This window comes from Salmonella sp. NW884 (assembly GCF_051700745.1).
Taxonomy (GTDB): Bacteria; Pseudomonadota; Gammaproteobacteria; order Enterobacterales; family Enterobacteriaceae; genus Salmonella; species Salmonella enterica.
Genome location: NZ_JAMMDE010000008.1, coordinates 57,672 through 115,342, shown reverse-complemented (window position 1 = coordinate 115,342; position 57,671 = coordinate 57,672). Strand labels below are relative to the sequence as shown.

Below are 57,671 nucleotides of genomic sequence, written 5' to 3'. Positions count from 1 at the left end.
AAATATTCCTCGGTGGTATAAAACGGCTCATGCGGATCAAACGTCTCAACCTGCAATAACCAGTTATCTTCGGCATGATTTTTATGGATAAAATCGCACCCGGCGGCAAAAACTTTCGTCTGGGGAAAATCGGCTTCCTGCTGGATGTATTCGCGGTTCGCCCAGTCATGACGCCATAGCCCGGAAACGCCGCCTCCGGTTTGTTTTTGTGGAACGCGCAGTACTTCCGGAATGGGCGGCTCGCCAACACTTGCCTTCCAGTGATCGCCCTCCTGACCGCGTACTACGTCCCAGGAGCTATAGCGGTTATGGTAGTTACCGCCGCCGTCTTCCCAGTAATGCAGATGATCGCTGATAAGATGGGTGTAGATCCCCGCTTTTTTCAATAATTCCGGCATGGAATCATCAAAGGGTTCCAGCGGCCCCCACTCACGATGCAGAAAGTTATAGCGCCCGGTGTGCAGTTCCCGACGGGCTGGCATACAGGGCATACTGCCGACATAACTATTGTCAAAGGTGGCGGCATGTGCCGCCAGGCGTTGAAAGTTAGGCGCTTTCGTTAGCAAATCACCATAGGGCGGCAAATAGTTTTTATTCAGACTGTCAAACAGCAGAATAATCGCTTTCATGACTCACCCTCATTTGTTGAGCAGGTGCGGAAAATTTTTCTCTACCACATCGTAAATCTGTTTACCTATTGATTCGCCATCCATGATATTTTCAATGGGAATGAGATATTGTCCGTGTTTAGGATCGAGGCTAACAACATCAAGCAATTTTTTCGAAATCGCATAAATATCTGCCCAGTCGGTAAATCCACCGACCTCTCCCGCTGCCGTATGCTCCATATCAAAAGAGAAGTCATATTTTGCTAACGCTTTTTTAACAACAGTCTGTAACATTACGCTACTGCCTACACCATAACCGCATACGAATAAAATATTTACAGAATCTTTCATAATAAAATCCTTTATATAAACCGAATCAATTAAATGGAATAAGGACCAAGATGGAACGTTGAAGCAATAAATTTCAGTAATTCACAAATTGCAGGCCACAGAGTCGCCCAGTCAAATATTCCCGTCCAGCCCACGCCTTCTTTTGCCAGCCCGGTTAAAGGAATGGCCCATACCGTACCGAAAGTCTGAATAATCCCTAACAGGAAAGTACAAATAATAACGGAACGATATCCCCCCATTCGGTTGGCTAATACGCCGATGGGACCGCCGGAAAAGAAGAGCGGAACAAAACCAGGCAATACCATAATAGGGCTATGGATGAGCAGCAGAATGCCCATGGAAAAAATCGTGCCGAAGGTACAAAAGACGAATCCCAGCGTGGCCGCGTTCGGCGAAAAAGGTAATAAAGCAGCAACATCCACAGCCGGTATGGCGTTAGGAATAAAGCGATCCTGCCATCCTTTAAACGAACCGTTAATTTCACCAACCATCATCCGCACGCCCTGCAGCAAGATGACCATATACATAGAGAATTGCAGGCCCAGATTGATGATATAAATATACCAGGGTTTTCCTTTCGCCATTAACTGTACGTTATCGATCCCTGTCGCCAATAGAAAACCGCCAACGAAGAGCGTCATCACAATGGCGATTGCCGTCACGTTGTGGTTAAAAATAGCTAACCAACCGGGAAGTTTCAGGTTTTCGGCGTCATGCTTTTCCGGATCGCCGAATTTATGCGCGAATTTCGAGAAAAACCACAGTCCCAGCATCTGGTTATGCGCAATGGTAAAACCGGCGTTATTGGTCACTTTGGCGATGGGTTTAACAATAAGCGTAGTTGAAAACGCCCAAAAGACCCCGGTCAATACCCCGGCAATTACAATGGATTGTACCCAACCGAACCCCAGCCAGAAGACGATTAACCACAGTACTGCCTGTGAATGAGAGACCCCGGTATTACCGGTAAGAAATATACCTTTTGCGCCGGTATAACGGCCAAATAAAACTAATAACAGGTTAGTAAAAAACGCCAGTACAAAAACGTATCCTACATAGCCGAAATTATCGCCCAGCGCTATTTGCGTCGCGGCTTTCATGGCGTATGAATCCATTAAGTATCCATGCACGCCATAAGCCTTGCTGACTGCCTCTGCAACCGGTTTAAAAGTGGCTGAAAATTGAAAGCCGCCAAATAACACCATCATCAAACCGACCATCGCGCTGATCATACCGGTGATAATTTTTATAGGCGTCTTTTTATCCAGCGCATAGCCAACACCGACTAATATCCCAATTAATATTGCCGGTTCAGTTAAAAACGTTTGAATAACATCTATAAATTTGGCAAACATCGTCTGAACGCCCTCCATAAGCGTGCCTATTCGTTGTCATGATTGACCCCTTTACTGACGTTACGTATTGCTTCGCTGATGCTATTGAAAGTTACCCGATAAACCACCTTGTCTGATTTTGCCTTACACGCACTGTAATAATCAAAAGTAGTCATTAAAAGATTTAAAGTGATTATTTGTGATTTGATTTGCAAAAATAGGGTAATATATAACCATGATCGATCGGAGTTTTTCATCGATCGATCATGGTTATTATTATTTATGGATAATTAAACAGTTAGTATAGATATATTGTATGCCTGGCTTTTGCCGCTACTGCCTGCACAGCAATGTTAACACTTCATAATGCGCGGTATGGGGGAACATATCGAAAAGCTGAACACGTTGAATACGGTAGTTCGGCAGATGGCGAATATCCTGCGCCATCGTCTGCGCGTTACAGCTCGAATAAATAATAAAACGCGGCGCCATTTGTGCAAGGTAATCGCACAACGGCTTGCCAATGCCGCGGCGGGGAGGATTCACCAACACCAGATCGGGCGTTTCGCCTTGTGCGGTGGCGAATTGAGTGGAATCCAGCGCCTGGAAATGAAGGCGGGTCAATCCCAGCTCGGCAGCGGATTGCTTCGCGCAGGCAATCGCCTCCGGCGCGATCTCAATACCGGTTAATTGCATCTGCGGCGTCGCGCAGTGCAGGCCGAATCCGCCCACTCCGCAAAAAAGATCCCACATATGGCGTACCGGCAGTTGCCCTACCCAATCGCGCGCCGTTGCATATAATCGGCTGGCGACCGTAGGGTTGGTCTGAAAGAAACTTTGCGGGCGAATCCACAGCGGCACATCGTTAAAACGTTCCACCAGCGCCTGCTGATCCGTCAGGTAGATTTCCGTCTTCCCTTCCATAATCGCCATATGTACCGGCTGGATATTTGCGGTGATCACTCTGAGCTGCGGCAGTTGCGCGCGCAGCCACGGTAACGCCGCGCGCAGTTGCGTAAGTTTGGTTTCTGAACGCAACACGAAGCGTAGCATCATACCGCCATCGAACTGGCTTTCCGTCAGCAACAGGTATTTCAGTTCGCCGCGTTTTCGCGCCACGTTATAAGGCGTGAGTCCGGCACGGGCAATAAAAGGTTTTAGCGCGCTGAATACGGGGGCAAAGGAGGCGGGATACAGCGGGCAGCCGCAAAGATCGACCGGCGTACCGTCGCGATGCAGCATCCCGAAGAGCGGTTTTTCTACACTACCGCTCACGACCATTTTCGCTTTGTTGCGGAAATGCTGTTCCGGGCCGCCAATCGGCGCGCACCACTGTTCAACAGGCAGCCCGGCGAGCAAACGATGTAAATCGGCTGTTTTTGCGGAAAGTTGTTCGTTAACCGACTGCGTAATCCATTGACAGGAACGGCAGCGACCCGCGTCATAGAGTGCGCACTGCATACCAAAAAACCTTCATATTATCCGGGGCGACGATTATACACATTATTGCAGCCGGAAGAACCGACGGCTGGGAGCGGGAATAAACAGCAGAAACAGAATTAAAAGATCGGGGAGTTTTTGCATGACCAGGGAATGCAGGATATCACGCTTCGATTCTCCCGCGATGCTAAACAACTCCGGATACCCGTAGCCTAACGACGCCGCCCACAGATACCCACTTACAATAATTTGTGTCGCCAGGTACACCCAACGCGCCCAGCTACGGCCTTTCACCAGCGAAAACGCACAATAAATTTCAACAAAGACCAGCACTAAGCTTGCCAGAAAGACCAGGGTTAAGCTCCACGTCTGCACGCTGCGATGAATAAACTCGCCCATCCCGCGTATGCCGAGGGTATTCATAATCATCAGCACATCGAGACCGCGAATCAAAATAATCGCCATAGCCGCAACCTGCACCAGCGTAGGCACATTTAAACGGGCATGTGATGAGGTTGATTGCTTTATAAATCCCAATGAATGTCTTCCCTGAAAATGATGCCGCGACCCGCGCGGCAACGCATTGCCATAGAGGAAGATTTTAGTGGCTTCAGCCGCGTCTTGCACGCTGGATATCGCGAATCCGCTGTTTTTCCGCTCGCGCCATCAGGTACCAGGCAATAAATCCGACGATTCCTACCACGCCGAGGATTAACGTCGCCAGCGCGTTGATTTCCGGGTTCACGCCCATGCGCACGCTGGAGAAAACCAGCATCGGTAGCGTGGTGGCGCCGGGACCGGAAACGAAGCTGGCAATCACCAGATCGTCAAGGGAAAGCGTAAAGGCCAACAGCCAGCCCGAGATCACCGCTGGCATGATCATCGGTAACGTAATGACAAAAAAGACCTTCAACGGCGCCGCGCCAAGATCCATCGCCGCCTCTTCAATCGAACGATCCAGTTCGCGTAATCGCGAAGCGATCACCACTGCCACGTAGGCGGTACAGAAAGTGACATGCGCCAACCAGATGGTCAGCATCCCGCGATCGGAGGGCCAGCCGATAGCATGACCGAGCGCGACAAACAGCAGCAGCAGCGACAGCCCGGTAATCACATCCGGCATCACCAGCGGCGCGGTGATCATAAACGCAAAGCCGTTTGCGCCGCGAAATCGTCCAAATCGCACCATCACCACCGCAGCAATAGTACCGAGCACCACCGCCATCGTCGCCGCACAGGCGGCAATTGTCAGGCTTAGTCCCACTGCGCTCATCATGGCGGTATCCCGAAAGAGCTCGCCATACCAGCGCGTCGACCATCCCGCCCACACCGTCACCAGCTTCGAACTGTTAAACGAGTAAATCACCAACATTAACATCGGCGCATAGAGAAAAGTAAACCCCAGCACCAGAATCAGAATGCGCCAGGGCGAGCGAACGACCGGTAAGTTATTCATCCGTGCTCCCCCACACTTTTTTGCTGATGTTTATGGAACCACATGATCGGTACTATCAGCAGCAGCAACATAATAATGGCGACCGCAGAAGCCACCGGCCAGTCGCGGTTATTGAAAAACTCCTGCCACAGGACGCGACCAATCATGATACTGTCCGGCCCGCCAAGCAGTTCCGGGATCACGAACTCGCCCACCGCCGGGATAAAAACCAGCATCGAGCCGGCGATGATTCCGCCTTTGGTGAGCGGGACAATGATGCTAAAAAATGTTTTCAGCGGTCGGGCGCCGAGATCCAGCGACGCTTCCACCAGCGAATAATCAATGCGCGTCAATGCGGTATAAATGGGCAGTACCATAAACGGCAGATAAGCATAAACAATGCCGATATAGACGGCCAGGTTAGTGTGCAGGATCGTCAGCGGCTGATCGATAACCCCTAGCCACAGCAACACATTGTTCAGCACACCGTTGTTTTTCAAAATGCCCATCCAGGCATAGACGCGTATTAAAAAAGACGTCCACGAGGGCAGAATCACCAACAGCAGCAGGATATTGCGCGTGGAGGGCTTGCTGTGCGCCACCGCCCACGCCAGCGGGTAGCCCAACAGCAGGCAGCAGATTGTGGAAATACCGGCAATTTGTAACGATTGCAGATAGGCTTCGAAATAGAGCGGATCGTCGGTCAGTTGCAAAAAATTGCCGAGGTTGAGCGTAATCGACAACTGACCGTCAGCCCATTCCAGCAGATCGGTATACGGCGGGATCGCCCGCGCCATTTCCGCCAGGCTTATCTTAAAGACGATAAGAAACGGCAGTAAAAACAGCAGAATGAGCCAAATATAGGGCAAAGCAATAACCAGCTTACGCCCATGTTTCATTTGCATTCGCGCCAACCATAGCGCCGCGCCGCCAGGTTTACTGATGCGTGCCGGAGGTTCAAGTGTGCTCATGTTTCCCCCTTATACCGTCAGGACCACGCAGCTATCCGCTTCCCAGCACAAACGCACTTCATCGCCCCAAGTCGGTAACCCTTTCCGGTAACGGTGCGCATTCTGCAGTTGAGCGCTGATCATCTGCCCGCTTTTTAGCCGCACATGATAAATAGACAGATCGCCGAGATACGCAATATGCGCCACTTCGCCGACGGCGAAATTATAGCCATCGGCAGGCGGCGACTCACACAGCATGATTTTTTCCGGACGTAGCGCCACATATACCGGCACATTATCAACGACAGAGGCATCTGCATCGACTTTTAACGGATGAACCAAACCGGGCGCGTCAATGACCAGACCGTCCTCTTCACGCGCTTTCAGTAAGCCCTCAAAAACATTTACCGATCCGATAAATTCGGCGCTATAGCGGGTCGTCGGATGCTCATAAATCTCCTCCGGTTCGCCAATTTGCACAAATTTTCCACGGTTCATGATGGCAATGCGCCCCGCCATCGTCATCGCTTCTTCCTGATCGTGCGTCACCATGACGCAGGTCACGCCGACGCGCTCAAGGATATCCACCACTTCAAGCTGCATCCGGTCGCGTAATTTTTTATCCAGCGCGCCCATCGGTTCATCCAACAAGAGCAGCTTAGGACGTTTCGCCAGGCTGCGCGCCAGGGCCACGCGCTGGCGCTGACCGCCGGAAAGCTGATGCGGCTTACGTTTCGCAAACTCCTGCATGTGCACCAGACCCAGCATCTCATTGACGCGGCTGGTAATCTCCGCCTTCGGCAGTTTGTCCTGCTTCAGACCAAAAGCGATGTTCTGCTCTACCGTCATATGCGGAAACAACGCATAGGACTGAAACATCATATTAATCGGACGCTGATACGGCGGAACATGCGCCAGATCGACGCCGTCGAGCATAATTTGCCCGCTGCTCGGCGGTTCAAAACCTGCCAGCATCCGTAGCAGAGTCGATTTTCCACAACCTGACGCGCCCAGCAGGGCAAAAATCTCGCCTTTATAGATAGTCAGACTGACATCATCGACAGCATGTTGCCCGTCGAATGACTTCGTCAGGTTGCGAATTTCCAGAAGCGGCGTCAGCGCTTTACGGGTTTTCACCTGCGGGCGGTGGGGGACATCATTCACAAGGCGCTCTCCGGCATAACACAATCAAACGATACAAACGGTGGAATGCCCGATAGCGCACGCTTATCAGGCCATACCGTTAATAAATTACTTACCGCTTTTCACCTTCGTCCATGCGCGGGTGCGGACGCGATCAATCTTCGGCTCCTGCACTTTCAGGGTAAACAACTTGGCCCGCACATCCGCCGGCGGATAAATTCCCGGGTTATCGCGCACCTGCTGGCTGACCAGCGCCGTCGCCTCTTTATTCGCATTGGCGTAGAAAACGTGATCGGAAATATGGGCAATCACATCAGGGCGCAGCAGATAATTAAGGAACTGGTAGGCCTCGTCTTTATTTTTGGCGTCAGCCGGCATGGCAAACACATCAAAAAACGCCATTGCCCCCTCTTTGGGGATCGAGAAAGAGATATTGACGCCATTTTTCGCCTCTTTCGCCCGGTTAGCGGCCTGCCAGACATCGCCCGCCCAGCCGATGGCCACACAGGTATCGCCATTAGCCAGATCGTTAATGTATTGCGAGGAGTGGAAATAGCGAATGTTTGGCCGTAGCTTCAACAACAGATCGGTTGCCGGGCCGGTGTAGTCATCCGCTTTGCTGCTATTCGGATCTTTACCCAGATAGTTCAGCACGGTGGCAAAAATTTCTTCAGGCGCATCAAGGAAAGAGACGCCGCAGCTTTTTAGCTTCTCCAGATTTTCCGGCTTGAGGACTAAATCCCAGCTATTCACTGGCGCATCATCCCCCAGCACCGCTTTCACTTTATCAACGTTATAGCCAATGCCCGTCGTGGCCCACATGTAGGGCATGGCGTATTTGTTGTCAGGATCGTGCTTCGCTACCAGTTTCAACAGTTCAGGATCGAGGTTTTTCCAGCCGGGAAGTTTGCTTTTATCCAGCGGCTGAAAAACGCCCGCGGTGAGCTGGCGCTCAAGAAAACTGGCCGATGGCACCACCAGATCGAACCCGGTGCTGCCTGCCATTAACTTGCCTTCCAGCACTTCGTTAGAGTCAAAGACATCATAGATAACGTTAATCCCGGTCTCTTTTTCAAAGTTCGCCACCGTGTCCGGCGCGATATAATCTGACCAGTTATAAATGTGCAGCGTTTTTTGTTCGGCAGCGAGCGTGCCGACAGAGACGACCATCAGAGCACCCGCAACCAGACCCGATAGCCATTTTTTCTTTAAGGCGGTCATCATCGCTTTCCTTCTGAAATCCGTTAACAAATGAACCCATTAGGCGTGGTTTAAAACATGCCTGAAATGTGCATACCTTTTCATTTGATACAAATGAAGAAGAGAGGTCGCCCTCCCTGCCATCAAGCTCGCTATAGAAGCTTCGCAAGAATAACTTTAGCTAAGGTTTGAGGCTATAGCCCAGATTAAAAAACGCCTTTTATCAATTTTTTATGCAGGTTTTGTCTATGTGATAAAGCGAAATGGTCAGAAAGGAGGTGAATAATTCTTTAAATAAAGGTTAACAGCAGCATAAAAAAACGTAAACAGCAGCCGCGCTGGCAGCGACTGCCTGATTATCGGGAGGGATTAGTGAAGAAAATGGTCAACCACGCTGGTTTTTTGCGCGTCTTCTTCCGCGTTAAACAGAAGCTGATGCGCCCCGGCCTCAAGGATCACCATAGAAATCTGCTCTTCACTTTGCCGAACAAACCATTCGAACTGTTCGTAGGTGACGCCTTGCATAACGGATAAAGACTGGCACACAACCAGTTTTGGCAGATTATCATCCTGCATATCGAGAAAGGCTTTTACCGTCAACGAACTGGCGTTGATAGCAGAGAGATCGGCCGCCAGCGGCAGCAACGCGGAAGGCCTGACCTCCGCCATCGCGGAAAAAAGAATGGTGTTGTCCACCAAATCGATTTTAGCATCGTAGACGCCGTCAAAATTCTGCATATGCGGCAAATGCAGCGCCTGGCAGGTATCACATTCGAAGAAATTCATGCCCAGGTCGTCGAGCCATTGACGCAACGTATCCAGAGTGGGAACGACCAGTGATATCATAATAATGTGCTACCTCTTACGATGACGATGAAAAAATTACCGGCACAGCTTACGCAAAAAGCGTGCTTCGTACTACGGCGGAATCCATGATTGCGATTAGCCGCCGATTTTAAGGCAAAATTCAGGCGTAGCGTGACGTTCTATCCACTGAATCATTCGCCCCGCGATATCCACGCCCGTAGTCTTTTCGATACCTTCCAGTCCCGGCGAGGCATTCACCTCCATCACCAGCGGCCCGCGCGCGGCGCGTAAAATATCGACACCCGCCACATCCAGCCCCAGCGTCTGTGCGGCTTTGATGGCGATATCCCGTTCACGGGACGTGATCGTCGCGATGCTGGCCACCCCGCCGCGATGAAGATTGGAGCGAAAATCACCGGCTTTCGCGCACCGCTCAATCGCCGCCACAACCTCATTGCCGACGACCAGACAACGGATATCGCATCCTTTAGCTTCGGCAATGTATTCCTGAACCAGGATATGGGCATTGAGCCCCCGAAACGCATCAATAACGCTTTCAGCAGCCTGACGCGTCTCCGCCAATACCACGCCGATCCCTTGCGTGCCTTCTACCAGCTTCACGACCAGCGGCGCCCCGCCAACCATCTTAATAAGATCGCTGGTATCATCCGGCGAATGGGCGATCCCGGTAATGGGAAGATCGATCCCCTGGCGCGCCAGAAGTTGTAGCGATCGCAACTTATCGCGCGCGCGGGTAATGGCGACGGATTCATTCAGCGGATAGCTACCCAGTAGCTCAAACTGACGTAGTGCAGCGGTACCATAAAAGGTAATGGCCGAACCAATACGGGGAATAACGGCGTCAAAATGGGGCAGACGACGCCCCTTGTAATGGATCGACGACGCAGCCGGATTAATATTCATATAGCAGGAAAGAGGATCGAGTATCTCGACCAGATGGCCGCGCCGCATCGCCGCTTCGCGCAGACGTTTGCAAGAATAGAGCGTTCCATCCCTGGACAATATGGCAATTTTCACCCTGCACCTCGCTGAAAACCCTGAAAAGCCCGCGTATCATACACTGGCCCGCAGGTTTTAGCGCGTCGCCCAGCCCTGTTTATGCAAATATTCAAGGATAAATGGGCGATTTTCTTTAATCAGGGTGCGACGGATATGATCGCTCCAGGTATCGCGTCGCGTATTACTGCCGCGGGTCAGATAATACTCAGCCAACTGCTCGTCATAGCGCGCCAGCAGCTTTTCATCAAGCGGTTGATACTGGTTCTCATGAACCACAAGCTCGGCAGGCAGGCGCGGTTTCAGATCCGGATTATCCGCAGGCCATCCCAAACACAGGCCAAAGAGCGGCAATACATGCTTCGGCAATTTTAACAGTTCGGTAACAGACTCGATATTGTTACGGATGCCGCCGATATACACGCCGCCTAACCCCAGTGATTCCGCCGCCGTCAGCGCGTTTTGCCCCATCATCGCCGTATCGACGACACCGAGCAGCAGTTGTTCGGCAAGCCCCAACTGCGCGTCAGGACAGATCTGCAAATGACGATTAAAATCGGCGCAAAATACCCAGAACTCAGCGGCCTGCGCCACATGCTTTTGCCCGCCCGTCAGGGGCACTAACGCCTCGCGCAGCGCCCGATCGGTAATACGGATAATAGAACTGCACTGTAAAAAACTGGAACTGGACGTGCTGCGCGCGGCGGCAATAATGGCCTCTCGCTGCGCGTCAGTCACGGGTTCATCGGTGAAATGGCGAATAGAACGATGGCCACAAAGAAGTTCAATGGTCGGACTCATTATGCTTTTCTCTATCTGAACGGGAAGAAATGTCGGGTGGACGTTTCATCAACTGCGGCGCCAGTAACTGCGCAATACGCCACATCATCGCCACCGCGGCGGGGAGGATCAACACGACGCCCAGGAAAACCATCAATACGCCAGCCAGCGGCGTATTGAACGGCGCGGGCAGCGTAAGGTAATGATTAAGCGATAGCAGAGCAAGCGCCAGCAAAATCATACCGAGGTATTCCAGTATCAGTACGCTTTTGGGTAACACGCCAATCGTGCGCATATCAAGCCTCCCGGTTAACTGACGCACAGTGTAGAACGTTCTGGTCCGGCGTGCTTAACAGATATAGCCCTGGGTTATCAAAGGAACAGGCGTAACCTGCTTTTCATCTGCCGTAAATCGCGGCATGATAACACCTGTTCGCCGTCTGGCTTTATGTTCGAGGAGAGATATGTTTACTGTTATTTTTGGCCGCCCAGGATGCCCTTATTGCGTGCGTGCAAAAGAGTTGGCGGAAAAACTGAGCAAAGAACGCGACGATTTTAACTACCGCTATATTGATATCCATGCTGAAGGCATTACTAAAGCGGATTTGGAAAAAACCGTAGGTAAACCTGTAGAAACCGTACCGCAGATTTTTGTCGATCAAAAACATATCGGCGGCTGTACGGATTTTGAAGCATGGGCAAAAGAAAATCTGAATCTTTTCGCCTGATTGCTCTGGCAACGCCCTCTGCCGGAGGGCGCTATTGGCGTTTTTTTCGCCGGTGGCTAAACAGGCTGCTAATAAACAAATAACAGAGCGCGCCTAACGCACACCAGAATACGGCGCTAAATAACCACGCCAGTTCTTGCCAAAACGATCGGGTAGGCATAAATACCACGCGCATTAACACCAGGCAAAACGGCGCCGCCAGCATCGCCCCGATCAGCGGTCGGATCACCTCGCGTCGGTGAGAACAAAAACTGGCCACCGCACCAGGCAACGTAAAAAATAACAGTCCAATCTCAGGATGCCCTGCCGCGCGAAAAGCGCCTTGTACATGCATAGTTAATGAAAGACACACCACAATAAAGAGTACAAAGCAGCAGACAACGCTTGCCCACCCGTGTTTATGTTTCAATCGTTCCTCCTGACACTCTCTATCGAACACGCTTTCCGCCGTGAGGCATCCAGTCAGATAAAGTCATGTGGCATTCCATGCCAAAAACACACCTGCACGATTCTTATAGCCGTTAGTACGCAATAAGATTAAACTAGCAGGATATATTGTTGTGTTGTTTTTATTTAGATGCTGTATGCAATACGATTGCACCCTTAATTCATGATAAAAACAGTAGCGTAAATTACCATTTCTTTCAATAGCTTACTCGTAAACAAGAAGTTAGTCTCCGTGAATATAAACGTCGCAGATTTGTTAAATGGGAATTACATCCTGTTATTATTTGTGGTCCTGGCTCTTGGCCTGTGTCTTGGCAAGTTACGTCTGGGTTCAGTCCAACTTGGTAATTCCATTGGCGTTTTAGTGGTCTCTCTATTATTAGGGCAGCAACACTTCAGTATTAACACCGACGCGCTAAATCTGGGATTTATGCTGTTTATTTTTTGTGTCGGCGTCGAGGCTGGCCCCAACTTTTTTTCGATTTTTTTTCGCGACGGTAAAAACTATCTGATGCTTGCCCTGGTCATGGTCGGTAGCGCTCTGCTAATCGCCTTAGGCCTTGGTAAGCTATTCGGCTGGGATATCGGCCTGACGGCCGGTATGCTGGCCGGCTCAATGACATCCACGCCCGTGCTGGTTGGCGCAGGCGATACCCTGCGACATTCCGGCATCGCCAGCACCCAACTCTCCTCCGCTCTTGATAATCTGAGCCTGGGCTATGCCCTGACCTATCTGATTGGCTTGGTCAGCCTGATCGTGGGCGCGCGCTACTTGCCTAAACTGCAGCATCAGGATTTGCAAACCAGCGCCCAGCAAATTGCCCGCGAGCGCGGTCTGGATACCGATGCTAATCGCAAAGTTTATTTGCCGGTTATCCGCGCCTATCGGGTTGGTCCGGAGCTGGTGGCCTGGACTGACGGTAAAAACCTGCGCGAGCTGGGTATTTACCGCCAGACAGGCTGCTATATCGAACGTATTCGCCGTAACGGTATTCTGGCGAACCCGGATGGCGATGCGGTGCTGCAAATGGGCGATGAGATTGCGCTGGTCGGCTATCCGGACGCGCACGCCAGGCTCGATCCCAGCTTCCGTAATGGTAAGGAAGTGTTTGATCGCGATCTGCTTGATATGCGCATCGTGACGGAAGAAATTGTGGTGAAAAACCACAATGCGGTCGGTCGCCGCCTCGCTCAGCTCAAGCTGACCGATCATGGCTGCTTCCTTAACCGCGTCATCCGCAGCCAGATCGAAATGCCTATCGACGATAACGTTGTGCTGAATAAAGGCGACGTGTTACAGGTGAGCGGCGACGCCAGACGCGTAAAAACCATTGCCGATCGCATTGGTTTTATTTCGATTCATAGTCAGGTGACGGACCTGCTCGCCTTCTGCGCTTTTTTTATCATCGGGTTAATGATCGGGATGATTACCTTCCAGTTCAGCAATTTTAGTTTCGGCATCGGCAACGCGGCCGGATTGCTGTTCGCCGGGATCATGCTCGGTTTCCTGCGCGCTAACCATCCTACCTTTGGTTATATTCCGCAGGGCGCGCTTAATATGGTGAAAGAATTCGGCTTGATGGTGTTTATGGCAGGCGTTGGTTTAAGCGCCGGCAGCGGTATCAGCAACGGTCTGGGCGCGGTCGGCGGACAAATGCTGATCGCCGGGCTTGTCGTCAGCCTGGTACCGGTGGTGATCTGCTTCTTGTTTGGCGCTTATGTGCTGCGCATGAACCGGGCGCTGCTGTTCGGCGCCATGATGGGCGCGCGTACCTGCGCCCCGGCGATGGAAATCATTAGCGATACGGCGCGCAGTAATATTCCAGCGCTGGGTTATGCGGGGACTTACGCCATCGCCAACGTTCTGCTAACGCTGGCGGGGACGCTTATTGTCATCATCTGGCCGGGGTTAGGATAAAACTGAAGTTTGCCTTTAAGTGAAAAAATTTTGCCAATAGGTCGAACTTTTCGTTAAAGCATCAGTCATACCTATTGCCACTGCTTTTCTTTGATGTCCCCATTTTGTGGAGCCCATCAACCCCGCCATTTCGGTTCAAGGTTGATGGGTTTTTTGTTGCCCGACGCAGAGTGACACGACATTGGCTCGCCGGCGATTCGCTTTACCATCTGTAAAATCGCTTCACGCGCCAGCGGCGTTCGATCCGTTACAAAATGCAGCGTCATCCCCTCGATAAACGCATCCAGCGCGCGGGCGGTCTGTGCGTCAAACCACTGCGCCAGCGTATTCTGGCTACGCTGCATCCAGTTTTGCATGACTATTTTTAACGCTGGCTTATCGCTGGCATAGGCATATAACTGATACATTAACGCCATATTATCCGGCGTCGTAACCTGCGAGCCGTAAATCATTTCCGTTATCGCCTGGCACGCCCCCTCCGCATCCGTCACCTGCGCAAAAAAGTCCTGGTATTGACGCGACATGTTCTCGGTGAAAAGTGTAAAGGCTTCACTCAATAACGCATCCATACCGGCAAAATAGTAGGTCATCGAGCCAAGCGGCACCTGAGCGATAGCGGCGATTTTCCGGTGCGTCACGGCATGAACGCCATAGGTCTTTACCGCTTCCAGTGTGGCCTGAATTATTTTTTCCCGTCGCTTAGGATCATTGGCGCGTCTTACGGCATTTTCTTTCATGATGAGTTCCACATCTCATTCAGGATGTAGGCGATAGTAGCCTGCCGCTTACGCTGAAAAAACAGACAGCAAAAACTGTCTGCACAACGAAGTATGACGACGATATGTACAAATGTACACAAGCTTGCTAATGTTTACCTCTCGCTTCTATTTTCTGGCCTGACGCTATGACCGTCCTCTCCTCACGTAACGCCTTAAAACGCCGTACCTGGGCGCTGTTTATGTTCTTCTTTTTACCCGGACTGCTGATGGCCTCCTGGGCAACCCGAACGCCTGCTATTCGGGATATTCTTTCCGTCTCTACCGCGGAAATGGGGGCGGTCTTATTCGGGCTTTCTATCGGTTCAATGAGCGGTATTCTTTGTTCCGCCTGGCTGGTGAAACGATTTGGCACCCGGAAGGTTATTCGCACGACGATGACCTGCGCAGTAGGCGGGATGGTTATTCTTAGCGTCGCGCTGTGGTGCGCCTCGCCGCTGATTTTTGCCCTTGGATTAGCCGTTTTCGGCGCCAGTTTTGGCGCCGCCGAAGTGGCGATTAATGTCGAAGGCGCGGCGGTCGAACGCGAGCTGAATAAAACCGTTCTGCCGATGATGCATGGTTTCTACAGTTTCGGCACGCTGGCGGGCGCTGGTGTCGGCATGGCGTTAACCGCATTAAGCGTCCCGGCTAACATCCATATCATCCTCGCGGCTGCCGTGGCGATCGCGCCCATTTTTATCGCCATTCGGGCGATCCCTGACGGTACGGGTAAAAACGCATCGGAAGATGCTCACCTTCAGGAAAAAGGATTACCTTTTTATCGGGACATCCAGCTTTTGCTTATTGGCGTGGTGGTGCTGGCAATGGCATTCGCCGAAGGCTCTGCGAATGACTGGCTGCCGCTACTGATGGTAGACGGACACGGTTTTAGCCCAACCTCCGGCTCTCTGATCTACGCCGGTTTCACGCTTGGTATGACCGTTGGCCGCTTTACCGGCGGCTGGTTTATTGACCGCTATAGCCGGGTGACGGTTGTTCGCGCCAGCGCGTTGATGGGAGCGTTGGGCATTGGCCTGATTATTTTTGTCGATAGCGACTGGGTTGCCGGCGTCTCGGTCATTCTTTGGGGCTTAGGCGCTTCGCTCGGCTTCCCGCTGACCATTTCCGCCGCCAGCGATACCGGTCCCGACGCGCCGACGCGCGTGAGCGTTGTCGCCACGACCGGCTATCTGGCGTTTTTGGTCGGGCCGCCGCTGTTGGGCTATCTGGGAGAGCATTATGGATTACGCAGCGCCATGATGGTTGTGCTGGCGCTGGTTATTCTGGCGGCGCTGGTGGCGAAGGCCGTCGCCAAACCTGTATCGACTCCGCAACCGGTGATGGAGCATAACGCATGAGTATTAAATTAATCGCCGTCGACATGGACGGCACGTTTCTGAGCGATCAAAAAACCTATAACCGTGACCGGTTTATGGCGCAGTACCAACAAATGAAGCGGCAAGGCATTCGCTTTGTCGTGGCCAGCGGCAACCAGTATTACCAGTTAATCTCCTTCTTTCCGGAAATTGCGCACGAAATCGCTTTTGTCGCGGAAAACGGTGGCTGGGTGGTCAGCGAAGGAGAGGATGTTTTTAACGGCGAGCTGACAAAAGCCGACTTCCAGGCGGTTGTCGAACACCTGCTCACACGCGCCGATGTGGAGATCATCGCCTGTGGAAAAAACAGCGCCTACACGCTGAAACGGTACGACGATGCGTTAAAAGCCGTTGCGGCAATGTATTATCATCGTCTGGAGTTTGTGGATAATTTCAACAATATCAGCGATGTTTTTTTCAAATTCGGCCTTAATATTACCGATGAACGGATACCGGAAGTACAGGCGGCGCTGCACGACGCCATTGGCGATATCATGGTCCCCGTTCATACTGGCTATGGCAGTATTGATTTAATAATTCCCGGCGTGCATAAAGCCAACGGCCTGCGTCTGTTACAGCAGCGCTGGGGCATTCATGATAGTGAAGTGGTGGTATTCGGCGACGGCGGCAACGATATTGAGATGCTGCGTCAGGCCAGGTTTAGTTTTGCCATGTCGCACGCCAGCGAAGCGGTCGCGGCGGCGGCGAAATACCGCGCCGGATCGAACAATCAGGAAGGCGTGCTGGATATCATCGACAGCGTATTAAACAACGAGCCGCCGTTCAACGTCTAGCGGATGCCTCTCTACGCCTGATAACAGAAAGCTTATCAGGCGTAGCCGCTCTCTCAGACTGTTTGCAAATTCCCCGTCCGCTTATCTTTTAAGAAGACCAGCATTAGCAGTAGCCAAAGAATACCGTTTGCCAGATTAAACAGGCTAAATAGCCCATTGCCGCCACTTAACCAGGCGTGTTTACTGACTTCAATGCCAACGGTAAAAATCAGCATTTGTAGCATTCCCATCGCCGCCGAGACCGTTCCTTTACTCATATCGCTGGAAAAGAGCGTCAGACGCACCAGTCCGGCATTCGCCAGCCCAATGCCAAAAGCGTATACGCTTAATCCCGCCGTCATCCATAAATAAGCATGGGATGAAACCACCGTCGCCGCCGCGGCGATGATCAGCCCCGCGACGATAGGCCAGCCGCCCATCACGATCAGCGAGCGAACCGTACGTCGGGAGGTTAAACGCGCCAACACCAGATTACCGGCAATGAGCGCGCCAAAAACGGGCACCTGCAGCAGACCATATTCATAGCTGCTGAGCTGTTCGCCGCTAATGATGATAATCGGCGACTGCGCAATCCAGGCCAACAGTGGCAGGCTGACAAATCCCAGCGCTAACGCCCCTGCGACGAACCGCCGGTTTTTTATCACCAGCCGATAATCCCGGCCCAACGCCTTAAATGACAGCGTTTCGCCCCGCCGCGTGGCGGTCTCCGGCATTGCGCGCTGTAGCCCGAAAAAGGCGATAGCGGCCAGTGCGGCAAATAAAATAAACATCCCCTCCCACGGCAGAACATGCACCCATGCCGCCCCAACCAGTGGTCCCAGTAGCGGCGCGATTAACGCCACGTTCGCCATCAGCGCGGTAATTTTTATACACACCGCTTCCTCAAAGGATTCCTGAATCGCGGCATACCCTACAGCGCCGATAAAACACAGGCTAATCCCTTGCAAAAAACGCAGGAAGGTAAATTGTTCGATGTTTTTCGCCAGTAACGTCGCCAGGCAGGTGACAATAAACCACACGACGCCCGCCAGCATCACGGGACGACGGCCAATCCGGTCAGACAACGGGCCAAGCAGCCATTGTAAGAACATACCGCCCGCCAGATAAGCGGTCATGGACGTCGGAACCCAGTCCAGGCCCGCCTGATACTGCTCAACCACCGCCAGCATACCCGGCTGGATCATGTCGTTGCCAATATAAGTAGAAAACTCGTACAGCACCAGACAGAGAGGAAAAAGCAGCGCCTGACGTCCCAGCCTGCCGCCTGATTGTAAACGATTCTGCATACCATCTCTTCGCCAATAAAAACCGCGCAGAGTGTAATGAAAGTCGGGGAACTGAGATAGCGAATTATGAGGCTGCAAGGGAAATAGCGCACATTTTTACAGAAAGCCGCTTAGCGCTTACGTACTTTAAGGTTAATTTAAGTTTGCGCCGTTATCATCAACGTTATTTTATGCCATTGTCTTAAATCTCTTCATGTTGCCGCCAAATAAGACAATACTGCTTTTCCTCCCTGTTACGCTGCATTTATGCTCAGTTTGCACGGGGATGAGCTGGCTATCCCTTTTGATTTCATTGCTCCGAGCCTGGATGTTATGCTGGAAAACCTTAACAACTCGCTGTTTTATTTTATTAACGCCACGCCTGATTCCGCGCAGTGGACAATTTCGCTCGCTATCTTTATCGCCAAAGATGTCATCAACATTGTCCCGCTCTTAGCCGTGGTACTCTGGCTGTGGGGTCCCCGCGATCGGGTCTGCGCTCAGCGCCAGCTGATCGTTAAAATCGGCATCGCGCTGATTATCAGTCTGGCGGTCTCCTGGACAATGGGACACCTTTTCCCGCACGACCGTCCGTTTGTCGATCATATCGGCTATAACTTCCTGCATCATGCCGCCGATGACTCGTTCCCCAGCGATCACGGTACGGTGATTTTTACCTTTGCGCTGGCGTTTTTGTTCTGGCACCGCCTCTGGTCAGGCATCGTGATGATGGCGATAGCCATTACCATCGCCTGGTCGCGCGTCTATCTCGGCGTACACTGGCCGTTAGATATGATTGGCGCGCTGCTGGTAGCGATGCTTGGCTGCCTGAGCGCACAGCTGATCTGGCAATGGTACGGCGCGCCGCTCTACCAGGCGCTGCAACGTTGTTACCGTTTCTGTTTCGCATTGCCCATTCGAAAAGGCTGGGTACGTGACTAAACAGCGAAAAAAAGAGTAATATTAAGCGCTCTGTATGGTGCGGAGCGCTTATTTAACTCTCCAGGGGAACTATGGAAACGCGACGCGACGAGCGTATTGGTCAATTGCTGCAGGCCTTAAAACGCAGCGATAAACTTCACCTTAAAGAAGCCGCGACCCTGTTGGGCGTCTCTGAAATGACCATTCGTCGCGACCTGAACCATAAAAGCGCGCCTGTCGTGTTGCTGGGCGGCTATATCGTACTGGAGCCCCGCAGCGCCAGTCATTATCTGTTAAGCGATCAAAAATCTCGTCTGGTGGAAGAAAAACGCCGAGCCGCTCAGTTGGCTGCGGGCCTGGTACAAGCGCATCAGACGGTATTTATTGACTGCGGCACCACCACGCCGTGGATCATTGAAGCCATTGATAATGACCTTCCCTTTACGGCGGTGTGCTATTCACTTAATACCTTTCTGGCGCTGCAGGACAAACCCCATTGCCGCGCTATCCTCAGCGGCGGGGAGTTTCACGCCAGCAACGCCATTTTCAAACCGCTTGATTTCCATGAAACGTTAAACAATATTTGTCCGGATATCGCGTTTTATTCCGCCGCCGGCGTTCATACCAGTAAAGGCGCTACCTGCTTTAATCTGGAAGAGCTGCCGGTAAAACATTGGGCAATGACAATGGCACAGAGCCATGTACTGGTGGTGGATCACAGTAAATTCGGCAAGGTACGTCCGGCGCGGATGGGGGAATTATCACGCTTTGATACGATTATCAGCGACCGCCGTCCCGACGAGGCCTTCGTGGCCTACGCTAAAGCGCAACAAATTACTCTGATGTATTAACCGCAGGTTTGCCGGATGCGACGCGCACCCGGCAATGGGGTTATTTTACGAGAACCAACTGCCAAACCACTGATGGAGTTTCATCAGCACAAAATCCCACATCCGGCTGAAAAATCCCCCCTCCTCGACGTTTTCCATCACCATTAACGGGCGTTGCTCAATGGATTTTCCGTTAAGCTGGAAATCGATGGTGCCGACAACCTGCCCTTTCTTCAACGGCGCCGTGAGCTGTGGTTCGTTCAACGTAAAGCTGGCCTTCAGGTTTTTAAGCTGCCCACGCGGAATCGTCACAGACCCCGCATCGCCCGCCCCCAAATTGACCTCACGCTTATCGCCAAACCAGACCCGTTGCGTCACGAATGTCGCGTCAGGTTTAATCGGCGTGACCGTTTCAAAGAAGCGGAAACCCCAGGTCAGCAGTTTTTCTGACTCATTAAAACGAATACGGTCCGTTTTCGCCCCCAGCACGACAGAGATCAGGCGCATATCGCCCTGGGTGGCGGAGGCGACAAGGTTATATCCAGCGCCTGCCGTTGTCCCCGTTTTCATGCCGTCGACATGCAGATTGGTACTCCACAACAGGCGGTTGCGGTTTGGCTGACGAATATTATTAAAAGTAAATTCTTTCTCTTTATGAATGGCGTATTCGTCAGGCACGTCGTGAATCAGGGCCTTGCCGAGCAGCGCCATATCGCGAGCGGTACTGAACTGCCCTGGCGCATCAAGACCGTGTACCGTCTGGAAGGTTGTATTGGTTAACCCCAGTCGTTTCGCATAGGCGTTCATCAGGCCGATAAAGGACTCCTGGCTTCCGGCGACGTAGTCGGCAAGCGCGATACAGGCATCATTACCTGACTGAATGATGATGCCTTTATTAAGATCCGCAACCGACACCTGATCGCCTGGCTTCAGAAACATCACCGACGACCCACGTAGCGCCGGGTTCCCCGTCGCCCAGGCATCTTTGCCCACCGTCACCATATCGGTCAGCTTGATTTTGCCTGCCTTCAGCGCCTGGCCCACCACGTAGCTGGTCATAATTTTTGTTAAACTGGCAGGGTCGAGTTTCTCATCGGCGTTGCCTTCCGCCAGTACTTTACCGCTGGCGTAATCCATTAAGATCCAGGCTCGCGCATCAACGCCCGGCGGCGCGATCGTTTGTTCCTCTGCCTTTACAGGCGAAGCGAAAAGGAATAAGAGAACCGAACCTGCCGCGAGGCTACGAAGGGAAGAAGCGTATTGCGTCATAGTACCACCCGAGTATCCATTCCAAAAACACACGTCACACCACCGTGTAATAAGTGCGGTGAGTAATAACGCACTCACGACGTTAAAGAAACCGTAACTTGGTAAAGTTTTTAAAGTTTATGCAATAACATCCCGTTACGCTTCCTTCATAACGATTTTTTTACAGACCATTGTGTAAATGTTAGGTTTATCTCACGGTAGGCCGATTACTGTCATCATCCTGATAAAACAGAAGAGGTTAATATGATTACGCTGTGGGGCCGGAACAACTCGACTAATGTTAAAAAAGTGTTGTGGACGCTTGAAGAGCTGGAACTGCCATACGATCAAATTCTGGCAGGTGGAAAATTCGGCGTTAACCAGGATGCCGACTATCTGGCGATGAATCCTAATGGGCTGGTGCCGCTGCTTAAAGATGATGAAACCGACCTGTTATTATGGGAATCCAATGCCATTGTCCGCTATCTGGCGGCGCAATACGGCCAGAACCGGCTATGGGTTGATAATCCGGCGCGGCGTGCGGAGGGCGAAAAATGGATGGACTGGGCGAATCAAACGTTAAGCCCGGCGCACCGCGTGATCCTGATGGGACTGGTCAGAACCCCGCCGGAAAAACGCGACCAGGCGGCAATTGAAGCCGGTATCGAAAAGTGTGACAGCCTGTTTGCGCTGCTTGATGATGCGCTGGCCCACCAGCCGTGGTTCTCCGGGGATAACTTTGGCACCGGCGATATCGCTATTGCGCCTTTCGTCTATAACCTGTTGAACGTGGGTCTGAAATGGACGCCGCGCCCGAATCTGGAGCGCTGGTATCAACAGCTTACCGAGCGCCCTGCTTTTCGCAAAGTGGTGATGATCCCGGTGACCTAACGCGTGGCTGCAGGACTTACCTTGAGTAACTGCCCGTCGGACTCATCGGTTAACACATATAAGTAGCCGTCAGGTCCGACACGCACATCCCGAATACGCTGCTTTCTGTCACCCAGAATACGGCCTTCTTCCGTCACCGTATTGCCATCGATGCGCATCACAATGATCTCTTTATCTTTTAGCGCGCCGATAAACAGTTTGTGCCGCCACGGCGCAAAAACGTCGCTGGCATAAAAAGCCATCCCGCTGATCGCCGGAGAATCCTTCCAGTAGTAAACCGGTTGCTCCGTTCCCTCAACAATTTCACCTTTGGCTTCCGGCACTTTCAGACCACTATAGTTGACGCCCCATGTGGCCAGCGGCCAGCCATAATTTTTGCCTTTTTCCGGGATGTTAATTTCATCGCCGCCGCGCGGACCGTGTTCATGCAGCCATAGCGCGCCGCTCCAGGGATTGATGGCCAGCCCCTGCGGATTACGAATACCGTAAGACCAGATTTCCGGACGCGCGCCCGCCTGATGCACAAACGGATTATCCGGCGGAATTTCGCCCTGCCCGGTCAGGCGCACCAGCTTACCCTGTAATTTATCCAAATCCTGCGCGGTAGCGCGCTGGTTATTTTCACCCAGGGCAATAAAAAGAAACCCTTGCGCATCGAATACCATACGTCCGCCGAAATGGTTGCCGGTAGACAGCTTAGGCATCTGGCGAAACACGGTACGAAAATGCTCCAGACGCTGAAGATCGTCGCTCAGCCGTCCAAAACCGACTGTCGTACCGGCGTTTCCTTCGCGGTCAGCTTCAGCATAGCTCAGCCAGACGCGGCGCGACTGGGCAAAGTCAGGCGCCAGCACGACGTCCAGCAAACCTCCCTGCCCGTTTGCCCACACTTTCGGTACGCCAGCCAGCGGATCGGAAAGTCCCTTCCCCGTCTGCCAGTGGCGCAGTTGTCCCCCTTTCAGGGTAATGAGCATCCCACGGTTATCCGGCAAAAAAGCCAGCGACCACGGGTGATCGAGTCGGGTTTGCAGCACCTCAACGTTCACCGGCGCAAGATTGGCGTTCGCCCATGAAGAGAAAAGAGAGAATGAAACTATCGCGAGAAGTATTCGACGCATATCGCCTCCTTCAGGGCTCTGCGTTAAAGCGTAGTCAGCATCGCAAGAGGTCGGTTTATTTTTACAAAACATTAAGCGGCGCGGTCCGGTAAAAAGGGGGAGTCGCCTCCCCCTTATTCAGACCTGTGTAAGCGGTGAATGTGCTTTCAGACTCTGAATACTCAGCGTCAAAGTTGTCAGACAGTTTTCAAGTTTATCTGCGTTGACGGCAATAAAGGTCGGACAATCATGGTGTCCGCTCATTAAACAAACGGCGGCGGCTGCAAGCGCGCCTTCGGCACGGCGCAGCGCGTTCCACTCTTCCTGATCGAGATGCAGTCCCTGCCGTAAAGCGTGATCGTGGAGCTCGCGATTCAGTTCAAAAAAATTGTCACGCAGAGTGTCACTTTCGCTGACTGACATATACCCCTTCGCTTTTCGCAATTGCAGATAAGCGGCAAGATCGATACGCGCGTTTATCAGCTTGTTGAGAAGATCGGTTCTCAGTCTGTCAACGACCATACCTTTTTTCCTCCTCTTTTCTACCAGGGTTCAACTTAATAGTATGGTCGTTTTTTAGACAAAGGGGTGTCAGAGATCAAGAATTTTCTTAGAATTGCCCTTTTTCACCTTTTGCTGATAACCACAACGGTTGATGCCGCCGCTCCTGATGAGATTGCGATACAATTTTTGTTCGGATATCTGTAGAATCCCTGCCCTGACCATTCCAATAAATGAACACTTTTTAAGCTATGAGTAATGTAACCCACCAGCCAAAGATCGGCTTCGTTTCCCTGGGCTGTCCGAAAAACCTCGTTGATTCGGAACGCATCCTGACTGAGCTGCGTACCGAAGGCTATGACGTTGTGCCACGCTATGACGATGCGGATATGGTTATCGTTAATACCTGTGGCTTTATTGACAGCGCGGTACAAGAGTCGCTGGAAGCCATTGGCGAAGCGCTGAACGAAAACGGTAAGGTAATCGTCACCGGCTGCCTGGGCGCAAAAGAAGATCAGATCCGCGAAGTGCATCCGAAAGTACTGGAAATCACCGGGCCGCATAGCTATGAGCAAGTTCTGCAGCACGTACATCATTACGTACCGAAGCCGAAGCACAATCCATTTTTAAGCCTCGTACCGGAACAGGGTGTAAAACTGACGCCGCGCCATTATGCGTATCTGAAAATTTCTGAAGGCTGTAATCACCGCTGCACGTTCTGCATCATCCCGTCGATGCGCGGGGATCTGGTCAGCCGTCCGATTGGCGACGTATTAAGCGAAGCGAAACGTCTGGTTGATGCCGGGGTCAAAGAGATTCTGGTGATTTCGCAAGATACCTCCGCCTACGGCGTAGATGTGAAGCACCGCACCGGATTCCATAATGGCGAACCGGTGAAAACCAGTATGGTGAGCCTGTGCGAACAGTTATCAAAACTGGGCGTCTGGACACGTCTGCACTACGTCTACCCCTACCCACACGTTGATGATGTGATTCCGCTAATGGCGGAAGGCAAAATCCTGCCTTATCTGGACATTCCGCTGCAACATGCCAGCCCGCGGATTCTTAAATTGATGAAACGTCCCGGTTCCGTTGACCGCCAGCTGGCGCGCATTAAGCAGTGGCGCGAAATCTGCCCGGAACTGACCCTACGCTCCACCTTTATTGTCGGCTTCCCCGGCGAAACGGAAGAAGACTTCCAGATGCTGCTCGACTTCCTGAAAGAGGCGCGCCTCGATCGTGTAGGCTGCTTCAAGTACAGCCCGGTGGAAGGCGCAGGCGCGAATGAGCTGCCGGATCAGGTGCCGGAAGAGGTGAAAGAAGAGCGCTGGAACCGCTTTATGCAACTGCAACAGCAAATCTCCGCTGAGCGCTTGCAGGAAAAAGTGGGCCGCGAAATTCTGGTGATCGTTGATGAGGTTGACGAAGAAGGCGCTATCGGGCGTAGCATGGCGGATGCGCCGGAAATTGACGGCGCGGTCTATTTGAACGGCGAAACCAACGTCAAGCCGGGCGATATCGTGCGCGTGAAAGTGGAAAACGCCGACGAATATGATTTGTGGGGCAGTCGGGTTTAACGCCACCTCCCCCGGCGCGGGTGCCGGATGTGTTATCCCGCCTGACGAGCCCGTTCCAGGCCCGCCAGGCGTCAACGCCACCGGGCTGGCTTACCCCTTAATCTTCGGGTCCAGCGCATCGCGCAACCCGTCGCCTAACAGGTTAAACGCCAGCACAGTCAGGAAAATCGCCACCGCCGGGAAGAGCGCTACGTGCGGCGCGATGACCATATCCGCCCGCGCTTCATTGAGCATCGCTCCCCACTCCGGCGTTGGCGGCTGCGCGCCTAATCCGAGAAATGACAGGCTTGCCGCGGAAATAATTGACGTACCGATACGCATCGTAAAGAAAACCACAATTGACGAGACCGTTCCCGGCAAGATATGGCTAAACAAAATCGTCGTGTCGCTGGCGCCGATACTGCGGGCAGACTCAATAAACGTCTGCTGTTTTAAGACCAGGGTATTTCCGCGCACCAGACGTGCAAACGCCGGAATAGAGAAAATCGCCACCGCAACGATCACATTAGCAATACCGCTGCCTAACACCGCCACAACGGCAATCGCCAGCAAAATGCCGGGGAAGGCGAACAGCACATCGCAAATGCGCATAATAAAACGATCCCACCAGCCTTCATAATATCCCGCCAGCAATCCCAACACCGTGCCGATTATCGCGCCGATAAATACCGCGAACACGCCCGCCGCCAGTGAGATCTGCGCCCCAACGAGAACCCGGCTAAAGATGTCTCTTCCCAGCGAGTCAACGCCAAACCAGTGCTGCAAAGAGGGGCCATTGTTCAGGCTATCGTAGTCAAAATAGTTTTCCGCATCGTAGGGCGTCAGCCAACGGGCAAAAATCGCCACCAGAATTAACGCCAGTACGAATCCCCCGGCGACCAACGCGACATGCTGGCGGCGAAAACGACGCCAGAACTCCCGCCACGGCGTGCGTATCTGGTCGGGTTTTACCACCGGCATAGCATGTAAAATCGCCTGACGGCGCCAGTTAAATAATCGCATCCTTACTTATACCTGATAGCCGGATTAATGGCGGCATAGAGGACATCCACCACTAAGTTGATAAGAATAAATTCCAGAGAAAACAGCAGCACTTCCGCCTGAATCACGGGGTAGTCGCGCATGTCGACGGAGTCGACCAGTAACCGCCCAAGCCCCGGCCAGTTAAACACTTTTTCGACGACGATCGATCCGCCAAGCAGAAAGCCAAATTGCAGTCCCATCATGGTGACGACCGGGATCATTGCATTGCGCAGGCCATGTTTTAACACCACCCACGTTTCACTGACGCCTTTCGCCCGCGCGGTCCTCATGTAATCCTCGCTCAGCACATCGACAAACGAGGAGCGCGTAAAACGCGCCATGACTGATGCCACCGCCGCGCCAAGCGTCAGGGAGGGTAAAATATAATGTTGCCAGCTATCCGCCCCCACGGTCGGTAGCCAGCCCAGATCCACGGAAAAAATCTGCATTAACAACATTCCCAGCGCAAAAGCCGGGAAAGAAATGCCGGTCACGGCAAGCGTCATTCCTACCCGGTCAGGCCAGCGATTACGCCACACGGCGGCGGCGATGCCGATCGCCATGCCAAACAGCACCGCCCATATCATACTGGTTATCGTCAGCCACAGCGTCGGCAAAAAGCGGCTGGCGATCTCCTCAGAAACCGGGCGGCGGGAAACCATTGACGTCCCGAAATCGCCTTGTAAAACATGGGTGATGTAATGCCAAAACTGGACATGAAGCGGCTGATCAAGCCCCAGCTGCTGACGAACCAGCGCGATCACCTGCGCGTCGGCTTCCGGTCCGGCTATCAGCCGCGCCGGGTCGCCGGGCAACAAATGAACAAATAAAAACACCAACACTGCCACAATCAACAGCGTAGGAATTAATCCCAGCAGGCGCTTGAGAACATAGTTAAGCATCACACGAACCTTTTACCGGATGGCGGACAACGCGCGCGCCATCCAGCCCCATCGCATTACTTACTTCAAATCCGCATCGTCAAAGCTGAAACCGGTATCCGGCATAATCCAGAAACCGGTCAAATTTTTACTGTGCGCAGAAACCAATTTCTCCACCACCAACGGTATCCAGGGCGACTCTTTCCAGATAATATCCTGCGCCTCTTTGTACAATCGTGTTTTCTCCTGCGGATCGTTGGTTTTTAAGGCCGCCGCCAAATCGCTGTCGACCTGCTTGCTGCTGTAAAAAGCGGTATTAAACTGCGTCGGCGGCCAGTTTTGTGATGCGAAGAGCGGCGATAACGCCCAGTCAGCTTCGCCCGTCGACGCCGACCAGCCGGTATAGAACATTCGCACGCCGCTCTCTTTTTGCCCTTTGCCCTCGACTTCCGCGGCGCGCTGGCCGGCGTCCATCGCGGTTATCCGGGCTTTAATGCCAATCTGCGCCAGTTGCTGTTGGGTAAACTGCAACACTTTTTGCGCGGTGCTATGGTTGTGCGATGACCACAGCGTGGTACTGAAACCGTCTGGATACCCCGCCTCTTTCAACAGTTCGCGCGCTTTAGCCGGATCATAGGGCCACGGCTGATAGCTTTGCGCATAGGCTATCGACGGCGGCACCACGCCCGTCGCCGGCGTGGCGTATCCGGCAAACGCCACTTTAACCAGCGCCTGGCGATTGATAGCGTAATTCAACGCCTCACGCACCTTAGGATTATCAAACGGCTTCTGCGTCACATTCATACTGATATAACGCTGCATAATGGACGGGCTGGCGACCAGTTCGAGGTTTTTATTTTTCGCCAGTAACGCGGCCTGCTCATAAGGGATAGGAAAAGCAAATTGCGCTTCGCCAGTTTGCAGCATCGCCGCGCGGGTATTGTTGTCAGTAACCGGACGCCAGGTAATAGAATCCAGCTTGGGTAAGCCCTGCTGCCAGTAACCGGCGAACTTTTTCACTTTGACAAAGTCGGTCTGATTCCAGGTTTCAAGCTGGTATGGACCGGTACCGACCGGATGAAAACCAATATCCTTGCCATATTTTTCCAGCGCTTGCGGCGAGATCATCGCCGTCGCCGGGTGCGCCAGAATATTAATGAAAGCGGAGAACGGCTGTTTCAGGGTGATTTTTACCGTTGCCGGATCGACAACCTCCGTTTTTGCGATATTTTTATACAGGTTATAACGCTTGAGGTGGTTATCCGGATTGCTGGCGCGATCGAGATTCGCTTTCACCGCCGCCGCATCAAAATCCGCGCCGTCCTGAAATTTCACCCCCTGTCGTAAGGTAATGGTGTAGGTCAGACCGTCATCAGAAACGGTATAGCCTTCCGCCAGGACGTTTTTTACCTTCATGTCTTTATCCAGGCCAAACAGCCCCTGATAAAATGACTTCGCCACCGCCTGCGAGAGTGTATCGTTGGCGTCATACGGATCGAGCGTGGTGAAATTAGACCCTACCGCCACCACCACATCTTTGGCCGCCAGGGCCGGAAAAGCCGCAATGGATGAGGCCAGTCCCAGCGCCGCCAGCCATTTATGCGTAATAAATTGCGTCATGTTGTTCTCCTGAAACCCTGCCTGTATGAATGTTATAAGCGCGAGAGCGCATTATCCTGCAGCGGCCGCGCAACATAATGTCCCGGCCCGACCAACTGTAATGAAACGGCGGGCGTCTCTTCGCCACGTTTATGAATATTGCTGGGTATATCATCTGATAGCAGAACGCGCCGCGGCCGGTGTCTGGAGGGATCGGCAACCGGCACCGCCGCCATCAATTTACGCGTATAAGGATGCTGCGGATTTTCAAAAACGGCGCGCCGCGGCCCCATCTCAACAATTTGACCAAGATACATCACCGCCACGCGATGGCTAATTCGCTCCACGACCGCCATATCATGCGAAATAAACAGGTAGGCGATCCCCATTTCTCGTTGTAAATCGAGCAGTAAATTAATGATCTGCCCGCGAACGGAAACATCCAGCGCGGAGACCGCCTCATCGGCAATAATCACTTTAGGATTCAATGCCAGCGCGCGAGCTATGCAGATGCGCTGACGTTGACCGCCGGAAAACTCATGCGGATAACGCCAGGCATGTTCAGGACGTAATCCGACACGCTCAAGCAACCAGGCCACGCGCTTTGCCGCAGCGTCCCCCTGCCCCAGGCCATGAATCCGTAAAGGTTCCATAATGGAATACCCCACGGTCTGGCGCGGGTCGAGCGAGGCGTAAGGGTCCTGGAAAATACATTGAATATCGCGGCGCAACGGCTGGAGTTTGCCCGCAGACAGCGAGTCAATGCGCTGGCCGTTAAAGATAATCTCCCCCTGCCGGGATTCAACCAACCGCAGCAACGCGCGTCCGGTCGTCGATTTTCCGCTACCGGACTCGCCCACCAGCGATAACGTTTCGCCGGGCCAGAGATCGAAACTGATATTCTCAACGGCATGAACTTCACGCGTAACGCGGTTAAAGAGACCGCTACGCAGCGGGAATCGCGTCACCAGCCCCCGAACCTGGAGAATAGGTTCGCCTTCCACCACCGTGTCTTGCTCAATCTGCGATTCATAAAGGGCCGGTTCGTCAGCGGAAATCAACGGGAAACGGCGTGGCAGCGAGTGGCCTCGCATCGCGCCAAGCTGAGGGACGGCGGCCAGTAACGTTTGGGTATAAGGATGCGTCGGCGCATGGAAAATCTGCTCTACGCTGCCGGTTTCCACGGCCTCGCCCTGATACATCACCAGCACGCGATCGGCAATATCCGCCACGACGCCCATGTCGTGGGTGATAAAAATCACGCCCATCGACATCTCTTGCTGCAACACTTTGATAAGTTGCAGAATTTGCGCCTGGATAGTGACATCCAGCGCCGTGGTGGGTTCATCGGCAATCAATACCGCCGGACGGCAGGATAGCGCCATCGCGATCATGACTCGCTGGCGCATCCCGCCGGAAAGCTGATGCGGATAACGCGATAAAATCGCCTGCGACTCCGGGATCCGTACCTGATCGAGCATACGTTTCGCTTCCGCCAGCGCCTCTTCGTGGCTGGCGCCCTGATGCAAACGAATAGATTCGGCAATTTGCTCGCCAACGGTAAATACCGGGTTGAGCGAGGTCATTGGCTCCTGGAAAATCATGGCGATATCCGCGCCGCGCACACGCCGCATCTGCGCGTCACTCTGCTCAGACAGCTCAATCACCTGGCGATTACGCCGACGCAACAGCATTTCGCCGCAGCGCACGTTCGCGCCCGACTGCTCAATCAGCCGCATTAACGCCAGCGCCGTCACCGATTTTCCCGAGCCCGACTCGCCGACAATCGCCAGAGTCTCTCCACGCTTCAGGCGTAATGACACATTACGCACGGCGTCTACCTGTTGCCCTTCGTGGTGAAACGCGATATTCAGGCCACTGACGGACAGAACATCGCGGCTATCCAGTTCATCGCTGTGCGGCACCTGCGGCTCCTTATTCCCGGTAAATTCCTGTGGTAGGCGTATCCCCGGCATATCCCCAGGCGCGATACATCCCTTCGCTGTTAAACGGCAACGCGACATTACCTTCGTGATCAACGGCGATTAATCCACCGCTGCCGCCCAGCGCCGGTAATTTTTCCATCACCACGCGCTCACAGGCGTCGGCAAGGCTGAGTCCGCCATATTCCATCAATGCGGCGATATCGTAAGCCGCGAGCGTGCGAATAAAGACCTCTCCCGTTCCGGTACAGGAAACGGCGACGCTGGCGTTGTTGGCATAACACCCGGCGCCGACCAGCGGGCTGTCGCCGACGCGCCCGGGCAATTTATTGGTCATCCCGCCGGTAGACGTTGCCGCCGCCAGATTGCCGAATTTATCCCGCGCCACTGCGCCGACTGTACCCATTTTTTTCGTTTCGTCCAGCGGCGCGCCGCTGTGATCGAGCGCCATTTCACCCGCCGCACGCGCCGCCAGCAATTGCTCGTAACGCGCCGGGGTGGAAAAGATATCCGGCGAAACGCGCGCCATCCCCTGTGAAAAGGCAAAATTTTCCGCCCCTTCCCCCACCATGAGTACATGCGGGCTGCGCTCCATCACCAGTCTGGCGGCGAGCACAGGATGGCGAACATGACTCACGCCCGCGACGGCTCCGGCCTTCAGGGTATTGCCGTCCATCACGCAGGCATCCAGTTCATGAGTTCCGTCTCGGGTATAGACCGCGCCGATACCCGCATTGAAGAGCGGACACGCTTCCAGCAGGCGCACCGCTTCCGTCACTACATCAAGCGCGCTGTCACCCGCTTCCAGCATCTTTTGCCCGCTTTCGACAATCTCTGACAGCGCCTGGATATAGCGTAGCTCCTGCTCATGGCTCATTTGCGCGCGAGCAATCGCGCCTGCGCCGCCGTGAATCGCAATCACTGCTTTATTCATTTTTAGGGTCCATTAACGGTGGCACACAACTTTTACTATAACTATCAGAATTGTTGTGAGTTATTCATTCGATTTTTGAATATAGAAAGATGCGTAAGGTATGTAAAGGCGCAAGGCCGTCTCTAAGACCGAGGTAGCATACTGCCCGCCTCTGTTTTCTGACATAATAGCCGGATTCGATTTTGCCTCGCAGGAGTATGTTCATGGAATTTTCCGCCGGATTAATGCCGCTTGAAACGGCGCTGACCCAGATGCTTTCACGTATTACCCCGCTCACCGCCGTAGAAACGTTGCCGCTGGTGAACTGCTTTGGCCGCATCCTGGCGACCGATATCGTTTCTCCCCTCGATGTCCCCGGCTTTGATAATTCAGCTATGGATGGTTATGCGGTACGTATGGCGGATTTGTCCGCCGATAAGCCGCTGCCCGTCGTCGGCAAAGCATTTGCCGGTCAGCCTTACCAGGGAGAGTGGCCTGCGGGCACCTGCATTCGCATTATGACCGGCGCCCCGGTGCCGACAGGTTGCGAGGCGGTAGTTATGCAAGAGCAGACGGAACAAACCGATGACGGCGTGCGTTTTACCGCCGATGTTCGTTGCGGACAAAACATCCGCCGCCGCGGCGAGGATATTCGCCAGGATGCGGTGGTCTTTCCGACCGGTACGCGCCTGACTACTGCCGAACTGCCAGTGCTGGCGTCGCTGGGAATTGCCGATGCGCAGGTTGTACGTAAAGTGCGCGTAGCGCTGTTCTCGACCGGCGACGAGCTCCAGCTTCCGGGCCAGCCGTTGGAGGCGGGGCAAATTTATGACACTAACCGTCTAACTATACATTTGATGCTGCAACAGCTTGGCTGCGAAGTGATCAATTTAGGCATTATTCCTGACGATCCCGGTAAGCTTCGCGCCGCGTTTATCGACGCCGACAGCCAGGCCGATGTAGTGATAAGCTCCGGCGGCGTCTCGGTTGGTGAAGCGGACTATACCAAAACCATCCTTGAGGAGCTGGGCGAAATCGCCTTCTGGAAGCTGGCTATCAAGCCAGGCAAACCGTTTGCCTTCGGCAAGCTCCGTAATAGCTGGTTCTGTGGCCTGCCGGGGAATCCAGTCTCTGCGGCGCTCACGTTTTATCAACTGGTTCAGCCCTTACTGGCGAAGCTTGGCGGCAACACGGCAAGCGCTGTACCGCCGCGCCAGCGTGTACGCACAACATCTCGCCTGAAGAAAACGCCAGGGCGTCTCGATTTCCAGCGCGGCATCCTGCAACGTAGCGCCAACGGCGAACTGGAGGTCACGACCACCGGACACCAGGGCTCACATATTTTCAGCTCGTTTAGTCTGGGCAACTGCTTTATTGTGCTGGAGCGTGAACGCGGCAATGTTGAGCCGGGAGAATGGGTGGAAGTCGAGCCGTTTAATGCTCTGTTCGGAGGCCTGTAATGGCGGAACTTAGCGAACAGGAGATGCTGCGCTATAACCGACAAATTATTCTGCGCGGCTTCGATTTTGAAGGGCAGGAAGCGTTAAAAGATGCGCGGGTATTAGTGGTCGGGCTGGGCGGGCTCGGCTGCGCGGCAACGCAGTATCTGGCCGGCGCTGGCGTCGGGCAACTGACGCTACTCGATTTTGATACCGTTTCCGTTTCCAATCTCCAGCGTCAAACCTTGCACAGCGACGCCACGGTCGGGCAGCCGAAGGTAGAGTCCGCCCGCGACGCGCTGGCGCGAATCAACCCGCATATTACCATTACGCCCGTTAACGCGCGGCTGGACGACGACGCTATGACCAGCCTGATTGCCGGGCATTCGCTGGTACTGGACTGTACCGATAACGTTAGCGTACGTAATCAACTTAACGCCGGATGCTATACCGCGAAAGTGCCGCTAATCTCCGGCGCGGCCATTCGTATGGAAGGACAAGTTACCGTCTTTACGTATCGGGAAAACGAACCCTGTTACCGCTGCCTGAGCCGTCTGTTTGGCGAAAACGCTCTGACCTGCGTAGAGGCAGGGGTGATGGCGCCGCTGATTGGCGTGATCGGTTCGCTACAGGCAATGGAGGCCATTAAGCTACTGGCGCATTACGGTCAGCCTGCCAGCGGAAAAATCGTCATGTACGATGCGATGACCTGTCAGTTCCGCGAAATGAAGTTGATGCGTAACCCCGGCTGTGAGGTCTGCGGGCAGTAGCCACTTTACGGATAAACATACCAAAGCACGGTTTATGGCCGTGCTGTATCAACAGATAATTACTGCCATCAGACGCAAAGCCAGCTTACCCAAGCTCCGACTGACGATCGGCTCAAGCAGCGCGGCATCATCTTAAACGCCATATCACAGCCTCAAACCGTGATGTTCTACCTCATTTAACGCCTCTTTGTCAGAACCTCTCCATTCGTTGACGCACATCAAGATAACTTTCATTCGAAAGTAATTTAATCTTTATATGAAATAAGAGAGGCCGTTTATGATCTTCAATATTCAGCGCTATTCTACCCACGATGGCCCCGGTATCCGTACCGTAGTATTTCTCAAAGGCTGTTCGTTGGGCTGTCGCTGGTGCCAGAACCCGGAAAGCCGCGCCCGCGCTCAGGATCTGTTATACGACGCGCGGCTGTGTCTCGAAGGATGCGACCTGTGCGCGCAAGCCGCGCCGGACGTCATTGAGCGCGCGCTAAACGGCCTGCTCATCCATCGCGAGAAACTGACCGACGCCCATTTTTCCATCCTGGCGCATTGCTGCCCCACACAGGCGTTAACCGTGTGCGGCGAAATAAAAAGCGTGGATGAGATCATGGCGACGGTACTGCGCGATAAACCTTTTTACGATCGCAGCGGCGGCGGTCTTACGCTTTCCGGCGGCGAACCGTTTATGCAGCCGGAGCTGGCGGCAGAGCTGTTTAAAGCCAGCCATGACGCCGGTATTCATACAGCGGTTGAGACCTGTCTGCATGTCCCATGGAAATACATTGCGCCCTCACTGCCTTATATCGATCTGTTTCTGGCTGATTTGAAGCATGTCGCCGACGGGCCGTTTAAGCGGTGGACCGATGGCAGCGCCTCGCGGGTGTTGGAAAATCTCAGGAAACTCGCCGCCGCGGGCAAAAAAATGGTGATTCGCGTCCCGCTGATTCAGGGATTTAATGCCGATGAGGAGACCATTAAAGCCATTACCGACTTTGCCGCCGACGAACTGCACGTCGGGGAAATTCATTTTCTGCCCTACCACACGCTGGGCATCAATAAATACCACTTACTCAGTCAGCCCTATCATGCCCCGGATAAACCACTGGATGCGCCGGCGTTACTTGATTTTGCCCAGAAGTACGCCTGCCAAAAAGGTTTAACCGCGACCCTACGAGGATAATTATCATGACCCAACTGAAACTGGACACGCTCAGTGACCGCATTAAGGCGCACAAAACCGCGCTGGTACATATCGTGAAACCGCCGGTCTGTACCGAACGCGCGCAGCATTATACCGAAATGTACCAGCAGCATCTGGATAAACCGATTCCGGTACGCCGTGCGCTGGCGCTGGCCCATCACCTGGCGGAACGCACTATCTGGATAAAACACGATGAACTGATCGTCGGCAACCAGGCAAGTGAAGTCCGCGCCGCGCCGATTTTCCCGGAATATACCGTCTCGTGGATTGAAAAAGAGATCGACGACCTGGCAGACCGGCCCGGCGCAGGTTTTTCCGTAAGTGAAGAAAACAAACGTATTCTGCACGACGTCTGTCCATGGTGGCGCGGTCAAACCGTCCAGGATCGCTGCTACGGCATGTTTACCGATGAACAAAAAGGGCTTCTGGCGACTGGCATTATCAAAGCCGAAGGCAATATGACTTCCGGCGATGCGCACCTGGCGGTGAACTTCCCGCTGCTGCTGGAAAAAGGGCTTGATGGCCTGCGCGATAAAGTCGCCGAGCGCCGCTCACGCATCAACCTGACCGTGCTGGAAGATCTGCATGGCGAGCAGTTCCTGAAGGCGATTGATATTGTGCTGGACGCGGTAAGCCAGCACATCACGCGCTTTGCCGCGCTGGCGCGCCAGATGGCGGGCGAAGAGTCCCGTGAAAGCCGTCGTAAAGAGCTACTTACCATCGCCGAAAACTGCGAGGTGATCGCCCACCAACCGCCGCAGACCTTCTGGCAAGCACTGCAATTGTGCTACTTCATCCAACTGATTCTACAAATTGAGTCTAACGGTCACTCGGTGTCATTTGGTCGTATGGACCAGTATCTTTACCCCTATTATCGTCGCGATGTCGAACTAAACCAGACGCTGGATCGTGAGCACGCCATTGAACTGCTGCACAGCTGCTGGCTGAAACTGCTGGAAGTAAACAAGATCCGCTCCGGTTCGCACTCTAAAGCCTCCGCGGGCAGCCCGCTGTATCAAAACGTCACCATTGGCGGTCAGAAACTTATCAACGGTCAGCCAATGGATGCAGTGAATCCGCTGTCTTACGCCATTCTGGAGTCCTGTGGACGTCTGCGTTCTACCCAGCCCAACCTCAGTGTGCGTTATCACGCCGGAATGAGTAACGATTTCCTTGACGCCTGCGTCCAGGTCATCCGCTGCGGCTTTGGGATGCCGGCGTTTAACAATGATGAAATCGTCATCCCGGAATTTATCAAGTTGGGGATCGAACCACAGGACGCTTACGATTACGCGGCGATCGGCTGTATCGAAACCGCCGTCGGCGGGAAATGGGGTTATCGCTGCACCGGCATGAGCTTTATTAACTTCGCCCGCGTCATGCTGGCGGCGCTGGAAGGCGGTCGCGACGCCACCAGCGGCAAGGTATTTCTGCCGCAGGAAAAGGCGCTCTCCGCAGGCAACTTTAACAATTTTGACGAAGTGATGGCCGCCTGGGATACCCAAATTCGCTACTACACGCGCAAATCGATTGAAATTGAGTATGTGGTCGACACCATGCTGGAAGAGAACGTCCACGATATTCTCTGCTCAGCGCTGGTAGATGACTGTATTGAGCGAGCGAAAAGTATCAAGCAAGGCGGCGCGAAATATGACTGGGTATCCGGTCTTCAGGTCGGTATCGCCAACCTGGGCAACAGCCTCGCCGCCGTGAAAAAACTGGTCTTCGAACAGGGCGTTATCGGTCAACAGCAGCTTGCCGCCGCGCTGGCCGATGACTTCGACGGTCTGACTCACGAGCAGTTGCGCCAGCGTCTGATTAACGGCGCGCCGAAGTACGGTAACGACGATGATACCGTCGATACCCTGCTGGCGCGCGCTTATCAGACCTATATTGATGAGCTGAAGCAATATCATAACCCGCGCTACGGTCGTGGCCCTGTCGGCGGCAACTATTACGCCGGTACGTCCTCTATCTCAGCAAACGTGCCATTTGGCGCCGCAACTATGGCTACCCCGGATGGTCGCAAAGCGCATACACCGCTGGCGGAAGGCGCAAGCCCTGCATCAGGTACGGATCATCTCGGCCCGACGGCGGTGATCGGTTCCGTAGGCAAATTACCTACCGGTTCCATTCTCGGCGGCGTGCTGCTCAATCAGAAACTGAACCCAACGACGCTGGAAAACGAATCCGACAAACAGAAACTGATGGTTCTGCTACGGACGTTCTTTGAGGTGCATAAAGGCTGGCATATTCAGTACAACATCGTGTCACGCGAAACGCTGTTGGATGCGAAAAAACATCCGGACCAGTACCGCGATCTGGTCGTGCGTGTGGCAGGCTACTCCGCCTTCTTCACCGCGCTGTCGCCGGACGCGCAGGACGATATCATCGCCCGTACCGAACATATGCTGTAATTTACCCTGGCGCCATCGGCAATATGTCCGAACTGCCTGATGGCGCTACGTTTAACAGGCCTACGCAGGCCTGTTAATCAGAAGGGATCGGTGCCGTCAAGCACGGCCTGAATGACGTTGAGCGCGCCTTGATGGTTATTATCATCAGTGTGATAACGTGAAAGCGCTTTGATATTGTCTGCGGCATTGCCCATGGCAAAAGAGTAATGCGCCATTTTCAACATTTCCGCATCATTACCGCTGTCGCCAATGGCGACGACATTCTGTGGCGACCTGTTCCAGCGCTTTAACAGACGACTGATGCCATTCGCTTTATGCAGTCCCGGGATAATCAGGTCGATAAAACCGAAGCCACTGGTGACGGGCTTCATGATGCCATCCAAAGATACGTGCAGTTTGTCGATAACCAGCGGAATTTGTTCATCGGGCAAATTCAGGGAGAACTTAAACAGGATATCGTCAATGTCGTGATAATCGTTTACCGGCTGCAGGCGGTGATAATGTTTGGCCATCAGCGCCACGAAAGTCTCGGGAGCGTTTTTGCTGACATAAGCGCTTTTCAGACCACAGGCGACGAAGTTAAGCTGCTTATCCTTCAGCAGTTCGCCAATCACAATACGCGATTCATGCCGGGTTAGCTCCCCGTGAAACAACTGCTTGCCATGTTCATACACCAGCGCGCCATTTTCTGCGACGAAGGAAATTTCGTCTTTCAGCTCGGGGAAGAAGGAGATCAACTGATAGTACTGATTACCGCTGGCGACCACAAATTCGATATTACGTTTTTTCAGTTCCTGGTATTGCGCCATGAAGCGTACACGATCGTACTGCTTGGCATCGTCGAGAAAAGTGCCGTCCATATCGGTAACGACAACGTTAACGGTCATACTTAAGCTCCTGGCTGTAACTGCGACCAGAAACATTTTAATAACAATGTGAGCAGAACCACAAATTTATTTCGAATGAAAAGTAGCTGAACGACAGGAATAGCCGCATAAGACATTAAGGCGTCCTGGCCACCTTACGTTTTCCTCTCGCTTCCCTCTTTGTGCGCCCCTGCAATATTTTAAACTTGCATTAACCTTATTTTAACTTAAAGTATCACATGTAACTAATTTTACTTTCGAACGAAAGATGATGAGGTTGATATGACAACTCCTTTTACCCACGAAACGCTGCCCGCCGACCCAAAAGCGGCCATTCGTCAGATGAAGCAGGCGCTACGCGCGCAAATCGGCGACGTACAGGCGGTGTTCGACCGTTTGAGCGCCACCATAGCAGCCCGGGTGGCGGAAATTAACGAGCTGAAGGCGCAGGGACAGCCGGTATGGCCAATTATCCCTTTTAGCGAACTGGCGATGGGCAACATTAGCGATGCCACCCGCGCCGAGGTTAAGCGCCGCGGGTGCGCGGTGATTAAAGGTCATTTTCCACGCGAACAGGCGCTGGCATGGGACCAGTCGATGCTCGACTATCTGGACAAGAACCATTTTGACGAGTTGTATAAAGGACCGGGGGATAATTTTTTCGGTACGCTGAGCGCCTCCCGGCCTGAAATCTATCCTGTCTACTGGTCGCAGGCGCAAATGCAGGCCCGCCAAAGTGAAGAGATGGCGCTGGCGCAGTCGTTCCTCAACCGTCTATGGCAGGTAGAGCACGACGGCAAGCGATGGTTTAATCCGGATATCAGCATCATTTACCCGGATCGCATCCGCCGCCGCCCGCCGGGCACCACATCCAAAGGACTGGGGGCGCATACCGACTCCGGCGCGCTGGAGCGCTGGCTGCTGCCAGCCTATCAGCGGGTATTCGCCAGCGTGTTTAACGGCAACGTCGAGCAGTACGATCCGTGGAATGCGGCGCACCGTACCGAAGTTGAAGAGTATACGGTGGATAACACCACCAAATGCTCGGTATTTCGCACCTTCCAGGGCTGGACCGCGCTCTCCGATATGCTGCCCGGTCAGGGGTTGCTTCATGTCGTCCCTATCCCGGAGGCGATGGCGTATATTCTGCTGCGCCCGCTGCTGGATGATGTCCCGGAAGATGAATTATGCGGCGTCGCGCCGGGCCGGGTGCTGCCGATTTCTGAACAGTGGCATCCTTTACTGATGGCGGCGTTAACCAGCATTCCGCCGCTGGAAGCCGGGGATTCCGTGTGGTGGCATTGCGATGTCATCCACTCCGTTGCCCCCGTCGAAAATCAGCAGGGCTGGGGCAATGTGATGTACATTCCTGCCGCGCCAATGTGTGAGAAAAACCTGGCCTATGCGCGTAAGGTGAAAGCGGCGCTGGAGACAGGCGCATCACCGGGCGATTTCCCGCGCGAGGACTATGAAACCACCTGGGAAGGGCGCTTCACGCTGCGCGATCTGAATATTCACGGCAAGCGGGCATTAGGTATGGACGTTTGACGGTCGTACAGCCCTGCCCGCTCACCTGCGGTGTGCCCTTTGTCTGGGCGCACCCGTCTTACCGGATCTACGCGCCAGGATACGTAGGCCCGGTAAGCACAGCGCCACCGGGCGTCAGTGTTTAGCTTTCAATCCCTTTACTACGCAAATAATCGTCGTAGTTACCGCTGAAGTCCACCACGCGCTCCGGCGTAATTTCAATGACGCGGGTTGCCAGCGAGCTGACGAACTCACGGTCGTGCGAAACAAAGATCAGCGTGCCCTGATACAGCTCCAGCGCCATATTCAGCGATTCGATCGACTCCATATCCAGGTGGTTAGTCGGTTCGTCCATGATCAGGATATTCGGCTTTTGCATCATCAGCTTGCCGAACAGCATACGGCCCTTCTCGCCACCGGAGAGGACTTTGGCAGGCTTTTTGATATCATCCTGGCTAAATAGCAGGCGGCCCAGAATACTGCGCACTGCCTGCTCGTCGTCGCCTTCCTGTTTCCACTGACTCATCCATTCAAACACCGTCAGGTCATTTTCGAATTCATATTCGTGGTCCTGCGCGTAGTAACCAATACGCGCGTTTTCCGACCATTTAACGGTGCCGTGATCGGCGTCCAGATCGCCAACCAGCGTCTTCAGCAGCGTAGATTTACCCACGCCATTGGTGCCGAGTACCGCCAGCTTCTCGCCGACTTCGAGCAGCAAATTGACATTTTTAAACAGCGGACCGTTATCAAAACCTTTCGTCAGCGCCTCCACTTCCAGAGCGTTACGGAACAGTTTTTTATCCTGCTCAAAACGGATGAACGGGTTCTGACGGCTGGAGGCTTTCACCTCTTCCAGCTTGATTTTATCAATCTGCCGCGCGCGCGACGTTGCCTGACGCGATTTAGAGGCATTGGCGCTAAAACGGCTAACAAAAGATTGCAGCTCGGCAATTTGCGCTTTTTTCTTCGCATTATCGGCCAACAGACGTTCACGCGCCTGGGTCGCCGCCGTCATATACTCATCATAGTTACCCGGATAGACGCGCAAGTCGCCGTAATCCAGATCCGCCATATGCGTACAAACCATGTTCAGGAAGTGACGGTCGTGCGAAATGATGATCATCGTGCTATCGCGCTCGTTCAGCACCTGCTCCAGCCAACGGATAGTATCAATATCCAGGTTGTTGGTCGGTTCGTCGAGCAACAGGATGTCCGGATTAGAGAATAACGCCTGCGCCAGCAGCACACGCAATTTCCAGCCTGGCGCGACTTCACTCATCAGACCGTAATGCTGCTCCAGCGGGATGCCCACCCCCAACAGCAGTTCGCCCGCGCGCGCCTCAGCGGAATAACCGTCCATCTCGCCGTATTTTACTTCCAGATCGGCGACTTTATAGCCGTCTTCTTCGCTCATTTCCGGCAAGGCGTAGATACGGTCGCGCTCCTGCTTGACTTCCCACAGTTCGCCATGCCCCATAATGACAGTATCAAGTACGGTGAATGTTTCAAAAGCGAACTGGTCCTGACGCAGCTTACCGATGCGCTCATTCGGAGCGAGGGAAACATTGCCCAGCGTCGGCTCCAGGTCGCCGCCGAGGATTTTCATAAAAGTGGACTTTCCGCTACCGTTGGCGCCGATCAGGCCGTAACGGTTGCCGCCGCCAAATTTGACGGAAATGTTTTCGAACAGCGGCTTACTGCCGAACTGCATGGTAACGTTGCTGGAAACTAACACAGGCTTATCCTGAAAAAAGATGTGACAAACCGCTTATTATGCCACAAGTCTGAAATAAGATCGCGCCCTGTACAAAGGGCTACACTGAACCGTAAGGGAAAAAAACGTGATTTCGTACACATCTGAATTCCCTGTTTACTGGAATGCACCTATAATGCGCTCCCAACATGACAGAATTCTCAACCTACTAGCCTGCTTGGCACAGAATCTCGCATAACATGAATATGAAATTAACAACGCTTTTCGCGGCGGCTTTCGCTGTAGTTGGTTTTTGTAAAACAGCCTCAGCAGTCACTTACCCGCTGCCTACCGATGGTAGCCGTTTAATTGGGCAAAATCAGGTCATCACCGTTCCTGAGGGCAATACCCAGCCGCTGGAGTATTTTGCCGCGGAGTATCAGATGGGGCTGTCCAACATGCTGGAAGCCAACCCGGGCGTGGATACCTTCCTGCCGAAGGGCGGTACCGTGCTGAATATTCCGCAGCAGCTGATCCTGCCGGATACCGTACACGAAGGCATTATCATCAATAGCGCGGAAATGCGCCTCTATTACTACCCGAAAGGCACAAACACCGTTATCGTCCTGCCGATTGGGATCGGTCAGTTAGGTAAAGACACGCCTATCAACTGGACGACCAAAGTTGAACGTAAAAAAGCCGGTCCGACCTGGACGCCTACGGCAAAAATGCACGCTGAATATCGCGCCGCCGGCGAGCCGCTGCCTGCCGTCGTGCCTGCGGGCCCGGATAACCCGATGGGCCTGTACGCGCTGTACATCGGTCGCCTGTATGCTATTCACGGCACCAACGCCAACTTCGGCATCGGGCTTCGCGTGAGCCACGGCTGCGTACGTCTGCGCAACGACGATATCAAATTCCTGTTTGAAAATGTGCCGGTCGGTACCCGCGTGCAGTTTATCGATGAACCGGTAAAAGCCACCACCGAGCCGGACGGTAGCCGTTACATTGAGGTGCATAACCCGCTGTCAACGACGGAAGCGCAGTTTGAAGGTAAGGAAGCGGTGCCGATCACGCTTAATAAGAGTATCCTGGCCGTCACCAACGAGCCTGACGTTGATCAGACCGTCGTACAACAGGCAGTTCAGGATCGTTCCGGGATGCCGGTTCGTCTGAACTGACAGACTCTGCCTGCGAAGCCCGATAGACACTATCGGGCTTCTCTTACGGCATCAGTTGCAATAATCCATATCCCACCAGCGCCGCCCATGCCAGCATCGGCAGCGAATAGAAATGAAATCGCCACCAGATTCGGCGATCGTTCGCCATCCGTAAAGCAATAAGATTTGCCAGCGACCCCGGCAGCAGACCAAACCCGCCGATATTCACCGCCCACGCCAGCAACGTCGAGGCCGGTACATAGTTCAGCAGGAGAATGGTACTGGGCACATTACTGATAACCTGCGACAGGCCGATAGCGGTTAGCCAAAGCCCCAGGTGAGACAGTGCGCCAACCTGGTTGAAAACGCCCTGCAACGCCGGCAATTGCGTTAGCAGATGGACATCAATAAACATCGCCATAAATACCAGCAGCAGCGTCCAGTCCACGCTGACTATCACCCTGCGCGCCAGCACAATAAACCCAGCCGCCACCAACACCAGTCCCCATAACTCTTGCCTGAGCTCCAGCGCGGTAAGAAAAACGACATATAATGCCAGGCAACTCCACACCAGACGGGGCTGCCACTGCGGCGAACGCGTACCGGTATGATACTGTAACGCCCTACCCGGAAAACAAAACCAGCACAGGAGCAGTAACGTCAGCATCATCATGACGGCAAGCGGCGCCATTTGCCCGCTAAATTCAGCAAAGGTTAAGCCGGAGCGTCCCCACAACAGAATATTTTGCGGATTACCGACAGGCGTCAGCAGCGAACCGGCGTTCACCGCCAACGCTTCAAAAATAATCAATCGGTTGACCGGAATCGCGCACAGTTTTTTTAACGTTATCGTCAGCGGCACAACGATAAACAGCGCGACATCGTTTGTCAGAAAGGTCGACAGCGCCGCCGCAGCCAGCACCAGGAACATCGCCAGTTGCCGCTCGGTATGAAATCGGCGCGTCATCTTGCGTCCCAGCACATCAAAATAGCCGCTCAGCTCAACGCCTTTAGTGAGCAACATTAACCCACTGAGGGTAATAATGGTGTGCCAGTCAATCGCGCCAGGCCAGGCGCGGGGCGCAAAAGGAACAAACAGGCTTAACGCCATCCCCACAATGATCAACAACTGAAAAAAACGGTCACGCCGCAGCGCCCGTAAAAAGGCCAGATTCATTCTGCAGATGTTCCATGCTGTTGCGTGAAGGCCAAAAAGGCATCCAATGTCTCCTGGCTGACATGGTGTTCCATCCCTTCCGCATCACGACGCGCGATCTCCGGACTTACGCCTAATACCAGTAAAAAATTTTCGACAATTTGGTGCCGCTCGCGGCTTTCCTGCGCCAGCTTCTCCCCTTCCGGCGTCAGAAAAACGCCGCGCCAGGGGATCATTTGAATAAATCCTAACGATGCCAGGCGCTTAAGCATTTTGGCCACAGTCGGCTGGGAGACGCCGAGCCGCGCCGCCATATCCACCTGACGCGCTTCCCCTACCTCAATAATTAAATCGGAAATCAGCTCAACGTAGTCGTCTATCAACTCACGGCGATGCGCCTCTCTGACCTGACGAAATCCTTCAACGTGTTCTTCTACGTTCACCAATTGCGTCACTTTTTTTGTTGTTGGCGTACCTGCGCGACGACCCATTTTGCTTCCTCGTTTCTGTGACGCGTTAACGCGTCAGCTGACAGAGCGCTCATTGTAAACCAGAGTTGTCCGGGCACAAAAAATTAACGTTTTAGCAATAGCTATAAAACATAGCCTGTGCTATATCTGTATGTAATGCAGACATCCCTCACGGATCGATGGGATAGAAACATCAGGAGGTTTATATGAACGAATTTAAGAGGTGTATACGCGTGTTCAGTCACTCTCCCTTTAAAGTCCGGTTAATGCTGCTCTCTATGTTGTGCGATATGATCAACGGCAAACCGGAGCAGGATAACCCTTCCACGAAATAACGCGGCGGTGCGGTACGCCGCTTTATTTTGCATCCTCAACGGAAATGGCGCCCATTTCCCCTGTTTTTTTGTGGTTTTGCTATTCTCTTCGCAAAACATTTTCTTTCCGGCGGTTGACCTTCTTACCCGCACGCTCTATCTTCTGGCAGCCCTGAATATTTTGCGACTCGCCGTTGCGAACCCAATACCTTTTTTACGCATAATCAGGCAGGTAATGACCCTTCGCGCCAGGGTTAGCACATGGCGTTTTTGCAATAGTGGCATATGAATTCAACCCTTATCGATTCACTTCTCGCCCGTCGTCGGGCGGTAAGCCCGTGGGCGGGCCTCTACTTTTTACAGTCGCTGCTGATTAACCTCGCGCTCGGCTACCCCTTTAGCCTGCTTTATACCGCGGCGTTTACCTGCCTGTTGCTGCTGCTCTGGCGCTACCTGCCCCGCGGACAAAAAGCGCTGCTCGGCATCTGTTCGCTGGTAGCCGCTTGCTATTTTCCCTTTGGCCAGGCTTACGGCGCCCCGAACTTTAATACGCTGCTGGCGCTGCACTCCACCAATATGGAAGAGTCGAGCGAAATCCTGACCATCTTCCCGTGGTATAGCTACCTGACCGGACTTTTTATTTTTGCGCTGGGTATTATTGCGCTTCGCCGCCGAAAAGAAGAGGTCAGGCCGCGCTGGAATAGCCTCGACAGCCTGTGCCTGCTGATTAGCGTCGCGGCATTTTTCGTCGCGCCGGTACAAAATCTGGCGTGGGGCGGCGTTTTTAAGGTTATTGATACCGGCTATCCGGTTTTTCGCTTCGCCAAAGACGTTATCGTCAATAACAACGAAGTCATTGAAGAGCAGCACCGTATGGCGCAGCTATCCGGCATAAAAGATAGCTGGACGGTTACTGCGGTGAAACCCAGATATCACATCTATGTCGTGGTGATTGGTGAAAGCGCGCGACGGGATGCCATGGGCGCTTTCGGCGGCCACTGGGATAATACCCCCTTCGCCAGCCATGTGAATGGCGACTTCTTTATGGATTACATCGCCGCCAGCGGCTCAACGCAAAAATCGCTTGGTTTAACGCTCAATCGCGTGGTGGATAACAAACCGCAGTATCAGGATAACTTCGTCACGCTGGCTAACCGCGCCGGTTTTCAGACATGGTGGTTTTCCAATCAGGGGCAAATTGGCGAATACGACACGGCCATCGCCAGTATCGCCAAACGCGCCGATGAAGCGCATTTCCTGAAAAACGGCGATTTTGAAGCGGATAAAAATACTCGCGACGACGCGCTGTTAACCATGACGGCGCAGGTATTGGCGACAGAACGCACGCAACCGCAGTTGATTGTGTTGCATTTAATGGGATCGCATCCCCAGGCCTGCGACCGTACTCAGGGAAAATACGCGACGTTTGTCCAGTCGAAAGAGACGTCTTGTTATTTATACACCATGACGCAAACCGACAATTTGCTCCGTCAGCTCTATACTCAGCTTCGTCATAGCGGCGACAGTTTTTCGCTCGTCTATTTCTCCGATCACGGGCTGGCGTTTAAAGAGCGCGGCAAAGCGGTACAGTACCTGGCGCATGACGACAAATTCCAGCAAAACTTCCAGGTGCCGTTTATGGTGCTATCCAGCGACAGTAAAGCGCATCGGATCATTAAAGCTCGCCGTTCCGCGAACGATTTCCTGAGTTTTTTCTCGCAATGGACAGGAATTAGCGCTAAAGAGATCAAAAATCGCTATCGATTTATTTCGGAGCAGAAAGCCGGGCCCGTTTATATCACCAATTTCAAATTACAAAAAGTGGACTATAACCATCTGGGCAGCGATATTTTTTCACTAAAATAATGCACGTTTCAGGCAAAAAAAATCCGCCCCGAAAGGCGGATTTTTCATTTTCACCGACGTGATTAGAAGCGGTAACCTACGCCAGCAATCCAGGTGCCAACGTCAACGCTACGAATACGGCTCTGCTCGTAAGAGAAGTCCAGAGCAACATTTTCCATCGGGTTGAATTGCAGACCAGCGCCATAGGAGAAGCCATAATCGCTGGTGTCATGTTTGTAGGTTGGGTAATCGGTCGTCTGGAATTTACCGTAACCCACACCGACTACACCGTAGATGCTCGCCCAATCGTTCAGACGGTAAGCCGGGCCGGCAGTGATGCCGTAGTACTGACCTTTGTTGTAATCGCCCGCACCGTTAGTACGATCTTTTTCGGTGTAGGTGAAGGAACCGATTACGCCCAGCGGGTTGTCGTCCTGCTCGTAACGATACTTCAGGTTGAAACCGCTCATTTTATTCGCTACGCCCTGCGCGTCGCTCTGAGCGTAACCACCGGTAACGGTAGAAGTAGCAGCTACTGCAGTACCTGCGGAAAAAGCCAGAACAGCGGCCAGTGCTGAAAGACATGCAATTTTTTTCATAACCACCTCAAATGTGCTTCAAGTAAGTCCTAAGTTTTAAATATATCAAAAATTAATGGGAAACTCTTTGCGATTCACGGTGTCTAAGGGCGCCTTTCATGTAACAGAACGTTTCCATATCGCGCTATCTTATTCAATTAACATCACTTTTCCGGCTGATTGCACCAATAATGCGCGTGCGACGCGATACATTCATCCAGATTATTCCTAAACTAACAGTCTATTTATCCATCAATTTAAGTTCATTTTATGGAATCCTGGAAATTTTTTTTCAACAAATCCTCAACCGCCGCGGGGAATTTCCATTACACTGCCACCTTTACTCGTACTGACATTTTTTGACAGGAGAAAGGATGCCGGGGTCAACACGTAAACTACCAGTCTGGTTGCCCATTTTGGTTTTGCTCATTGCCATGTCCTCTATTCAGAGTGGCGCTTCACTGGCAAAATCGTTATTTCCTCTTGTCGGCGCGCCGGGTGTAACGGCGCTTCGTCTGGCGTTGGGAACGCTTATCCTTATCGCCTTTTTCAAACCCTGGCGTTTGCGTTTTGCCAAAGAGCAGCGGCTGCCTTTACTGTTTTATGGTCTGTCGCTGGGCGGGATGAACTATCTATTTTATCTGTCGATTCAAACGGTGCCGTTGGGTATTGCGGTCGCGCTGGAATTTACCGGTCCTCTGGCGGTCGCGCTGTTTTCATCCCGGCGGCCGGTAGATTTTATTTGGGTCGTACTGGCTGTGCTTGGACTCTGGTTCCTGCTGCCATTAGGACAAGATATGTCTCACGTCGATCTTACCGGGGCCGCGTTAGCGCTCGGCGCTGGCGCCTGTTGGGCTGTCTATATTCTTACCGGCCAGCGAGCAGGCGCGGAACATGGTCCGGCCACGGTGGCGGTAGGCTCGCTGATTGCCGCCATCATTTTCGTGCCGATTGGCGCAGTTCAGGCTGGCGATGCGCTATGGCACTGGTCGATTCTTCCCTTAGGGTTAGCGGTCGCTGTGCTTTCTACGGCGCTGCCTTATTCACTGGAAATGATTGCGCTGACGCGCCTGCCAACCCGCACCTTCGGTACGCTGATGAGCATGGAACCCGCGCTGGCCGCCGTTTCCGGGATGATTTTTCTGGGCGAAACGCTTACGGGCATACAAATCATGGCCCTGTGCGCCATCATTGCCGCCTCAATGGGTTCTACCCTAACGATTCGACGCGAACCGCAAATTAAACAAGTTGACGTAAAATAGTTTCTTATTCTGCATGATGTGCATAATCATGCAGAATATCACCTCGTTATTCACCTTTTATTATTGCGCTATTACTTCGTCATTTTTTGTCATATTTTTTCTCATTTTTTACATTAAAATGAGAATTATTACCCACCAAACAGCAAACTCGTCTAACCAGTTGATTTTTAATCAAAATAAATATTAAATCTTGTCTGTACTATTAAAGTGATAGGTAAATTCAAAAAAGCAAAGTTAAAAACCGGTGCTATACTTATTTTCGTTAATTACCTGGGACACAAACATCAAGAGGATATGAGATTATGAGTACCGCTAAACTGGTAAAAACAAAAGCGTCTAATCTGCTTTATACCCGTAACGATGTATCAGAGAGCGATAAAAAAGCGACGGTTGAGTTGCTTAATCGTCAGGTGATCCAGTTCATTGACCTGTCGCTGATCACGAAACAGGCCCACTGGAACATGCGCGGTGCTAACTTTATTGCCGTTCATGAGATGCTGGATGGCTTCCGTACCGCACTGACCGATCATCTGGATACTATGGCCGAGCGCGCCGTACAGCTTGGCGGTGTGGCGTTAGGCACCACGCAAGTTATCAACAGCAAAACTCCACTGAAAAGCTATCCGCTCGACATCCATAACGTGCAGGATCACTTAAAAGAACTGGCCGATCGCTACGCTGTTGTCGCTAATGATGTTCGCAAAGCTATCGGTGAAGCCAAAGATGAAGACACTGCCGATATCTTTACCGCCGCATCACGCGACCTCGATAAATTCCTGTGGTTTATCGAATCCAACATCGAATAAATCTATCTCTACCCTGAATACTTCGAGTTGCAGGAAGGTACAAACGCAGCGAATCCGCAGAAGCCTGACTTCCGTCGGTAACTGAAGCGAACGCACCTGCAACTTGATGTACACAGGTATATAAGTCATCCCTATACCCCTGCCTGGCACAGGGGTTTTGCACTTAAATAGTGCACACGTCTTGTACTCCCCTCCGATAAAAGTGAATTATTTGTAATAATTACATCACACAATCGTTAATTAAAGATTGTTTTAACAACAATTTTTACGCTAAATAGACCCTGTATCTCTACTTTGTTATTCATGCACTAAATCAGTGCCCCAAAACAGTGCGGCATACTGGTTTTGCCCGACTTATTGTGCACAGGAATGATTGACGCTTCTGTTAAAACAATGAGTTACATAATTGGCATGATTTTTTCATTACGCTACATGTTCTCGCAGGGGATCGCCCCGTGGATAGAAAAGGAAATGCTATGAAGTCTCTATTAAAAGTTTCACTGGCTGCACTTACCCTGGCTTTTGCGGTGTCTTCGCACGCTGCGGATAAGAAACTCGTGGTGGCAACCGATACGGCGTTCGTTCCGTTTGAATTTAAACAGGGCGACAAATACGTCGGTTTTGATGTTGATCTGTGGGACGCTATCGCGAAAGAACTGAAGCTGGACTACACCCTGAAACCGATGGATTTCAGCGGCATTATTCCGGCATTACAAACCAAAAATATCGATCTGGCGCTGGCGGGTATTACGATTACGGACGAGCGTAAAAAAGCGATCGACTTTTCCGATGGCTATTACAAAAGCGGTCTGCTCGTGATGGTGAAAGCCAACAATAACGATATTAAAAGCGTTAAAGACCTCGATGGCAAAGTCGTTGCCGTGAAGAGCGGAACCGGGTCGGTGGATTACGCGAAAGCGAATATCAAAACCAAAGACCTGCGTCAGTTCCCGAACATTGATAACGCGTACATGGAATTAGGCACCAACCGCGCAGACGCCGTTCTGCACGATACGCCGAACATCCTGTACTTTATCAAAACCGCAGGCAACGGCCAGTTCAAGGCGGTAGGTGAATCGCTGGAAGCACAGCAATACGGAGTTGCCTTCCCGAAAGGCAGCGATGAACTGCGCGAGAAAGTCAACGGCGCGCTGAAAACGCTGCGTGAGAATGGCACCTATAACGAAATCTACAAAAAATGGTTCGGTACAGAACCTAAATAAAACGACCTGATGTTGGCTTGTGGCCCGGTAGTGAGGACGCTCACCGGGCCTACAGCTCTTTTCCGTGACGGATAAGACACTTTCACGCCATTTCCGCACCGGATAGAGCATTTGACTATTTACACCACGGTAACAGGAACGACATATGCAGTTTGACTGGAGCGCCATCTGGCCCGCCATTCCGCTTTTACTTGAGGGCGCTAAAATGACCCTGTGGATCTCGGTCCTCGGTCTGGCTGGCGGCCTGGTTATTGGACTGGCGGCAGGTTTTGCCCGTACGTTTGGCGGCTGGTTCGCCAACCACATCGCCCTGGTTTTCATTGAAATTATTCGCGGCACGCCCATCGTTGTCCAGGTCATGTTTATCTACTTTGCCCTGCCGATGGCATTTAATGATTTGCGTATTGATCCATTCAGCGCAGCGGTCGTGACAATTATGATTAACTCCGGCGCTTATATCGCGGAAATTACTCGTGGCGCAGTACTATCCATTCACAAAGGTTTTCGCGAAGCGGGTCTGGCGCTGGGCCTTTCTCGCCGGGAAACCATCCGCCATGTTATTTTACCGCTTGCTCTGCGCCGTATGCTGCCGCCGCTGGGCAATCAGTGGATCATTAGCATCAAAGACACCTCGTTGTTTATTGTTATCGGCGTAGCCGAGCTGACCCGTCAGGGCCAGGAAATTATTGCCGGTAACTTTCGCGCCCTGGAAATCTGGAGCGCCGTGGCCGTCTTCTATTTGATCATTACGCTGGTGCTGAGCTTTATTTTGCGTCGTCTTGAAAGAAGGATGAAAATCCTGTGATTGAATTTAAAAACGTCTCCAAGCACTTTGGCCCCACCCAGGTGCTACATAACATCGATTTAAACATCCGTCAGGGCGAAGTGGTTGTGATTATCGGCCCTTCCGGTTCGGGTAAATCCACGTTATTACGCTGTATCAATAAACTGGAAGAGATCACTTCCGGCGATCTGATTGTCGATGGTCTGAAAGTCAACGATCCTAAAGTAGACGAACGGCTGATTCGCCAGGAAGCCGGCATGGTGTTTCAACAGTTTTATCTGTTCCCGCATCTGACCGCGCTCGAAAACGTAATGTTCGGTCCTCTACGCGTGCGCGGCGTAAAGAAAGAAGAAGCGGAAAAACAGGCGAAAGCTCTGTTAGCGAAAGTTGGACTGGCGGAACGGGCGCACCACTACCCCTCCGAGCTTTCCGGCGGTCAACAACAGCGCGTCGCCATTGCCCGAGCGCTGGCCGTGAAGCCGAAAATGATGCTCTTTGACGAGCCAACCTCCGCTCTGGACCCTGAACTGCGCCATGAAGTGCTGAAAGTCATGCAGGATCTGGCGGAAGAAGGCATGACCATGGTCATTGTCACTCACGAAATCGGCTTTGCCGAAAAAGTCGCCTCACGGCTGATTTTCATCGATAAAGGCCGTATTGCCGAAGATGGCAGTCCGCAGGCGTTGATCGAAAACCCGCCAAGCCCACGTTTACAGGAATTTTTACAGCACGTCTCCTGAGATATCGCCCTTCCTGCCCTGCGGCAGGAAGGGCATCATGGAATAGTCCCATTTCATTTTCCCTCCCCTGCGCCATCTATACTTAGTGTTTTGCGTCTCTTTTCTCACTGGAGGAGTCATGCGGTGGACCCTGTTCATCCTTTTTTGTCTACTGGGCGCGCCTGCCCATGCGGTCGCCATACCCGGCGTGACCACGGGGACATCAACCAGCCAGCAAGCAGCGCCAGAGCCCAGTCCTGAACAAAAAAAAGCGGCCTATGCGGCCCTGGCTGACGTACTGGAGAACGAGGCTTCACGTAACGAATTGATAGCGCAACTCCGCGAAGCCTCAACCACGCCGCCGACCGAGCCGGCGCCAGCGCTTGTGCCGCCTGCGGCCAAAGATGAGAAAACGGTACTGGAGAACGTCACCACCGTTACCCGTCAGTACGGCGATGCTTTCGCTACCCGTTTCGCCCAGCTTTATCGCAACATCACCGATGCGCCGCACAAGCCGTTTAACTCGCAAACCTTCACCAACGCGTTAACCCACTTTTTATTTCTGGCCGTCGCGGTATTTGGTTTTTATAGCGTGATACGGCTTTGCGCCCTGCCGTTATATCGAAAAATGGGCCTGTGGGCGCGCAAGAAAAACCGTGAACGCAGCAACTGGTTACAGCTCCCGGCGATGATCGTCGGCGCGTTTATTATCGACCTGCTGCTACTGGCGCTCACCTTATTTATCGGTCAGATGCTCAGTGATAATTTCCATGCGGGAAGTCGAACTATCGCTTTTCAGCAAAGCCTGTTCCTGAATGCCTTCGCGCTAATAGAGTTCTTTAAAGCGATTCTGCGGCTTATTTTTTGCCCTAATGTACCGGAATTACGCCCATTCGCGATTCAGGATGCGACAGCGCGTTACTGGAATCGCCGTATGAGTTCGCTTAGCAGTTTGATTGGCTACGGGCTGATTGTTGCCGTTCCGATTATTTCCAATCAGGTGAATGTTCAGGTTGGCGCGATGGCTAATGTGGCGATCATGCTCTGCATCACCATCTGGGCGCTGTACCTGATCTTTAAAAACAAAGCGGAGATTACGCAACATTTATTAAGTCTGGCGGAACGATCATTAGCCTTTTTTAGCCTGTTTATCCGCGCCTTTGCGCTGGTGTGGCACTGGCTGGCCAGCGCTTACTTTATCGTGCTGTTTTTCTTCTCGTTATTCGACCCAGGCAATAGCCTGAAGTTTATGATGGGCGCGACCGTGCGCAGTCTGGCGATTATTGGCATCGCGGCGTTTATCTCCGGTATGTTTACCCGCTGGATAGCGAAAACCATCACCCTGTCGCCCCATACGCAGCGCAATTACCCGGAATTACAAAAGCGGCTTAACGGCTGGCTCTCCTCGGCGCTAAAAGTCGCACGCTTTTTGACCGTCTGCGTCGCCGTTATGCTGTTGCTCAACGCCTGGGGATTATTCGATTTCTGGCACTGGCTACATTATGGCGCGGGGGAAAAGATGGTCGATATCCTCATCCGTATCGCGTTAATCTTATTCTTCTCCGCCGTGGGATGGACGATTCTCGCCAGTCTGATTGAGAATCGCCTGGCCTCCGATATTCATGGCCGCCCGCTACCCAGCGCCCGCACGCGCACGCTGCTGACGCTGTTCCGCAATGCGCTGGCAGTGATTATCAGTACCATAACCATCATGATCGTGTTATCGGAAATCGGCGTCAATATCGCGCCATTGCTGGCTGGCGCAGGGGCGTTAGGTCTGGCTATCTCTTTCGGTTCGCAAACCCTGGTGAAAGATATTATCACCGGCGTCTTTATTCAGTTTGAAAACGGGATGAATACCGGCGACTTAGTCACCATAGGCCCGCTGACGGGGACGGTCGAAAGAATGTCGATTCGTTCCGTCGGCGTGCGGCAGGATACCGGGGCATACCATATTATCCCGTGGTCCTCGATCACCACTTTCGCCAACTTTGTGCGCGGTATCGGCTCTGTTGTCGCCAACTATGACGTGGATCGCCATGAGGATGCGGATAAAGCGAATCAGGCGCTGAAAGACGCGGTAACGGCGCTGATGGAGACGGAGGATATTCGCGGGCTGATTATCGGCGAACCCACGTTCGCCGGTATTGTCGGTTTAACGAACACGGCGTTTACTTTACGCGTGTCGTTCACCACGCTACCGCTCAAGCAGTGGACGGTGCGTTTTGCCCTTGATAGCCAGGTGAAAAAGCATTTTGATCTGGCTAATGTGCGCGCGCCGGTGCAAACGTATCAGGTTCTGCCCGCCCCCGTCGGCGGCCCGTCGCCTGATTCGCTGCCGCCGCGCGAACCGACGATTTAGCGTTTACGGGTGATAAAACGGCGACGCTGGTCGTCATCCATAAAGGTCCAGGCAATAAAGCGGCTTTGCTTTTGCCCCTGGGCCATCTCTTTTTTCACCACTTTCACCGCGCCAGCCTCCGTCAACGCCCGGTAAAGCGGCGGTAAATTCTCGCCGCGCGACACCAACGTCGTAAACCACAACACCTGACGGCGGAAGGATTGGCTTTCAGCAATCATTTTTTTAATAAAGGCGACTTCGCCGCCTTCGCACCATAGCTCCTGCTGTTGACCGCCAAAGTTCAGCGCATCATCTTTATTCTGCCCCAAATTGCGGCGCTTACGCTCGCTGCCCGCGCGGGCTGCGGCGGCGGAGTCGTGAAAAGGCGGGTTACAAAGCGTTGCGTCATAAAATTCATTTTTATGAATGATACCGGTAAAAATGGCCGCCGGATCTTTTTGCCGACGCAGACGAATGGCGCGGCTTAACCCCGTATTAGCCTGAATGATAGCCTGCGCGCTGGACATCGCTGCGTCGCTGACTTCACTACCGGTAAATCGCCAGCCATATTCATGGACGCCGATAAGCGGATAAATACAATTGGCGCCCACGCCCACGTCCAGAATAGTTGCCTGCGCCGGAATACTCCCTGTCGTTTCGCCAAGCAGATCCGCCAGATGATGGATATAATCCGCACGACCAGGCACCGGCGGACATAAAAACCCTGGCGGAATGTCCCAGTGTGTGACGGCATAAAAATGCGCCAGCAATGCCTTATTGAGCGCTTTTACCGCTTGCGGATTAGCAAAATCAACGCTCTGTTCACCGGCGGGCGTGCGGATAAGAAAGGACGTCAATTCCGGCGTGGTCTGACACAGTGCGGCGAGATCATAACGGTGTTGATGGCGGTTGCGCGGGTGTAACCCCGGTTTCTGGGCGGACATGGCATTCTCCTTTTAGCAGCGGCGTAAGATACCCGTATAACGCCACGGGGTAAATATACCACCGCGAATTCCCTGCCTCGCTCGTTTGATCGGATATCTGAATGACATTGGCTCTGCTCATGGTCTGAAAAGATCGCGCGATGCGATTTTTTCGCCTGACGGCGCTACACTTAACCTCAGGTACCCTAAAATCAGGAGAGCGTGATGGCATCCGGCTGGGCAAATGACGACGCAGTGAATGAACAAATCAACAATACCATTGAAGATGCCGTTGCCCGCGCTCGCGGCGAACTTCCCCACGGCGAAAGTCGCGATGAATGCGAATCTTGCGGCGATCCTATCCCTGAAGCGCGGCGTAAAGCCGTGCCGGGCGTTCGGTTATGCATAGCCTGCCAACAGGAGAAAGATTTACATAACGCAACATTTTCAGGATATAATCGTAGAGGTTCAAAAGACAGCCAGTTACGCTGACTTTTCTTTACCGAAACCGCCAGTATTATCCATTCCTTTACGCTCATGCTTTTTAGCGTTCTGCGTCGCAGAATGTGCCGTTAACCTCGACTCTGTAAAGCCAGATGACAAGAAAGGTAAATTCAACCGTTGAATTAATTAATAATCAATAGGTTATTTGTCATTCAAAAATTTTGAGCAAGGCAGTCAATTCTATTCGATTTTATCTTTCGCAAAAAACCGTGATACTCATCACATCGACGGAACATCGTCCCATAAACAGAATAACCTGCGAGAGATTAATCATGAAAACCATTAAATATGCTGTTGCAGCCATCGCGCTTTCCACCCTTTCTTTTGGCGCTTTTGCCGCAGAACCGGTTAGCGCGTCTCAGACGCAAAACCTGCATAAAATCGGCGTAGTGTCTGCCGATGGCGCCACCACGCTGGATGGCCTGGAAGCTAAACTGGCTGAAAAAGCCGCCGCTGCTGGCGCAAGCGCTTATAACATCACCTCCGCCGTAGGTAATGACAAAATGAGCGGCACTGCGGTGATTTATAAATAATTTACCTGCCCGCCAGATTTCAGGCTGTAACATCGCTGTTGTTTGAATTCTGACGGGTATTACCCTCGTCTGTTTGCCAACAGACCCACTGCTCCAACCCTCATTAACCCTGTTTGTTACCCTTATTTGCCCGTCCGCCACTGGACGGGCTTTTTTTATTCGCTTGACCCGTCCTGAATAGCGTTGACACGTTCCAGACTTAAATCCGGAGAACGTGATGATGACTGAGTTCAAACGCACCCAACGCGATTATCCTCTATCCTTTAAAATAGCCGTCGTTGAGCAGGTCGAAAAAGGCGAGATGACCTATAAACAGGCCCAGCAGCGATATGGCATTCAGGGGCGCTCCACCGTACTTGTCTGGCTGCGTAAATATGGCCGGCTTGACTGGAGACCCGGACTTCCTGACCTGGTGAAGAGGAAACTGCCTGTGGCTCAGACAACTATCCCGCTGACACCCGAGCAAAGAATCAGGGAACTTGAAGAACAGCTTGAGCTGGCAAACCAGAAAGCTGAGTTTTTTGAGTCCGTTATCAACGTCCTGAAAAATGATTACGGGGTAAGTGTTGTAAAAAAGCGGCCCGGCAAGTCCTCACGCAAAGTCAGGCCCCCAAAATAACAGTTACGCGTGCATGTCAGTTCCTGGGGCACAGCAGACAGGCGTGGTACCAGTACAATACAAGATGTAATAAACGGCAGGAGCATCATGCTCAGGTTCTTGATTTTGTTGCCCGTACCCGGTGCCGCCAGCCGCGAATCGGTACGCGTAAACTGCACTATCTGCTGAACATGCAGGCCGATACAACGCTGAATATCGGACGGGACCGTCTGTTTAATCTGCTGGGTGAATACCGGCTCCTGGTACCCGTGAAACGGGCATATCACAAAACCACCAACAGCCATCATCGCTTTTACCGGCATCCTAATCTGCTGAAACCCGGCCCTGAACAGGTTACCGCCCTTGAGCCAGAGCAGGTCTGGGTCGCCGATATTACTTACCTTCCACTACGCAGCGGCACGGCCTGTCTGAGTCTGGTCACCGATGCCTGCTCCAGAAAAATCGTGGGTTACCATGTCGGGGAAAACCTGCAGACAGAAAATGTGGTAAAGGCGTTCAGGCAGGCTCTGAGGCGGAGAAAAACGACAGGTCCGCTGGTACATCACTCTGACAGAGGACTGCAATACTGTTCGGTACTTTATCAGTCAGTTCATGAGCGAAACGGAATAACCTGCTCAATGACCGATGGTTACGACTGCTACCAGAATGCGCTGGCTGAGAGAATAAACGGGATACTGAAAAATGAGTTTTTACTCTCGCGTCCTGCAGACCTGGCGCAAGCGCGGGAAATAGTAAAAGAGTCCGTG

55 protein-coding genes (2 of these 55 cut by a window edge) are annotated in these 57,671 nt (G+C 52.8%); 25 read left to right on the top strand and 30 right to left on the bottom strand.

Going from position 1 to position 57,671, the window contains the following annotated elements; translation table 11 throughout:
• From NA197_RS17330 to NA197_RS17270, 13 genes are all read right to left on the bottom strand, one after another.
• Positions 1 to 629 carry the beginning of a sulfatase gene (locus NA197_RS17330; RefSeq protein ID WP_064043258.1) on the bottom strand. 859 nt of this gene lie to the left of the window's left edge, so the window shows 629 of its 1,488 coding nt (coding positions 1-629); its start codon is at positions 627 to 629; the stop codon falls past the left edge of the window.
• A gap of 9 nt (positions 630 to 638) precedes the next feature.
• Entirely contained in the window at positions 639 to 959 is a 321-nt protein-coding gene (locus tag NA197_RS17325; protein ID WP_000655399.1) for a PTS sugar transporter subunit IIB, read from the bottom strand.
• A 29-nt stretch (positions 960 to 988) separates the two neighbouring features.
• Positions 989 to 2,332, bottom strand: coding sequence for a PTS sugar transporter subunit IIC (locus tag NA197_RS17320; protein ID WP_000399323.1), 1,344 nt, complete (start codon positions 2,330 to 2,332; stop codon positions 989 to 991).
• A gap of 294 nt (positions 2,333 to 2,626) precedes the next feature.
• Positions 2,627 to 3,754: a 23S rRNA (uracil(747)-C(5))-methyltransferase RlmC gene (gene rlmC / locus NA197_RS17315; protein ID WP_064043257.1), complete on the bottom strand. Its 1,128-nt coding sequence runs from the start codon at positions 3,752 to 3,754 to the stop codon at positions 2,627 to 2,629.
• A gap of 42 nt (positions 3,755 to 3,796) precedes the next feature.
• Positions 3,797 to 4,270: a YbjO family protein gene (locus tag NA197_RS17310; RefSeq protein ID WP_000505788.1), complete on the bottom strand. Its 474-nt coding sequence runs from the start codon at positions 4,268 to 4,270 to the stop codon at positions 3,797 to 3,799.
• A 73-nt stretch (positions 4,271 to 4,343) separates the two neighbouring features.
• Positions 4,344 to 5,189 carry a putrescine ABC transporter permease PotI gene (gene potI, locus NA197_RS17305; RefSeq protein ID WP_001061629.1) on the bottom strand — a complete coding sequence of 282 codons (846 nt, stop codon included), beginning with the start codon at positions 5,187 to 5,189 and terminating at the stop codon, positions 4,344 to 4,346.
• Positions 5,186 to 6,139 (bottom strand): putrescine ABC transporter permease PotH, encoded by a 954-nt coding sequence (gene potH, locus NA197_RS17300; protein WP_000105453.1) that lies wholly within the window; start codon positions 6,137 to 6,139, stop codon positions 5,186 to 5,188. Before potH ends, potI begins: the two co-directional genes overlap by 4 nt.
• 9 nt (positions 6,140 to 6,148) lie before the next feature.
• Positions 6,149 to 7,282 carry a putrescine ABC transporter ATP-binding subunit PotG gene (potG, locus tag NA197_RS17295; protein ID WP_001000698.1) on the bottom strand — a complete coding sequence of 378 codons (1,134 nt, stop codon included), beginning with the start codon at positions 7,280 to 7,282 and terminating at the stop codon, positions 6,149 to 6,151.
• Between the two features lie 87 nt (positions 7,283 to 7,369).
• Positions 7,370 to 8,482, bottom strand: a complete 1,113-nt coding sequence (gene potF / locus NA197_RS17290) for a spermidine/putrescine ABC transporter substrate-binding protein PotF (RefSeq protein ID WP_000125769.1) — start codon at positions 8,480 to 8,482, stop codon at positions 7,370 to 7,372.
• A 348-nt stretch (positions 8,483 to 8,830) separates the two neighbouring features.
• Positions 8,831 to 9,307 carry a YbjN domain-containing protein gene (locus tag NA197_RS17285; protein ID WP_000624811.1) on the bottom strand — a complete coding sequence of 159 codons (477 nt, stop codon included), beginning with the start codon at positions 9,305 to 9,307 and terminating at the stop codon, positions 8,831 to 8,833.
• A gap of 96 nt (positions 9,308 to 9,403) precedes the next feature.
• Positions 9,404 to 10,306, bottom strand: coding sequence for a 30S ribosomal protein S6--L-glutamate ligase (gene rimK, locus NA197_RS17280; protein WP_064043256.1), 903 nt, complete (start codon positions 10,304 to 10,306; stop codon positions 9,404 to 9,406).
• 57 nt (positions 10,307 to 10,363) lie between these two features.
• On the bottom strand, positions 10,364 to 11,086 hold the full coding sequence (gene nfsA, locus NA197_RS17275) for a nitroreductase NfsA (protein ID WP_000075300.1): 723 nt from the start codon (positions 11,084 to 11,086) through the stop codon (positions 10,364 to 10,366).
• Positions 11,070 to 11,360, bottom strand: coding sequence for a YbjC family protein (locus tag NA197_RS17270; protein WP_001259137.1), 291 nt, complete (start codon positions 11,358 to 11,360; stop codon positions 11,070 to 11,072). The genes nfsA and NA197_RS17270 overlap by 17 nt, the downstream gene beginning before the upstream one ends.
• 169 nt (positions 11,361 to 11,529) lie before the next feature.
• Here NA197_RS17270 and NA197_RS17265 point away from each other — a divergent pair, with 169 nt between their 5' ends.
• Positions 11,530 to 11,793 (top strand): GrxA family glutaredoxin, encoded by a 264-nt coding sequence (locus tag NA197_RS17265; RefSeq protein ID WP_000495513.1) that lies wholly within the window; start codon positions 11,530 to 11,532, stop codon positions 11,791 to 11,793.
• 31 nt (positions 11,794 to 11,824) lie between these two features.
• On the opposite strand, the gene NA197_RS17260 is transcribed toward NA197_RS17265, so the two are convergent.
• Complete coding sequence (locus NA197_RS17260; RefSeq protein ID WP_000680849.1) at positions 11,825 to 12,202, bottom strand: inner membrane protein YbjM; 378 nt, start codon at positions 12,200 to 12,202, stop codon at positions 11,825 to 11,827.
• Positions 12,203 to 12,472: 270 nt separating this feature from the next.
• Between NA197_RS17260 and NA197_RS17255 the strand changes: the two genes are divergently transcribed.
• Complete coding sequence (locus NA197_RS17255) at positions 12,473 to 14,158, top strand: aspartate:alanine antiporter (RefSeq protein WP_001024853.1); 1,686 nt, start codon at positions 12,473 to 12,475, stop codon at positions 14,156 to 14,158.
• A gap of 116 nt (positions 14,159 to 14,274) precedes the next feature.
• On the opposite strand, the gene NA197_RS17250 is transcribed toward NA197_RS17255, so the two are convergent.
• Positions 14,275 to 14,895 (bottom strand): TetR/AcrR family transcriptional regulator, encoded by a 621-nt coding sequence (locus NA197_RS17250; RefSeq protein WP_000661871.1) that lies wholly within the window; start codon positions 14,893 to 14,895, stop codon positions 14,275 to 14,277.
• 167 nt (positions 14,896 to 15,062) lie between these two features.
• On the opposite strand from NA197_RS17250, the gene NA197_RS17245 reads away from it, so the two are divergent.
• Complete coding sequence (locus tag NA197_RS17245) at positions 15,063 to 16,274, top strand: MFS transporter (RefSeq protein WP_000217418.1); 1,212 nt, start codon at positions 15,063 to 15,065, stop codon at positions 16,272 to 16,274.
• On the top strand, positions 16,271 to 17,086 hold the full coding sequence (locus NA197_RS17240) for a Cof-type HAD-IIB family hydrolase (RefSeq protein ID WP_064043255.1): 816 nt from the start codon (positions 16,271 to 16,273) through the stop codon (positions 17,084 to 17,086). Before NA197_RS17245 ends, NA197_RS17240 begins: the two co-directional genes overlap by 4 nt.
• 53 nt (positions 17,087 to 17,139) lie before the next feature.
• On the opposite strand, the gene NA197_RS17235 is transcribed toward NA197_RS17240, so the two are convergent.
• A complete protein-coding gene (locus NA197_RS17235; protein ID WP_001181284.1) occupies positions 17,140 to 18,372 on the bottom strand; it encodes an MFS transporter in 1,233 nt (410 codons plus the stop codon).
• A gap of 312 nt (positions 18,373 to 18,684) precedes the next feature.
• Here NA197_RS17235 and ybjG point away from each other — a divergent pair, with 312 nt between their 5' ends.
• Both ybjG and deoR read left to right on the top strand, forming a co-directional pair.
• Entirely contained in the window at positions 18,685 to 19,293 is a 609-nt protein-coding gene (gene ybjG / locus NA197_RS17230) for an undecaprenyl-diphosphate phosphatase (protein WP_001531378.1), read from the top strand.
• A gap of 71 nt (positions 19,294 to 19,364) precedes the next feature.
• A complete protein-coding gene (gene deoR, locus NA197_RS17225) occupies positions 19,365 to 20,123 on the top strand; it encodes a DNA-binding transcriptional repressor DeoR (protein WP_000450106.1) in 759 nt (252 codons plus the stop codon).
• 45 nt (positions 20,124 to 20,168) lie between these two features.
• Here deoR and dacC read toward each other — a convergent pair whose 3' ends face one another.
• Positions 20,169 to 21,371, bottom strand: coding sequence for a serine-type D-Ala-D-Ala carboxypeptidase (gene dacC / locus NA197_RS17220; protein WP_000195712.1), 1,203 nt, complete (start codon positions 21,369 to 21,371; stop codon positions 20,169 to 20,171).
• Between the two features lie 243 nt (positions 21,372 to 21,614).
• Here dacC and NA197_RS17215 point away from each other — a divergent pair, with 243 nt between their 5' ends.
• Positions 21,615 to 22,241, top strand: a complete 627-nt coding sequence (locus NA197_RS17215) for a glutathione S-transferase family protein (RefSeq protein WP_000631907.1) — start codon at positions 21,615 to 21,617, stop codon at positions 22,239 to 22,241.
• Here the strand turns inward: NA197_RS17215 and NA197_RS17210 are convergent.
• Together NA197_RS17210 and bssR are read right to left on the bottom strand one after the other, a co-directional pair.
• Positions 22,238 to 23,359 (bottom strand): PQQ-dependent sugar dehydrogenase, encoded by a 1,122-nt coding sequence (locus tag NA197_RS17210; RefSeq protein ID WP_064043254.1) that lies wholly within the window; start codon positions 23,357 to 23,359, stop codon positions 22,238 to 22,240. The two genes, NA197_RS17215 and NA197_RS17210, sit on opposite strands and share 4 nt — an antisense overlap.
• A gap of 117 nt (positions 23,360 to 23,476) precedes the next feature.
• Positions 23,477 to 23,860 (bottom strand): biofilm formation regulator BssR, encoded by a 384-nt coding sequence (bssR, locus tag NA197_RS17205; protein WP_000259651.1) that lies wholly within the window; start codon positions 23,858 to 23,860, stop codon positions 23,477 to 23,479.
• 230 nt (positions 23,861 to 24,090) lie between these two features.
• On the opposite strand from bssR, the gene rimO reads away from it, so the two are divergent.
• On the top strand, positions 24,091 to 25,416 hold the full coding sequence (gene rimO, locus NA197_RS17200; protein ID WP_000073317.1) for a 30S ribosomal protein S12 methylthiotransferase RimO: 1,326 nt from the start codon (positions 24,091 to 24,093) through the stop codon (positions 25,414 to 25,416).
• 90 nt (positions 25,417 to 25,506) lie between these two features.
• Here rimO and gsiD read toward each other — a convergent pair whose 3' ends face one another.
• From gsiD to iaaA, 5 genes are read right to left on the bottom strand one after another with little or no spacing between them, the layout of a single operon-like run.
• Positions 25,507 to 26,418, bottom strand: coding sequence for a glutathione ABC transporter permease GsiD (gene gsiD, locus NA197_RS17195; protein ID WP_001236024.1), 912 nt, complete (start codon positions 26,416 to 26,418; stop codon positions 25,507 to 25,509).
• Between the two features lie 2 nt (positions 26,419 to 26,420).
• A complete protein-coding gene (gene gsiC, locus NA197_RS17190) occupies positions 26,421 to 27,341 on the bottom strand; it encodes a glutathione ABC transporter permease GsiC (protein ID WP_000936066.1) in 921 nt (306 codons plus the stop codon).
• A gap of 60 nt (positions 27,342 to 27,401) precedes the next feature.
• Positions 27,402 to 28,940, bottom strand: a complete 1,539-nt coding sequence (gsiB, locus tag NA197_RS17185; RefSeq protein WP_064043253.1) for a glutathione ABC transporter substrate-binding protein GsiB — start codon at positions 28,938 to 28,940, stop codon at positions 27,402 to 27,404.
• Positions 28,941 to 28,972: 32 nt separating this feature from the next.
• Complete coding sequence (gsiA, locus tag NA197_RS17180; RefSeq protein WP_001120594.1) at positions 28,973 to 30,844, bottom strand: glutathione ABC transporter ATP-binding protein GsiA; 1,872 nt, start codon at positions 30,842 to 30,844, stop codon at positions 28,973 to 28,975.
• 10 nt (positions 30,845 to 30,854) lie between these two features.
• Complete coding sequence (iaaA, locus tag NA197_RS17175; RefSeq protein ID WP_001030503.1) at positions 30,855 to 31,796, bottom strand: beta-aspartyl-peptidase; 942 nt, start codon at positions 31,794 to 31,796, stop codon at positions 30,855 to 30,857.
• Between the two features lie 203 nt (positions 31,797 to 31,999).
• On the opposite strand from iaaA, the gene moeA reads away from it, so the two are divergent.
• From moeA to NA197_RS17155, 4 genes are all read left to right on the top strand, one after another.
• Positions 32,000 to 33,235 (top strand): molybdopterin molybdotransferase MoeA, encoded by a 1,236-nt coding sequence (moeA, locus tag NA197_RS17170; RefSeq protein WP_064043252.1) that lies wholly within the window; start codon positions 32,000 to 32,002, stop codon positions 33,233 to 33,235.
• Positions 33,235 to 33,984, top strand: coding sequence for a molybdopterin-synthase adenylyltransferase MoeB (gene moeB, locus NA197_RS17165; RefSeq protein ID WP_064043251.1), 750 nt, complete (start codon positions 33,235 to 33,237; stop codon positions 33,982 to 33,984). Before moeA ends, moeB begins: the two co-directional genes overlap by 1 nt.
• Before the next feature lie 277 nt (positions 33,985 to 34,261).
• On the top strand, positions 34,262 to 35,161 hold the full coding sequence (locus tag NA197_RS17160; protein ID WP_064043250.1) for a glycyl-radical enzyme activating protein: 900 nt from the start codon (positions 34,262 to 34,264) through the stop codon (positions 35,159 to 35,161).
• A 5-nt stretch (positions 35,162 to 35,166) separates the two neighbouring features.
• Positions 35,167 to 37,599 carry a glycyl radical protein gene (locus NA197_RS17155; RefSeq protein ID WP_064043249.1) on the top strand — a complete coding sequence of 811 codons (2,433 nt, stop codon included), beginning with the start codon at positions 35,167 to 35,169 and terminating at the stop codon, positions 37,597 to 37,599.
• Positions 37,600 to 37,676: 77 nt separating this feature from the next.
• Here NA197_RS17155 and NA197_RS17150 read toward each other — a convergent pair whose 3' ends face one another.
• Positions 37,677 to 38,486 carry a Cof-type HAD-IIB family hydrolase gene (locus tag NA197_RS17150; protein WP_000217910.1) on the bottom strand — a complete coding sequence of 270 codons (810 nt, stop codon included), beginning with the start codon at positions 38,484 to 38,486 and terminating at the stop codon, positions 37,677 to 37,679.
• A 261-nt stretch (positions 38,487 to 38,747) separates the two neighbouring features.
• On the opposite strand from NA197_RS17150, the gene NA197_RS17145 reads away from it, so the two are divergent.
• Complete coding sequence (locus NA197_RS17145) at positions 38,748 to 40,013, top strand: DUF1479 domain-containing protein (protein ID WP_064043248.1); 1,266 nt, start codon at positions 38,748 to 38,750, stop codon at positions 40,011 to 40,013.
• Between the two features lie 121 nt (positions 40,014 to 40,134).
• On the opposite strand, the gene NA197_RS17140 is transcribed toward NA197_RS17145, so the two are convergent.
• Positions 40,135 to 41,730 (bottom strand): ABC-F family ATPase, encoded by a 1,596-nt coding sequence (locus NA197_RS17140; RefSeq protein ID WP_064043247.1) that lies wholly within the window; start codon positions 41,728 to 41,730, stop codon positions 40,135 to 40,137.
• Positions 41,731 to 41,948: 218 nt separating this feature from the next.
• Between NA197_RS17140 and ldtB the strand changes: the two genes are divergently transcribed.
• Positions 41,949 to 42,869: a L,D-transpeptidase gene (gene ldtB, locus NA197_RS17135; RefSeq protein ID WP_001056404.1), complete on the top strand. Its 921-nt coding sequence runs from the start codon at positions 41,949 to 41,951 to the stop codon at positions 42,867 to 42,869.
• Between the two features lie 43 nt (positions 42,870 to 42,912).
• On the opposite strand, the gene NA197_RS17130 is transcribed toward ldtB, so the two are convergent.
• Positions 42,913 to 44,025, bottom strand: a complete 1,113-nt coding sequence (locus tag NA197_RS17130) for an anion transporter (protein ID WP_001046521.1) — start codon at positions 44,023 to 44,025, stop codon at positions 42,913 to 42,915.
• On the bottom strand, positions 44,022 to 44,495 hold the full coding sequence (gene mntR / locus NA197_RS17125; RefSeq protein ID WP_000533542.1) for a manganese-binding transcriptional regulator MntR: 474 nt from the start codon (positions 44,493 to 44,495) through the stop codon (positions 44,022 to 44,024). Before mntR ends, NA197_RS17130 begins: the two co-directional genes overlap by 4 nt.
• A gap of 185 nt (positions 44,496 to 44,680) precedes the next feature.
• Between mntR and mntS the strand changes: the two genes are divergently transcribed.
• The gene (gene mntS / locus NA197_RS17120; protein ID WP_001001755.1) at positions 44,681 to 44,809 is read left to right on the top strand and encodes a manganase accumulation protein MntS; all 129 of its coding nucleotides are present in this window, start codon (positions 44,681 to 44,683) and stop codon (positions 44,807 to 44,809) included.
• A 264-nt stretch (positions 44,810 to 45,073) separates the two neighbouring features.
• On the top strand, positions 45,074 to 46,654 hold the full coding sequence (locus NA197_RS17115) for a phosphoethanolamine transferase (protein WP_001089328.1): 1,581 nt from the start codon (positions 45,074 to 45,076) through the stop codon (positions 46,652 to 46,654).
• A gap of 62 nt (positions 46,655 to 46,716) precedes the next feature.
• On the opposite strand, the gene ompX is transcribed toward NA197_RS17115, so the two are convergent.
• Positions 46,717 to 47,232 carry an outer membrane protein OmpX gene (gene ompX, locus NA197_RS17110; protein WP_000716763.1) on the bottom strand — a complete coding sequence of 172 codons (516 nt, stop codon included), beginning with the start codon at positions 47,230 to 47,232 and terminating at the stop codon, positions 46,717 to 46,719.
• Positions 47,233 to 47,585: 353 nt separating this feature from the next.
• On the opposite strand from ompX, the gene rhtA reads away from it, so the two are divergent.
• From rhtA to ybiO, 6 genes are all read left to right on the top strand, one after another.
• Positions 47,586 to 48,473, top strand: a complete 888-nt coding sequence (gene rhtA / locus NA197_RS17105; RefSeq protein ID WP_001119555.1) for a threonine/homoserine exporter RhtA — start codon at positions 47,586 to 47,588, stop codon at positions 48,471 to 48,473.
• Positions 48,474 to 48,775: 302 nt separating this feature from the next.
• A complete protein-coding gene (gene dps / locus NA197_RS17100) occupies positions 48,776 to 49,279 on the top strand; it encodes a DNA starvation/stationary phase protection protein Dps (protein ID WP_000100805.1) in 504 nt (167 codons plus the stop codon).
• A 476-nt stretch (positions 49,280 to 49,755) separates the two neighbouring features.
• A complete protein-coding gene (gene glnH, locus NA197_RS17095; protein ID WP_000838671.1) occupies positions 49,756 to 50,502 on the top strand; it encodes a glutamine ABC transporter substrate-binding protein GlnH in 747 nt (248 codons plus the stop codon).
• 145 nt (positions 50,503 to 50,647) lie between these two features.
• Positions 50,648 to 51,307 (top strand): glutamine ABC transporter permease GlnP, encoded by a 660-nt coding sequence (gene glnP / locus NA197_RS17090; protein WP_001159076.1) that lies wholly within the window; start codon positions 50,648 to 50,650, stop codon positions 51,305 to 51,307.
• The gene (gene glnQ / locus NA197_RS17085) at positions 51,304 to 52,026 is read left to right on the top strand and encodes a glutamine ABC transporter ATP-binding protein GlnQ (RefSeq protein WP_000569093.1); all 723 of its coding nucleotides are present in this window, start codon (positions 51,304 to 51,306) and stop codon (positions 52,024 to 52,026) included. The genes glnP and glnQ overlap by 4 nt, the downstream gene beginning before the upstream one ends.
• A gap of 118 nt (positions 52,027 to 52,144) precedes the next feature.
• Entirely contained in the window at positions 52,145 to 54,367 is a 2,223-nt protein-coding gene (ybiO, locus tag NA197_RS17080) for a mechanosensitive channel protein (RefSeq protein ID WP_064043246.1), read from the top strand.
• Here ybiO and rlmF read toward each other — a convergent pair.
• A complete protein-coding gene (rlmF, locus tag NA197_RS17075) occupies positions 54,364 to 55,290 on the bottom strand; it encodes a 23S rRNA (adenine(1618)-N(6))-methyltransferase RlmF (protein WP_001275962.1) in 927 nt (308 codons plus the stop codon). The genes ybiO and rlmF overlap by 4 nt on opposite strands.
• A 204-nt stretch (positions 55,291 to 55,494) precedes the next feature.
• Here rlmF and NA197_RS17070 point away from each other — a divergent pair, with 204 nt between their 5' ends.
• From NA197_RS17070 to NA197_RS17060, 3 genes are all read left to right on the top strand, one after another.
• On the top strand, positions 55,495 to 55,761 hold the full coding sequence (locus NA197_RS17070) for a DksA/TraR family C4-type zinc finger protein (RefSeq protein WP_000146330.1): 267 nt from the start codon (positions 55,495 to 55,497) through the stop codon (positions 55,759 to 55,761).
• Between the two features lie 284 nt (positions 55,762 to 56,045).
• Positions 56,046 to 56,306 carry a DUF1471 family protein YbiJ gene (gene ybiJ / locus NA197_RS17065; RefSeq protein WP_000849089.1) on the top strand — a complete coding sequence of 87 codons (261 nt, stop codon included), beginning with the start codon at positions 56,046 to 56,048 and terminating at the stop codon, positions 56,304 to 56,306.
• A 217-nt stretch (positions 56,307 to 56,523) separates the two neighbouring features.
• Positions 56,524 to 57,671 (top strand): IS3-like element ISSen1 family transposase gene (locus tag NA197_RS17060; protein WP_139379252.1). Its coding sequence is split into 2 segments (ribosomal slippage): positions 56,524 to 56,875 and positions 56,875 to 57,671, totalling 1,257 coding nucleotides (it continues 108 nt past the right edge of the window); the frame shifts between segments, so codons are not numbered across the junction.

Excerpts from the sequence above, each read along its gene's own strand:
- NA197_RS17325 (WP_000655399.1), bottom strand. The coding sequence starts at position 959 with ATGAAAGATTCTGTAAATATTTTATTCGTATGCGGTTATGGTGTAGGC.
- NA197_RS17320 (WP_000399323.1), bottom strand. The coding sequence starts at position 2,332 with ATGGAGGGCGTTCAGACGATGTTTGCCAAATTTATAGATGTTATTCAA.
- rlmC (WP_064043257.1), bottom strand. The coding sequence starts at position 3,754 with ATGCAGTGCGCACTCTATGACGCGGGTCGCTGCCGTTCCTGTCAATGG.
- potI (WP_001061629.1), bottom strand. The coding sequence starts at position 5,189 with ATGAATAACTTACCGGTCGTTCGCTCGCCCTGGCGCATTCTGATTCTG.
- potH (WP_000105453.1), bottom strand. The coding sequence starts at position 6,139 with ATGAGCACACTTGAACCTCCGGCACGCATCAGTAAACCTGGCGGCGCG.
- potF (WP_000125769.1), bottom strand. The coding sequence starts at position 8,482 with ATGACCGCCTTAAAGAAAAAATGGCTATCGGGTCTGGTTGCGGGTGCT.
- NA197_RS17285 (WP_000624811.1), bottom strand. The coding sequence starts at position 9,307 with ATGATATCACTGGTCGTTCCCACTCTGGATACGTTGCGTCAATGGCTC.
- nfsA (WP_000075300.1), bottom strand. The coding sequence starts at position 11,086 with ATGAGTCCGACCATTGAACTTCTTTGTGGCCATCGTTCTATTCGCCAT.
- NA197_RS17270 (WP_001259137.1), bottom strand. The coding sequence starts at position 11,360 with ATGCGCACGATTGGCGTGTTACCCAAAAGCGTACTGATACTGGAATAC.
- NA197_RS17265 (WP_000495513.1), top strand. The coding sequence starts at position 11,530 with ATGTTTACTGTTATTTTTGGCCGCCCAGGATGCCCTTATTGCGTGCGT.
- NA197_RS17250 (WP_000661871.1), bottom strand. The coding sequence starts at position 14,895 with ATGAAAGAAAATGCCGTAAGACGCGCCAATGATCCTAAGCGACGGGAA.
- NA197_RS17245 (WP_000217418.1), top strand. The coding sequence starts at position 15,063 with ATGACCGTCCTCTCCTCACGTAACGCCTTAAAACGCCGTACCTGGGCG.
- NA197_RS17240 (WP_064043255.1), top strand. The coding sequence starts at position 16,271 with ATGAGTATTAAATTAATCGCCGTCGACATGGACGGCACGTTTCTGAGC.
- NA197_RS17235 (WP_001181284.1), bottom strand. The coding sequence starts at position 18,372 with ATGCAGAATCGTTTACAATCAGGCGGCAGGCTGGGACGTCAGGCGCTG.
- ybjG (WP_001531378.1), top strand. The coding sequence starts at position 18,685 with ATGCTGGAAAACCTTAACAACTCGCTGTTTTATTTTATTAACGCCACG.
- deoR (WP_000450106.1), top strand. The coding sequence starts at position 19,365 with ATGGAAACGCGACGCGACGAGCGTATTGGTCAATTGCTGCAGGCCTTA.
- dacC (WP_000195712.1), bottom strand. The coding sequence starts at position 21,371 with ATGACGCAATACGCTTCTTCCCTTCGTAGCCTCGCGGCAGGTTCGGTT.
- NA197_RS17215 (WP_000631907.1), top strand. The coding sequence starts at position 21,615 with ATGATTACGCTGTGGGGCCGGAACAACTCGACTAATGTTAAAAAAGTG.
- NA197_RS17210 (WP_064043254.1), bottom strand. The coding sequence starts at position 23,359 with ATGCGTCGAATACTTCTCGCGATAGTTTCATTCTCTCTTTTCTCTTCA.
- bssR (WP_000259651.1), bottom strand. The coding sequence starts at position 23,860 with ATGGTCGTTGACAGACTGAGAACCGATCTTCTCAACAAGCTGATAAAC.
- rimO (WP_000073317.1), top strand. The coding sequence starts at position 24,091 with ATGAGTAATGTAACCCACCAGCCAAAGATCGGCTTCGTTTCCCTGGGC.
- gsiD (WP_001236024.1), bottom strand. The coding sequence starts at position 26,418 with ATGCGATTATTTAACTGGCGCCGTCAGGCGATTTTACATGCTATGCCG.
- gsiC (WP_000936066.1), bottom strand. The coding sequence starts at position 27,341 with ATGCTTAACTATGTTCTCAAGCGCCTGCTGGGATTAATTCCTACGCTG.
- gsiB (WP_064043253.1), bottom strand. The coding sequence starts at position 28,940 with ATGACGCAATTTATTACGCATAAATGGCTGGCGGCGCTGGGACTGGCC.
- iaaA (WP_001030503.1), bottom strand. The coding sequence starts at position 31,796 with ATGAATAAAGCAGTGATTGCGATTCACGGCGGCGCAGGCGCGATTGCT.
- moeA (WP_064043252.1), top strand. The coding sequence starts at position 32,000 with ATGGAATTTTCCGCCGGATTAATGCCGCTTGAAACGGCGCTGACCCAG.
- moeB (WP_064043251.1), top strand. The coding sequence starts at position 33,235 with ATGGCGGAACTTAGCGAACAGGAGATGCTGCGCTATAACCGACAAATT.
- NA197_RS17160 (WP_064043250.1), top strand. The coding sequence starts at position 34,262 with ATGATCTTCAATATTCAGCGCTATTCTACCCACGATGGCCCCGGTATC.
- NA197_RS17155 (WP_064043249.1), top strand. The coding sequence starts at position 35,167 with ATGACCCAACTGAAACTGGACACGCTCAGTGACCGCATTAAGGCGCAC.
- NA197_RS17150 (WP_000217910.1), bottom strand. The coding sequence starts at position 38,486 with ATGACCGTTAACGTTGTCGTTACCGATATGGACGGCACTTTTCTCGAC.
- NA197_RS17145 (WP_064043248.1), top strand. The coding sequence starts at position 38,748 with ATGACAACTCCTTTTACCCACGAAACGCTGCCCGCCGACCCAAAAGCG.
- ldtB (WP_001056404.1), top strand. The coding sequence starts at position 41,949 with ATGAATATGAAATTAACAACGCTTTTCGCGGCGGCTTTCGCTGTAGTT.
- NA197_RS17130 (WP_001046521.1), bottom strand. The coding sequence starts at position 44,025 with ATGAATCTGGCCTTTTTACGGGCGCTGCGGCGTGACCGTTTTTTTCAG.
- mntR (WP_000533542.1), bottom strand. The coding sequence starts at position 44,495 with ATGGGTCGTCGCGCAGGTACGCCAACAACAAAAAAAGTGACGCAATTG.
- mntS (WP_001001755.1), top strand. The coding sequence starts at position 44,681 with ATGAACGAATTTAAGAGGTGTATACGCGTGTTCAGTCACTCTCCCTTT.
- NA197_RS17115 (WP_001089328.1), top strand. The coding sequence starts at position 45,074 with ATGAATTCAACCCTTATCGATTCACTTCTCGCCCGTCGTCGGGCGGTA.
- ompX (WP_000716763.1), bottom strand. The coding sequence starts at position 47,232 with ATGAAAAAAATTGCATGTCTTTCAGCACTGGCCGCTGTTCTGGCTTTT.
- rhtA (WP_001119555.1), top strand. The coding sequence starts at position 47,586 with ATGCCGGGGTCAACACGTAAACTACCAGTCTGGTTGCCCATTTTGGTT.
- dps (WP_000100805.1), top strand. The coding sequence starts at position 48,776 with ATGAGTACCGCTAAACTGGTAAAAACAAAAGCGTCTAATCTGCTTTAT.
- glnH (WP_000838671.1), top strand. The coding sequence starts at position 49,756 with ATGAAGTCTCTATTAAAAGTTTCACTGGCTGCACTTACCCTGGCTTTT.
- glnP (WP_001159076.1), top strand. The coding sequence starts at position 50,648 with ATGCAGTTTGACTGGAGCGCCATCTGGCCCGCCATTCCGCTTTTACTT.
- ybiO (WP_064043246.1), top strand. The coding sequence starts at position 52,145 with ATGCGGTGGACCCTGTTCATCCTTTTTTGTCTACTGGGCGCGCCTGCC.
- rlmF (WP_001275962.1), bottom strand. The coding sequence starts at position 55,290 with ATGTCCGCCCAGAAACCGGGGTTACACCCGCGCAACCGCCATCAACAC.
- NA197_RS17070 (WP_000146330.1), top strand. The coding sequence starts at position 55,495 with ATGGCATCCGGCTGGGCAAATGACGACGCAGTGAATGAACAAATCAAC.
- ybiJ (WP_000849089.1), top strand. The coding sequence starts at position 56,046 with ATGAAAACCATTAAATATGCTGTTGCAGCCATCGCGCTTTCCACCCTT.